The 57,145-nt window shown below is 55.9% G+C and carries 52 protein-coding genes, 4 tRNA genes and 1 pseudogene; 31 read left to right on the forward strand and 26 right to left on the reverse strand.

Annotated elements, in window-relative coordinates; genetic code table 11:
• The 5 genes and pseudogenes from HMPREF2981_RS10960 to asd all read left to right on the forward strand — a co-directional run.
• Window positions 1-280, forward strand: a pseudogene (locus HMPREF2981_RS10960) (hypothetical protein); the annotation flags it as partial.
• 282 nt (window positions 281-562) lie between these two features.
• A complete protein-coding gene (locus HMPREF2981_RS00620) occupies window positions 563-1,180 on the forward strand; it encodes a hypothetical protein (protein ID WP_004005361.1) in 618 nt (205 codons plus the stop codon).
• A gap of 171 nt (window positions 1,181-1,351) precedes the next feature.
• A complete protein-coding gene (locus HMPREF2981_RS00625) occupies window positions 1,352-2,260 on the forward strand; it encodes a thymidylate synthase (protein ID WP_004005363.1) in 909 nt (302 codons plus the stop codon).
• Between the two features lie 8 nt (window positions 2,261-2,268).
• On the forward strand, window positions 2,269-2,955 hold the full coding sequence (locus tag HMPREF2981_RS00630) for a dihydrofolate reductase (protein WP_004005364.1): 687 nt from the start codon (window positions 2,269-2,271) through the stop codon (window positions 2,953-2,955).
• A 210-nt stretch (window positions 2,956-3,165) separates the two neighbouring features.
• Window positions 3,166-4,305, forward strand: coding sequence for an aspartate-semialdehyde dehydrogenase (asd, locus tag HMPREF2981_RS00635; protein ID WP_004005365.1), 1,140 nt, complete (start codon window positions 3,166-3,168; stop codon window positions 4,303-4,305).
• Window positions 4,306-4,544: 239 nt separating this feature from the next.
• Here the strand turns inward: asd and HMPREF2981_RS00640 are convergent, their stop codons facing one another.
• Window positions 4,545-4,889 (reverse strand): PGPGW domain-containing protein, encoded by a 345-nt coding sequence (locus tag HMPREF2981_RS00640; protein WP_004005366.1) that lies wholly within the window; start codon window positions 4,887-4,889, stop codon window positions 4,545-4,547.
• A 278-nt stretch (window positions 4,890-5,167) separates the two neighbouring features.
• On the opposite strand from HMPREF2981_RS00640, the gene HMPREF2981_RS00645 reads away from it, so the two are divergent.
• The 7 genes from HMPREF2981_RS00645 (at window position 5,168) to HMPREF2981_RS00665 (ending at window position 10,376) form a co-directional block, all read left to right on the forward strand.
• A complete protein-coding gene (locus HMPREF2981_RS00645; RefSeq protein WP_004005367.1) occupies window positions 5,168-5,980 on the forward strand; it encodes a hypothetical protein in 813 nt (270 codons plus the stop codon).
• Window positions 5,981-6,050: 70 nt separating this feature from the next.
• The gene (locus HMPREF2981_RS00650) at window positions 6,051-6,284 is read left to right on the forward strand and encodes a hypothetical protein (RefSeq protein ID WP_141756649.1); all 234 of its coding nucleotides are present in this window, start codon (window positions 6,051-6,053) and stop codon (window positions 6,282-6,284) included.
• A 123-nt stretch (window positions 6,285-6,407) separates the two neighbouring features.
• Window positions 6,408-7,736, forward strand: coding sequence for an MFS transporter (locus HMPREF2981_RS00655; protein ID WP_004005371.1), 1,329 nt, complete (start codon window positions 6,408-6,410; stop codon window positions 7,734-7,736).
• A 299-nt stretch (window positions 7,737-8,035) separates the two neighbouring features.
• On the forward strand, window positions 8,036-8,185 hold the full coding sequence (locus tag HMPREF2981_RS10965) for a hypothetical protein (RefSeq protein ID WP_004005373.1): 150 nt from the start codon (window positions 8,036-8,038) through the stop codon (window positions 8,183-8,185).
• Window positions 8,152-8,874, forward strand: a complete 723-nt coding sequence (locus tag HMPREF2981_RS10970) for a hypothetical protein (protein WP_004005374.1) — start codon at window positions 8,152-8,154, stop codon at window positions 8,872-8,874. Before HMPREF2981_RS10965 ends, HMPREF2981_RS10970 begins: the two co-directional genes overlap by 34 nt.
• A gap of 3 nt (window positions 8,875-8,877) precedes the next feature.
• The gene (locus HMPREF2981_RS10975; RefSeq protein ID WP_246825181.1) at window positions 8,878-9,765 is read left to right on the forward strand and encodes a hypothetical protein; all 888 of its coding nucleotides are present in this window, start codon (window positions 8,878-8,880) and stop codon (window positions 9,763-9,765) included.
• A gap of 74 nt (window positions 9,766-9,839) precedes the next feature.
• Window positions 9,840-10,376 (forward strand): DUF1697 domain-containing protein, encoded by a 537-nt coding sequence (locus HMPREF2981_RS00665; RefSeq protein ID WP_004005380.1) that lies wholly within the window; start codon window positions 9,840-9,842, stop codon window positions 10,374-10,376.
• 114 nt (window positions 10,377-10,490) lie between these two features.
• Here HMPREF2981_RS00665 and HMPREF2981_RS00670 read toward each other — a convergent pair whose 3' ends face one another.
• The 5 genes from HMPREF2981_RS00670 to HMPREF2981_RS00690 all read right to left on the reverse strand — a co-directional run bounded on the left by HMPREF2981_RS00670 (window position 10,491) and on the right by HMPREF2981_RS00690 (window position 13,534).
• Window positions 10,491-10,910, reverse strand: coding sequence for a type II toxin-antitoxin system VapC family toxin (locus HMPREF2981_RS00670; protein ID WP_048778384.1), 420 nt, complete (start codon window positions 10,908-10,910; stop codon window positions 10,491-10,493).
• Between the two features lie 2 nt (window positions 10,911-10,912).
• Window positions 10,913-11,173, reverse strand: coding sequence for a type II toxin-antitoxin system Phd/YefM family antitoxin (locus HMPREF2981_RS00675; protein WP_048778386.1), 261 nt, complete (start codon window positions 11,171-11,173; stop codon window positions 10,913-10,915).
• Between the two features lie 196 nt (window positions 11,174-11,369).
• Window positions 11,370-12,479, reverse strand: a complete 1,110-nt coding sequence (locus tag HMPREF2981_RS00680; protein ID WP_037236769.1) for a UDP-N-acetylmuramate dehydrogenase — start codon at window positions 12,477-12,479, stop codon at window positions 11,370-11,372.
• Window positions 12,480-12,617: 138 nt separating this feature from the next.
• The gene (locus HMPREF2981_RS00685; protein ID WP_004005382.1) at window positions 12,618-13,079 is read right to left on the reverse strand and encodes a MaoC family dehydratase; all 462 of its coding nucleotides are present in this window, start codon (window positions 13,077-13,079) and stop codon (window positions 12,618-12,620) included.
• Window positions 13,079-13,534 (reverse strand): MaoC family dehydratase N-terminal domain-containing protein, encoded by a 456-nt coding sequence (locus HMPREF2981_RS00690; protein WP_037231169.1) that lies wholly within the window; start codon window positions 13,532-13,534, stop codon window positions 13,079-13,081. Before HMPREF2981_RS00690 ends, HMPREF2981_RS00685 begins: the two co-directional genes overlap by 1 nt.
• 121 nt (window positions 13,535-13,655) lie before the next feature.
• Here HMPREF2981_RS00690 and HMPREF2981_RS00695 point away from each other — a divergent pair, with 121 nt between their 5' ends.
• Both HMPREF2981_RS00695 and HMPREF2981_RS00700 read left to right on the forward strand, forming a co-directional pair.
• A complete protein-coding gene (locus tag HMPREF2981_RS00695; protein WP_004005383.1) occupies window positions 13,656-14,651 on the forward strand; it encodes an LLM class flavin-dependent oxidoreductase in 996 nt (331 codons plus the stop codon).
• A 169-nt stretch (window positions 14,652-14,820) separates the two neighbouring features.
• Window positions 14,821-15,759, forward strand: a complete 939-nt coding sequence (locus HMPREF2981_RS00700) for a cation diffusion facilitator family transporter (RefSeq protein ID WP_004005385.1) — start codon at window positions 14,821-14,823, stop codon at window positions 15,757-15,759.
• Between the two features lie 73 nt (window positions 15,760-15,832).
• Here HMPREF2981_RS00700 and HMPREF2981_RS00705 read toward each other — a convergent pair.
• From HMPREF2981_RS00705 to HMPREF2981_RS00725, 5 genes are all read right to left on the reverse strand, one after another.
• Window positions 15,833-15,904, reverse strand: a tRNA-Thr gene (locus tag HMPREF2981_RS00705).
• A 1-nt stretch (window position 15,905) separates the two neighbouring features.
• Window positions 15,906-15,979, reverse strand: a tRNA-Met gene (locus tag HMPREF2981_RS00710).
• 29 nt (window positions 15,980-16,008) lie between these two features.
• A tRNA-Thr gene (locus tag HMPREF2981_RS00715) sits at window positions 16,009-16,080 on the reverse strand.
• Between the two features lie 207 nt (window positions 16,081-16,287).
• Window positions 16,288-18,378: a DEAD/DEAH box helicase gene (locus tag HMPREF2981_RS00720; RefSeq protein WP_048753681.1), complete on the reverse strand. Its 2,091-nt coding sequence runs from the start codon at window positions 18,376-18,378 to the stop codon at window positions 16,288-16,290.
• A 465-nt stretch (window positions 18,379-18,843) separates the two neighbouring features.
• A complete protein-coding gene (locus HMPREF2981_RS00725; protein ID WP_004005387.1) occupies window positions 18,844-20,595 on the reverse strand; it encodes a DUF2079 domain-containing protein in 1,752 nt (583 codons plus the stop codon).
• Between the two features lie 219 nt (window positions 20,596-20,814).
• Between HMPREF2981_RS00725 and HMPREF2981_RS00730 the strand changes: the two genes are divergently transcribed.
• A complete protein-coding gene (locus tag HMPREF2981_RS00730) occupies window positions 20,815-21,954 on the forward strand; it encodes a DNA-3-methyladenine glycosylase family protein (protein WP_139044849.1) in 1,140 nt (379 codons plus the stop codon).
• A gap of 101 nt (window positions 21,955-22,055) precedes the next feature.
• Here the strand turns inward: HMPREF2981_RS00730 and HMPREF2981_RS00735 are convergent, their stop codons facing one another.
• From HMPREF2981_RS00735 to HMPREF2981_RS00745, 3 genes are all read right to left on the reverse strand, one after another.
• On the reverse strand, window positions 22,056-22,421 hold the full coding sequence (locus HMPREF2981_RS00735; protein ID WP_004005389.1) for a thioredoxin family protein: 366 nt from the start codon (window positions 22,419-22,421) through the stop codon (window positions 22,056-22,058).
• A 178-nt stretch (window positions 22,422-22,599) separates the two neighbouring features.
• Window positions 22,600-22,681 (reverse strand) — tRNA-Tyr (locus HMPREF2981_RS00740).
• 145 nt (window positions 22,682-22,826) lie between these two features.
• Complete coding sequence (locus tag HMPREF2981_RS00745) at window positions 22,827-23,183, reverse strand: hypothetical protein (RefSeq protein WP_004005392.1); 357 nt, start codon at window positions 23,181-23,183, stop codon at window positions 22,827-22,829.
• A gap of 149 nt (window positions 23,184-23,332) precedes the next feature.
• Here HMPREF2981_RS00745 and HMPREF2981_RS00750 point away from each other — a divergent pair, with 149 nt between their 5' ends.
• Complete coding sequence (locus HMPREF2981_RS00750) at window positions 23,333-23,824, forward strand: YajQ family cyclic di-GMP-binding protein (protein WP_004005393.1); 492 nt, start codon at window positions 23,333-23,335, stop codon at window positions 23,822-23,824.
• A 106-nt stretch (window positions 23,825-23,930) separates the two neighbouring features.
• Here the strand turns inward: HMPREF2981_RS00750 and htpX are convergent, their stop codons facing one another.
• Window positions 23,931-24,812 (reverse strand): zinc metalloprotease HtpX, encoded by an 882-nt coding sequence (gene htpX / locus HMPREF2981_RS00755; RefSeq protein WP_004005394.1) that lies wholly within the window; start codon window positions 24,810-24,812, stop codon window positions 23,931-23,933.
• 295 nt (window positions 24,813-25,107) lie between these two features.
• Here htpX and HMPREF2981_RS00760 point away from each other — a divergent pair, with 295 nt between their 5' ends.
• Both HMPREF2981_RS00760 and HMPREF2981_RS00765 read left to right on the forward strand, forming a co-directional pair.
• Complete coding sequence (locus tag HMPREF2981_RS00760; RefSeq protein ID WP_004005395.1) at window positions 25,108-25,686, forward strand: Fur family transcriptional regulator; 579 nt, start codon at window positions 25,108-25,110, stop codon at window positions 25,684-25,686.
• A 129-nt stretch (window positions 25,687-25,815) separates the two neighbouring features.
• The gene (locus HMPREF2981_RS00765) at window positions 25,816-27,306 is read left to right on the forward strand and encodes a catalase (protein ID WP_070660374.1); all 1,491 of its coding nucleotides are present in this window, start codon (window positions 25,816-25,818) and stop codon (window positions 27,304-27,306) included.
• Between the two features lie 211 nt (window positions 27,307-27,517).
• Here the strand turns inward: HMPREF2981_RS00765 and HMPREF2981_RS00770 are convergent, their stop codons facing one another.
• Window positions 27,518-28,873: an SseB family protein gene (locus tag HMPREF2981_RS00770; protein WP_048777688.1), complete on the reverse strand. Its 1,356-nt coding sequence runs from the start codon at window positions 28,871-28,873 to the stop codon at window positions 27,518-27,520.
• Between the two features lie 255 nt (window positions 28,874-29,128).
• On the opposite strand from HMPREF2981_RS00770, the gene HMPREF2981_RS00775 reads away from it, so the two are divergent.
• Entirely contained in the window at window positions 29,129-30,655 is a 1,527-nt protein-coding gene (locus HMPREF2981_RS00775; RefSeq protein ID WP_070659949.1) for a DUF6882 domain-containing protein, read from the forward strand.
• Window positions 30,656-30,900: 245 nt separating this feature from the next.
• Entirely contained in the window at window positions 30,901-32,004 is a 1,104-nt protein-coding gene (gene rarD, locus HMPREF2981_RS00780; protein ID WP_070659952.1) for an EamA family transporter RarD, read from the forward strand.
• 142 nt (window positions 32,005-32,146) lie between these two features.
• Here the strand turns inward: rarD and HMPREF2981_RS10495 are convergent, their stop codons facing one another.
• The 5 genes from HMPREF2981_RS10495 to HMPREF2981_RS00800 form a co-directional block, all read right to left on the reverse strand.
• Window positions 32,147-32,284, reverse strand: coding sequence for a methionine/alanine import family NSS transporter small subunit (locus HMPREF2981_RS10495; RefSeq protein ID WP_080513847.1), 138 nt, complete (start codon window positions 32,282-32,284; stop codon window positions 32,147-32,149).
• On the reverse strand, window positions 32,284-33,894 hold the full coding sequence (locus tag HMPREF2981_RS00785) for a sodium-dependent transporter (RefSeq protein ID WP_048754342.1): 1,611 nt from the start codon (window positions 33,892-33,894) through the stop codon (window positions 32,284-32,286). The genes HMPREF2981_RS10495 and HMPREF2981_RS00785 overlap by 1 nt, the downstream gene beginning before the upstream one ends.
• A 290-nt stretch (window positions 33,895-34,184) precedes the next feature.
• Window positions 34,185-35,495, reverse strand: a complete 1,311-nt coding sequence (locus HMPREF2981_RS00790) for a hypothetical protein (protein WP_070659955.1) — start codon at window positions 35,493-35,495, stop codon at window positions 34,185-34,187.
• A 119-nt stretch (window positions 35,496-35,614) separates the two neighbouring features.
• Window positions 35,615-36,676 carry a polyprenyl synthetase family protein gene (locus HMPREF2981_RS00795; RefSeq protein ID WP_070659958.1) on the reverse strand — a complete coding sequence of 354 codons (1,062 nt, stop codon included), beginning with the start codon at window positions 36,674-36,676 and terminating at the stop codon, window positions 35,615-35,617.
• A gap of 68 nt (window positions 36,677-36,744) precedes the next feature.
• A complete protein-coding gene (locus HMPREF2981_RS00800; RefSeq protein WP_070659960.1) occupies window positions 36,745-37,470 on the reverse strand; it encodes a demethylmenaquinone methyltransferase in 726 nt (241 codons plus the stop codon).
• A gap of 304 nt (window positions 37,471-37,774) precedes the next feature.
• On the opposite strand from HMPREF2981_RS00800, the gene HMPREF2981_RS00805 reads away from it, so the two are divergent.
• The 3 genes from HMPREF2981_RS00805 (at window position 37,775) to HMPREF2981_RS00815 (ending at window position 40,326) form a co-directional block, all read left to right on the forward strand.
• On the forward strand, window positions 37,775-38,608 hold the full coding sequence (locus HMPREF2981_RS00805; RefSeq protein WP_070660379.1) for an ABC transporter substrate-binding protein: 834 nt from the start codon (window positions 37,775-37,777) through the stop codon (window positions 38,606-38,608).
• An 83-nt stretch (window positions 38,609-38,691) separates the two neighbouring features.
• Window positions 38,692-39,495 (forward strand): amino acid ABC transporter permease, encoded by an 804-nt coding sequence (locus tag HMPREF2981_RS00810; protein WP_013397707.1) that lies wholly within the window; start codon window positions 38,692-38,694, stop codon window positions 39,493-39,495.
• A gap of 27 nt (window positions 39,496-39,522) precedes the next feature.
• Window positions 39,523-40,326, forward strand: a complete 804-nt coding sequence (locus tag HMPREF2981_RS00815) for an amino acid ABC transporter ATP-binding protein (protein ID WP_070659963.1) — start codon at window positions 39,523-39,525, stop codon at window positions 40,324-40,326.
• A gap of 214 nt (window positions 40,327-40,540) precedes the next feature.
• Here HMPREF2981_RS00815 and HMPREF2981_RS00820 read toward each other — a convergent pair whose 3' ends face one another.
• Window positions 40,541-40,918 (reverse strand): cupin domain-containing protein, encoded by a 378-nt coding sequence (locus HMPREF2981_RS00820; RefSeq protein ID WP_238382373.1) that lies wholly within the window; start codon window positions 40,916-40,918, stop codon window positions 40,541-40,543.
• Window positions 40,919-41,058: 140 nt separating this feature from the next.
• A complete protein-coding gene (locus HMPREF2981_RS10980; RefSeq protein WP_246825182.1) occupies window positions 41,059-42,549 on the reverse strand; it encodes a phosphatase PAP2 family protein in 1,491 nt (496 codons plus the stop codon).
• 141 nt (window positions 42,550-42,690) lie between these two features.
• On the opposite strand from HMPREF2981_RS10980, the gene HMPREF2981_RS00830 reads away from it, so the two are divergent.
• Both HMPREF2981_RS00830 and menD read left to right on the forward strand, forming a co-directional pair.
• A complete protein-coding gene (locus HMPREF2981_RS00830; RefSeq protein WP_070659969.1) occupies window positions 42,691-43,743 on the forward strand; it encodes an o-succinylbenzoate synthase in 1,053 nt (350 codons plus the stop codon).
• Between the two features lie 102 nt (window positions 43,744-43,845).
• Window positions 43,846-45,777 (forward strand): 2-succinyl-5-enolpyruvyl-6-hydroxy-3-cyclohexene-1-carboxylic-acid synthase, encoded by a 1,932-nt coding sequence (gene menD / locus HMPREF2981_RS00835; protein WP_210398805.1) that lies wholly within the window; start codon window positions 43,846-43,848, stop codon window positions 45,775-45,777.
• A gap of 157 nt (window positions 45,778-45,934) precedes the next feature.
• Here menD and HMPREF2981_RS00840 read toward each other — a convergent pair whose 3' ends face one another.
• Window positions 45,935-46,828: an MBL fold metallo-hydrolase gene (locus HMPREF2981_RS00840; RefSeq protein ID WP_048777668.1), complete on the reverse strand. Its 894-nt coding sequence runs from the start codon at window positions 46,826-46,828 to the stop codon at window positions 45,935-45,937.
• A 173-nt stretch (window positions 46,829-47,001) separates the two neighbouring features.
• Here HMPREF2981_RS00840 and gluQRS point away from each other — a divergent pair, with 173 nt between their 5' ends.
• Together gluQRS and putP are read left to right on the forward strand one after the other, a co-directional pair.
• On the forward strand, window positions 47,002-47,991 hold the full coding sequence (gluQRS, locus tag HMPREF2981_RS00845) for a tRNA glutamyl-Q(34) synthetase GluQRS (protein ID WP_070659972.1): 990 nt from the start codon (window positions 47,002-47,004) through the stop codon (window positions 47,989-47,991).
• Window positions 47,992-48,293: 302 nt separating this feature from the next.
• Entirely contained in the window at window positions 48,294-49,790 is a 1,497-nt protein-coding gene (gene putP, locus HMPREF2981_RS00850; RefSeq protein ID WP_070553909.1) for a sodium/proline symporter PutP, read from the forward strand.
• A 109-nt stretch (window positions 49,791-49,899) separates the two neighbouring features.
• Here the strand turns inward: putP and HMPREF2981_RS00855 are convergent, their stop codons facing one another.
• On the reverse strand, window positions 49,900-51,282 hold the full coding sequence (locus HMPREF2981_RS00855; RefSeq protein ID WP_004005412.1) for a hypothetical protein: 1,383 nt from the start codon (window positions 51,280-51,282) through the stop codon (window positions 49,900-49,902).
• A 307-nt stretch (window positions 51,283-51,589) separates the two neighbouring features.
• Here HMPREF2981_RS00855 and HMPREF2981_RS00860 point away from each other — a divergent pair, with 307 nt between their 5' ends.
• The 4 genes from HMPREF2981_RS00860 (at window position 51,590) to HMPREF2981_RS00875 (ending at window position 56,616) form a co-directional block, all read left to right on the forward strand.
• The gene (locus HMPREF2981_RS00860; RefSeq protein WP_070450967.1) at window positions 51,590-52,543 is read left to right on the forward strand and encodes a 1,4-dihydroxy-2-naphthoyl-CoA synthase; all 954 of its coding nucleotides are present in this window, start codon (window positions 51,590-51,592) and stop codon (window positions 52,541-52,543) included.
• Window positions 52,544-52,554: 11 nt separating this feature from the next.
• Window positions 52,555-54,039, forward strand: a complete 1,485-nt coding sequence (locus HMPREF2981_RS00865; RefSeq protein ID WP_083313824.1) for an AMP-binding protein — start codon at window positions 52,555-52,557, stop codon at window positions 54,037-54,039.
• A 50-nt stretch (window positions 54,040-54,089) separates the two neighbouring features.
• Window positions 54,090-55,004 carry a 1,4-dihydroxy-2-naphthoate polyprenyltransferase gene (locus HMPREF2981_RS00870; protein ID WP_070553905.1) on the forward strand — a complete coding sequence of 305 codons (915 nt, stop codon included), beginning with the start codon at window positions 54,090-54,092 and terminating at the stop codon, window positions 55,002-55,004.
• 367 nt (window positions 55,005-55,371) lie between these two features.
• Window positions 55,372-56,616 (forward strand): trypsin-like serine peptidase, encoded by a 1,245-nt coding sequence (locus HMPREF2981_RS00875; RefSeq protein WP_070659975.1) that lies wholly within the window; start codon window positions 55,372-55,374, stop codon window positions 56,614-56,616.
• A gap of 195 nt (window positions 56,617-56,811) precedes the next feature.
• On the opposite strand, the gene HMPREF2981_RS00880 is transcribed toward HMPREF2981_RS00875, so the two are convergent.
• On the reverse strand, window positions 56,812-57,099 hold the full coding sequence (locus HMPREF2981_RS00880) for a DUF4229 domain-containing protein (protein ID WP_070659978.1): 288 nt from the start codon (window positions 57,097-57,099) through the stop codon (window positions 56,812-56,814).
• Between the last annotated feature and the right edge of the window lie 46 nt (window positions 57,100-57,145).

Genomic DNA, 57,145 nt, shown 5'->3' on the forward strand with positions numbered 1-57,145 from the left:
GGGTGCTGAGAACGTGATGATTGCCGGTGAGGGTATGCGATACCCCTGGTCTGATTTCGAAGAAGAACAGCGCAGGAACTTTCCGAACGGCGCCCCGGACCCTCTCTACGATAAGACAGGTCAGCTCTTTGGTGGGGTTATTAACCATGATCCGCAGGCTACGGGTATCTATGTTGCTGATCCTCGGTATTATCCTGAGTCACCATTGTATGATCCTGCTCTTGCCTCGAAAGTGCACCTGGTGTATAGTGAATTTACTGAGCCAGACCCTTCTGTATAAGCGTTATGGGGTATATACGCGAATATAAGGATGACTTCATTGTTCCTGTTTTCACTCAGGAGAGCGGGTATTGGCACCGGGCCACGAAGAAGTTTTTTACCGACCCTGATGCTAAGCTCACTTGGTCTCAATAGGAAGGAAATATTTTCCTAGTGGTTTTCCAGATCCATTGTATGACAAGAATGGTATCTGGATAACTGACCCCAACGAGTACCCCGAGAGCACTTCCTACACCGGTGGGAACAGCTAACAACGCACTGATAGCCAAGGAGTAAACAATTTATGGGTTACTACGACGATGGGCGTGGCAATAGCTTCTTCCCCGCTATCTACATCACCGAAGACACAGTACTCAAACGCCAAACTCAAGCCCTGCGCGATCAAGGATGGGCCGTCATCGAAATCCACTGCAAAAACATACTAGCTTCCCAGGACCCGCAAGCAGGAGCCTTAGAAATCATCCGAGCCGTCAACCTCCCGCACAAACTCCCCGATGATAATTACATGACCTGGACCCAAGAAATCATCTCAGACCTCGACTGGCTCGATCTAAGCAAAGGAGTCTTCGTCATCCTCAAAGACTATGACGCTCTCTTCACCCCCTGGAGCGGTCCTGAAGAATTTGAAGCAAAATGGATGGCACGACACCTACAAACCGTAGACAGCAACTTACGGCACCGTCACACCCGGTTCGCCTACGCTGATTACGACCCACCCCACGTACTCTACGCTACAGAAGTGTCCCGCGATAAGCTCGATACAGTCCTCGATTTTTTCGAAGGACACGCCACTATCATCCCTGAGTTTGATGAGGATAACCCAGGAGCAGAATACCCACCTTTTAAAAAATATGTCGATGAGACCCGCAGGAACAGGTTATACGGTATCTCTACCTGGTAACTCGATAGCTTCGGGAAATACAAAAGCCTCAGCAAAAACAGATAGAGCTATATTTTCTGAGCGTCAAGAATCCAGTTTTACGCTTAATGTGGAAAAGCTACTCGGCTCCTTTCCCCGGTACCCGTACAATAGAATTTTGACTAAAAATCTACGCCCAGGAGTCAAGTCACCATGAGCACGCCCGCGCATCACGCCTCTGGTCAGCAGAGCATCCCAACGCCCTATGAGGATCTGCTGCGCGAAATTCTTGATGAGAACCGTGATGCTATTGCCGCCGATGCTCAGCGCAAAGACCGTACGGGCACCGGCACGTTCGGCGTGTTTGGGCGGCAGATGCGCTTCGATCTGCGTGACTCTTTCCCCCTGATTACTACCAAGCGTGTGCACTTCAAATCGGTGGCGGTCGAGCTTCTGTGGTTCCTGCGCGGCTCCTCAAACATACGTTGGCTGCAGGAACGCGGCGTGACTATATGGGATGAATGGGCTGACGAAAATGGTGACCTCGGTCCGGTCTACGGGGTGCAGTGGCGCTCCTGGCCCACCCCCGACGGCGGCACCATCGACCAGATCGCGAAAGTGATCGAATCTCTCAAAACGAACCCGTCGTCACGCCGCCACATTGTCTCGGCATGGAACCCCGCCGAGGTTGATGAGATGGCACTGCCGCCCTGCCACGCCATGTTCCAGTTTTACGTGCACGAGCGCCCTGACGGTGTGAAGGAACTGTCGTGCCAGCTGTACCAGCGCAGCGCCGACATGTTCTTGGGTGTACCCTTCAATATCGCCTCCTACGCCCTGCTGACCTACCTGATAGCCCACGAGGTCGGTATGGAACCCGGCGAGTTCATATGGACGGGCGGCGACTGTCATATCTACTCCAACCACCTGGAACAGGTGAAAAAGCAGCTCGGTTACGGCAACGACCCCGAGGGTAATCCCTATCCCCCGCGTGAGCCCTACCCGTACCCCAAACTCGTTATCAAAACGAAGAAACCATCTATTTTTGATTACGAGTATGAAGACTTTGAGCTCGTCGATTATAAGCATCATCCGGGGATTTCTGCCCCCATCGCGGTTTAGGACAATCGATGCGTGAATATGATTCCTCCTCCCCCGCACGACCGTGCCTCGGCGCTATTTGGGCGCAGACCGATGCGGGTATTATTGGGCGCGACGGCACCATGCCCTGGCGTGCCCCCGAAGACCTTGCGCATTTCAAAACCGTCACCGTGGGTAAGCCCGTCATCATGGGGCGGCGCACCTGGGAGTCTTTTCCACCGCGTTTTCGACCGCTGCCTGAGCGCACCAATATCGTCATCAGCCGCAGTATTACGGGCGATTCAGCCGAACCTCTTAAACGCGATGGCGCGTTTTGGGTTCCGTCGCTGGATGCGGCTCTCACCCTCGCGGGCGACATGCCTTTAACGCCCAACGCTACCCGGCACCCGGATTCACCACATCAGCGAGTTACTGCCTGGATCATTGGCGGCGGCTCCGTCTATGCGGAGGCGCTTTCCCGCGATGATTTACCTTCCTTTGGTCGCGTCGAGATTATCGAACGCACCTTCTTCTATTGTCAGGAAGGTAACGAAATTACGGGCGATACCTACGCCCCCGAACTTGCGGTAGAAGGATTTGTGGCTGCGGACGAACCAGCGCGATGGCGCATCCTGGGTGAAAGTGCCTGGGAAAAAAGCGAGCGCGGCTACCTGCTGGATGCTTCGGGCGGGAAAAATCCCATGTACTACTCATTTCAAACCCTAGCCCGCCTCTGATGTATCTGGCGCGGAAATTCCGTACAACAACGTTCGCCTGTGCGAACGGCAAAGTGTAGTCCCGTTTGTCTGAGGTACATTCGTTCACCTCGCAACGTCTTACGCCAGAGCTCATCACGCCTATCTCGCTTCACCTGGTCTTTCCCATACTGACTAGGGGTTATGACGCTGTTCCACGCGATATGTGGTACACGGGGTAGACTAGAAATTATGAATTTTAATCCCGGTGACTCAGTAGGTTTTGTAGGTTGGCGCGGCATGGTTGGTTCTGTGCTGATGAAGCGCATGCTTGAAGAGAACGATTTCAACGATATTTCTCCCGTTTTCTTCACAACCTCCAATGTGGGCGGTGAAGCCCCCACCTTCGACGGCACGCTTGAACCTTCTACACTGAAGGATGCGTACGATCTGAATGAGCTTCGCCAGCATAAGATTATTGTGACCGCACAGGGCGGTGACTACACGAAAGAGGTTCACCCGAAGCTGCGCGAGTCCGGCTGGGAAGGCCTGTGGATTGATGCCGCTTCTGCCCTGCGCATGAACGATGATGCCATTATCGTGCTCGACCCTATTAACCGTGATGTGATTGACCGCGGGCTCGAATCCGGTGTGAAAGATTTTATCGGCGGCAACTGCACCGTCTCATGCCTGCTCATGGGGCTGGGTGGCCTCTTCAAACAGGGTCTGGTGGAATGGACCACCTCGATGACCTATCAGGCGGCTTCAGGGGGCGGCGCCCGTCATATGCGCGAGGTTCTGGGGCAGTTCCGCGACCTCGGCAATGAGGTGTCTGCCGAGCTTAACGATCCGGCAGCGGCGATCCTGGAGATCGACCGTAAGGTGCTCGCTAAGCAGCGTTCGGGTGAGCTTGATACCGCGCAGTTCGGGGTTCCGCTTTCCGGTTCGCTAATCCCGTGGATTGACTCTGACCTGGGCAATGGGCAGTCCCGCGAGGAATGGAAGTCTGATGCCGAGACCAACAAAATTTTGGGTCTTGAGGGCGGTAACCGTGTGATTATGGACGGTTTGTGTGTGCGTATCGCGGCCATGCGTTCGCATTCTCAGGCACTCACCATGAAGCTGACCGAAGACCTGCCGGTTGCCGAGATTGAGCGCATTATCGCTGAAGATAACCAGTGGGCCCAGGTGGTGCCGAATACTAAGGATGCCACGATGGAGGGGCTAACTCCGGTCGCCGCTTCCGGCTCACTGGATATTCCGGTGGGGCGCATCCGCAAGTTGGCGATGGGTCCGCAGTACATTAGTGCTTTCACGGTGGGCGACCAGCTGCTGTGGGGTGCCGCTGAGCCGGTGCGCCGCATGCTCAAGATCGCGGTCGGAAAGCTCTAAAGTAGTCTTCTCAAAGTACTCGTGGGCGCGGTGTCGTAAGAACGGTTCTGCGCCCACGTATGTTGAGCCTAGCCCACAAGCTTTGAACGATATGCGTGGGAATGAGCAAAACGTTACCTGTACCCGTTTTGGTGAATAGGGTTTCTGGTTGCCCCGAACCTAGCGGATAAGCCTGTGCCCCGCATCCTGATTGAGGATGCGGGGGCACAGGTTCAAAGTAGACAGGTACGTCTTTCAGGCTATACTTTACGCGCAGCCTTCTGGGCTTTTCGTTTTTCACGCCAGGCTACGTAGCGTTGCCAGAGTGAAATCACTAGCTTTTTGAGTCGCTGATTCAGACGATGCGCCCATGCGAACTCGGTTCCCCAGATTCCCAAACCGATAAAGATAAACAGCCAGCCGGGGCCAGGTGTGACAAGCATAATCAGACCGGCAATGAAACAGAAGCCGCCTACGGCAATCACAAGAGGCTTGTAGAGATGTTTCAGCACCGGGTGAGCGTGCATCCGAGCTTTCTTTTTCTCTAGCCACAGGTGAAACTTGCTGGTTTCACTCTCTGTAACTTCATCCTCTAAGGTTTTCACACATCACCTCTTCTCAGGGCGGCTCTCACCTGTGCGTACACGATACATCAACAGCCTAGCACCCGCGCCTGGGAACTCCCTGATAACCTAACATCGTAAAAAATATCTTTTATGACACCCTCACTATCGCGGCGCCAAAAGATTATAGTATTGTTATCACAACACCTTAATAGCGGACAAGGTTTATAAATATTTGATAACAATATGGCAATGTCTTCTATTTTTAGACCTTTTACCTCATATTAAGGAAATGCACCTCTACACACGCAGAGAGAATCATGGAAAAAATTTCCTATACAACAGAATTTACACTCTGGCCGGTTCCCCATGCCCGACCCCTGGTTGATGGAAAGCCAGAGTCGGGTGCGCATCCAGCAGAATATTTGCATCCCGGCAAACTGCATCTTGAAACGAGCGATGATAATTACGTTGATTTATACATCGTTCCTCCCCTTTTTAAACCCGGATATCCCCCGGGATACCAGTTTTATGCCGATCTTATTTTTAGCAATATTTATATTGCACAAGATTTACAGTTTTATTATCGAGCATTTCATGATGAATTACAGTTTGCGGTATCCTCTGATACTATTTGGCAAAATCGCGACCATCAATATGCTGTAGCAATTGTTGACAAAGATTTGAACCTAAGCTGGACTCTGCGCGATTCCGACCCCTTGCGCATGGAATTTATCGAAACCGTTATCAACACCATTCACGCAAGCATGTTCAAGATGCCCCCCATTCTTGCCGAGGGCGAGTATATGGAGTTTATGAATGAGAGGAATATTCTGGACTCCGCTCACCTATGCTGCGGCGATCGTGTTCTTCGCGCGATTGATGTTAAGGCACACACGAATGACCCCGTGCGAGTTCTCACGGAAACCGATTACAGCGCTGTTATACGCGGTACCGTCTATCCCAGTGCCCGGCTCATCTGGAGCGTCCCTCTAGAAGATGCACGTTACTGGCACAACGCCTACAACGTTTTGACTGTTGATCCGGTCATTGGCGCCAAGATCCCCGCCGATGTGCGCGCCATCTTAGAGCATCTGCCCGCCGCGCCCGCCTATACACAGGGACACTCGTAGGTTACTGCGGGTCTTACCCCGCATATCCAATCGGTATTAGATACGTGATGGCCTGCCCGTGGGCCATGAGGTGCTGGCACACTGTCAGGTTTCGCAGGATGCGGTACCGCATCCTGCCTCCACCCGAGATGCCGATAATACACCCCGGGCTCCTCTGCTAGCGTGGGATATTGTCGATACAAATCACGACCGCATGGCGTATATTCGTGCTGTTTTCGAGCGTATCGCCAGGTTCTCGCGGCTAGACAGTGCTGTGCTGCCTGCGGGCGAACACTATATTTCCCGGGACTCTCAGAGGGTTTAAGACTTTATATGACATGTTTAGGTCATTATTACCTTATGTTGATGTAAACTATAGACACGGGAACAAAATTCCCCTTTAGGTACCTAACCCTCGTAACTACCTCCGCATTATCTTAGGCTCCTCATGGCAAAGACCTCTCTGACAGCACGATTAGAAACTCTCCCCTTTACTAAGAAACACACCAAGCTCTTGGGCGTCACCGGTATCGGCTGGGCGCTCGACGCCATGGATGTTGGGCTGATCTCCTTCATCATGGCGGCACTGACCAAACAGTGGGCGCTCTCCCCCACCGAAACAAGCTGGTTAGGCTCCATCGGATTTTTGGGTATGGCTCTCGGTGCCACCGTCGGCGGGCTTCTCGCCGACCGTTTTGGGCGACGCTACGTTTTCGCCGCAACTCTGCTCATCTACGGTTTGGCGACGGGCGCATCCGCACTCGCCGGTTCACTAGCCGTTTTGATGGTTTTCCGGTTTATCGTGGGACTGGGGCTCGGGGCTGAGCTGCCGGTCGCATCCACGCTGATGTCGGAGTTCTCGCCGCGGGCTATTCGCGGTCGCGTGGTCGTTATTTTAGAAGCGTTTTGGGCGCTCGGATGGGTTCTTGCAGCTCTTATCGGCACCTTTATCGTGCCAAACCCAAACGGCTGGCGATGGGCGCTTGCCATTGGCGTGATCCCAGCACTGTATTCGCTGATTATTCGCTGGGGAACACCCGAATCTGTGCGCTTCTTAGAGTCGAAAGGGCGCACTGACGAGGCAGAACGGGTGGTTGCCGAATTTGAGAGCTCCGCTGCCCTCAGCACACGAACTCACGCAGATGAAACCGCCAGCGACAATGCGCCTGAGACTCCTGCCAGCAATGCCCAGGAGGCAACCTCCATCTGGTCGGCTCCGCTGCGTAAACGCACGCTGGCGCTGTGTACCGTGTGGTTCTGTATCAACCTCTCGTATTACGGGGCGTTCATTTGGATACCCTCGCTGCTGAGCGCACAGGGGTTCAGCTTGGTGAAGTCCTTCGCATTCACCCTGATTATGACCCTGGCGCAGCTGCCCGGATATGCAGTGGCCGCCTACCTGATTGAGAGGTGGGGACGCCGCGCCACCCTCGCCGTATTTTTAGCAGGCTCGGCGGGCGCGGCGGTATGCTACGGCCTCTCGCATTCGGATTTCTACATTATCCTCAGTGGGTGCTTCCTCTCGTTCTTCAACCTGGGCGCATGGGGCGCGCTCTACGCCATTAGCCCGGAAGTATTCCCCACCCGGCTGCGCGGCACCGGCACCGGCACGGCGGCCGGACTGGGGCGCATCGCCTCGATTCTGGCACCGCTTATCGTTCCACCGCTCATCTCTTTCGGCGGCACCGGAGTACTGTTCGCTGTTTTCGCGGCGGCGTTCCTTCTTGCGGCAATAACAACCTTCGCGCTGCCCGAAAAGCGCGGGAAATCGCTCTAACGGCTAAAACCTCCAACGCAGGAATGATATGAAACATAGTGTGCCGAGAAGGTGGGAATCTCTCACCTTCTCGGCTTTTATCGGTCGGTCAGGTTCTCGTGAAGTCGCAGAAGACAAAGGGCGTGTAATCCGTGGCATGCCGCAGGCACACACTATGAGGTGCTGGCGTATTTCCGGGTGCCGGTACGTTATGATGACTAAACATCGCGTGTTGCCGCCTCATGATGGTGTACAGGGTGGGGCTCAGTGCGTATCAGATGAGATAAAACGGTCCAGACATCAACCTCAAGGAGCGCGGCATGGCAGACACACCCGCAGTCACCTATATTCCCTGGCCCATAGCCCACACGCCTGCCCCGCTTGAAAACGGCCAGCCGGTCGCAGGAGGCACCCGGCAGAATATCTGGGGCCCGGTGTGCTGCACTATATCGGTTCGGAATTTCACCTGATGGCGGAGCTGAACCCCCAACCTTTCGACCCCGAAAATTCACGGCGCTTTCGGGGCGATCTGGTGCATCGGGACACGTATTTCTCAGGCAATATCACGTTCAGTTTCGAAGCTGATGAGGATTATCTTTACTTTACGGCACACGTTTTTCTGACCTGGCAAGAGCCCTCTGACCGCACGTACGCGCGCGCCCGGGTGGATCGTAATTTCGCTTTTCACTGGGAACAGCACGATGACGATCCGCAGCGCTCGGTCTATATTGAAGCGGTCTTCATGGCACTGTACCGCAGCCTCAGCGTTGAGCATACGGCGCTTGAGGACGGTGAGTTCCTAGACCTGAACGAAGACAAGCGTTACTATTCATACCATATGCGCCAGGGTGACGATATTATTCGGCTGGCGTACGTTACCGACTACAGTTCTCGAACATACCTTGACGTGACGACCGACTACCGGGCAACGGTTTTGAGCTACTGCCACCCTCCGGCGCAGCTGGCGTGGAGCGTTCCGACCGAGGATGCACGCTACACTCTCGAACACACCGACCCTCTCATCTATCCCCCAGAGACCGGGGAAAATATTCCCGAATATGTGCGCCGTGTACTCCCCCACCTGCCGACGGCACCCTATCAGCGAGAGGCCCGCACCTATGTTCCCGCCTCAGGCTATAAGGCAACCTTTACGCCTTGACCTATGACAGTTCAGCAGGGTGGGGATATTCGTGACGCCCAGTATCCGTGGCAGCGGCTTGTGTCCGGGGAATTCCTGATTGAGAGTCGGCAGAACACCCCTTTCAGCATGTACCTGGACGCATGCGAGCCCGATTGGGATTCAATGAAGGGCGACCGCCAAGTCTACGCCGAGCTCATGCCTATCTCGGGGATTATGCCTAACTTGAATCATGCGCGGCCCTGGTTTGGCGTAGATTTTACGCTCGTCATGCGCCGTTGGAATAACCGTTTGGTGTTTGTGGCGGAGCATCTGACCCCGTGGCGTGCCACCGACTGGGAGACCTGCGCCATCGCGATCCTGGATGCTGAAGGGAGCCTGGCCTGGGAGCTTCGCGATGAGGTTGCTGGGCGCGGCGCCTATATCGAGGCACTGGTGGGGCATATTGTGGATTCTCTGGGAACCGAGCCGCCCGTACTCGCCCCGGGCGAAGGAAAGGTTCTCTACGATGATTACGGTCAGGTTTCGTCGGTACACGTCAATACGGGTGAAGCCATGCTGCGGGCGCTCATCACGCATATCTGGTACGGGGTAAACCCGACAACCGGTCAGCGGGCACCGTACCTGTATGAGGCGCGGGTCAAAGATCAGTTTGATGAGGATTCCAGGGGCGGGTTCAGCACGATCGCGTGGAGCTCACCCGAGAAATTCTACTACTGGAGCTGGGATCGGGTGCCCGGGTTCGTGCCTGCGGTAACCGACCCCGAGATTCTGCGCCGCGACGAGGTGGATCTGCTGATTCCGCATCTTCCGGTTGCCCCCGGTGTACCCCCACAGGAGAATGAAGACGATGTAGCGGTGCCGTGGTTTTACGAGGCTTCAGGTGCTGTTTCTGACAATCCTGAGCCGTAAATGCGGGCAGCAAAGTCTGCGCCGAGAACTCGACCCAGATTTTTACCATTCATCGTTAGAAAGGGTTTAAGCCCATGCAGTACATTCTTTTGCTCAGGAGCGTGAACCTGGGGAAGCTGCGCAAGGTGTCGATGCCCGAGCTGAAAAAGCGGCTGGCTGCGCTGGGGTACGAGAACGTCACAAGCTATATCAACTCAGGAAACCTGCTGTTTGTGAGTTCGCGGGATAAAACCACCGTGGCACAGGAGATTACCGAGCTGCTGGCGGAGCATTACGATTTTGAGATTCCTTTCTCGCTTCTCACCGCTGACGAATACCGTGAGGATGCGCACAACCTGCCCGAGTGGTGGAACGAGGACATGCCGCGCCTGGACGCCATGTTTTTCACCATTGATGCTGATCGCGATGCGCTCGCCGCTGAGCTCGAAACGCTGGATGTTCCCGACGAAGTGCTTCACATAGGAACCTGCGCCGTCTACTTCGGTAACTACAGCACGCCCGATTATAAGAAAGCGCAGTACGGCAAGTTTATGTCGAAGAAAGCCTTCGCGAACCAGCTGACCCTGCGCAACGCCAAAACCTGCAACAAGATTCTAGACCTGCTGGATTAACGCCATCCCCGCTAAACCGCGGGCAGATAGGATTTTGACGAGCAGATAACAATCCGCTATCTGCTCGTCAAAATCATATCTGCTCGCGAATATAAATAAATACACTGCCAGTAACTATTCTTGGAATGGATTCAGCAGTCTCACGCCTGTGCGGGCAAAATCATCAGTATTACGCGTGACCAACACCAGATTATGTTGAATAGCAGAGGCAGCAACCCACGCATCGTTTTCGGGAGCGTGGTCAGGGATATGAAGTTTAGCGCAAATTCGTGCTGTATTTTCATCCACAACGAAAGTGCGCTCCGCAAAAGTAGGCTTTACTACATGCTCAAACCACTGACGCAGAACCTCGCCCTGTTGCGGGTCTTTACGTTCTTTCGCAAAAATGCCTCGTTCTACTTCCATCAGCACCACAGCATTGACATACAGTAAATGCTCAGGTGTGTCAGCGAGCCAATCGATCACACTCTGATTAGCCTTACCCGTTCTTATCTTCCGGGTTTCACTGAGGATATTCGTATCAAGCAAATACACGGCTAATCCTCAAAATCTACGGGACGACGCTGAGCACGGCTGCGCGGCTGTAGTTCTAATTCAATATCGGCGGCGTCGAGTGGCATCAAAGCGTCCAAACCACTCCGAACGGATTTAGACTGCAAAGTCTTCTCATACTCGGTATAGGTCATGAGCACGTATGCAGGTTCACCCCGATTGGTAATAATGACAGGGTCAGACTGTGCAGCCTTTTGGGCTTGACTGACGTGTTGATTGAATTCTCGACTGGTCATCACGGTCATAACAGCAACTCCTTATGTAGTGATATATCTACAAAGCATAGGCTAAGCCTTTGAGAATGGCAAGAAAACTTCTGAACTTACAGACCCAACAAACCGCGAGCAGATAGTATTTTGACGAGCAGATAACAATCCGCTATCTGCTCGTCAAAATCCTATCTGCTCGCGGAATTCGCAGGGAATAAGAGGCTGAAGAGTCCTAAATTTTTCCGTTCACCACAACCGGCTCGGGCACCAGCTCAACCCCGAATTTCTCGGCAACACCGGCACGCACGGCGCGGGCAATCGCGAAAATATCCTCAGCGGTGGCGTCCCCACGGTTCGTAATCGCCAGCGTGTGCTTGGTCGAGAGCGAGGCACGCCCGCCCGCGATCTCGCGCGCATCGCCTTCGAGCCCGAAGCCTTTCTCGAACCCGGCGTGCTGAATCAGCCAGGCGGCGGAGAGCTTCACATGCTCCTCGCTCTCCTGCTGCTCGGTTCCGAACACTCCGGTGCGCGTCACTACCGGGAAACGCGGCGCATCCTCAGGCAAAGAATCAAGCACAGACACCGGTACAATCGGGTTTGTGAAGAACGAGCCGGTCGAGAAGGTATCGCGGTCTAAGGCATCCAGCACCATCCCCTTAGAGGCACGCAGCGCCAGCACCTTATCCCGCACCAGTGCGGATTCGGCGCGCTCCCCCACCTGCACGCCCAGGCTCTTCGCCAGCTCGCCGTATTTAATGGGTGAAGACAGGCTGCCGAGCGTGAACTGGAAATCCACGGTCAGCACCACATAGCGCGGCGAGCCGTTCACCATGTTTTGCTTCAGAATTGAATCGCGGTAGCCGAAACGCAGATCGGCGTTCGCAAAAGTCTTGAACTTTCCCGTCTCGCGGTCCCAGGTGCGCACGGACGCAATGAACTCGCTAACCTCCACCCCGTAGGCGCCCACATTCTGCACGGGGGTTGCGCCCACGGTCCCGGGAATACCCGACAGTGCCGCCGGGCCGGACCATTCTTTTTCAATACTCAGCTGCACGAAATCATCCCACACGGTACCCGCCTGCACGCGCACATTCGCGCCACCGCACGCAGGAATGGGCAGCTCCTCAACCCCGGTGGATGCAATATGCACAACGGTACCGTCAAACCCGGCATCAGAAACCAGCAGGTTTGAGCCGCCACCCACGATCAGCACGGGTTCGTTGGCAGCATCGGCGGAGGAAACTGCCTCGACAATCTCGGCTTCAGTCGTGGCGCGGATGTATGTGCGGGCAGGGCCGCCAACTTGGGCGGTGGTGATCTCACTCAGCAGCTTTTCAGTCATGTCTTTAAGAATACCGGTCTGTCACGTTTTATTCCGTTAGGGTCAGCTAAACCTTATGACAGGCCCGCCCCGTAGTCGGAGCGGGCCTGCCATAACTCAACACACAATCACATAGAGTATCGACCACGAACGCACGGGCTAGGCAAATTTCACTACGGCCTGAGTCTTCATCAGAACCTTCTGCTGCCTGCCTTCACCGTCGTCAGCGGTAACGGTAAGGTCGATGCGAGCCGTGCGCGCATCCTCATCCACGGCGCCTACCTTGCCGGTGATCGTCAGCGTATTCGTGGGGGTGTCCGGGTTGTCGCCGCCGGGCGCATCCGGCACCGGTACAGGTTTGGTGAAGCGAGTCTGGTAGTCCACGATTGCACCCGGATCGCCCGCCCAATCGCTCACCAGCTGCACGGCGGTGCCCATCGTGAGCATACCGTGCGCGATCACGCCGGAAAGCCCCACGGACTGGGCAAAACGCTCGTTCCAATGAATCGGGTTGAAGTCACCGGATGCGCCCGCATACCGCACCAGCGATGCACGCGAAATCTCGACGGTTCGGGAACCGACCTCTTGCCCTTTTTCGAGTTCTGCAAAGTTTACGGACATTATTCGCCCTCCTCGTCGGCGCGTACCAGCAGGGATGAGATACAGGTGGTGACGGGTTTGCCGTCAGCATCGGTAATTTCCTCGCGGGTGGTGAGCATGGCGCCCGCGCCCATCACACGCACGGAATCCACATGAACTTCGGTGCGCAATTCGTCCCCCGCCACGATGGGACGGTGATGCGTAAAGCGCTGATCGGCGTGCACCACACGAGAGAAATCAATGCCCGCAGATTTATCGCCGATCAGAGCGGCATCGGCTGCTTGGGACAGGATGATAGCGAAGGTGGGCGGGGCGATCAGGTCTGCGTAGCCTGCGGCGCGTGCCGCCTCAACGTCATGATGCAGAGGGTTTTCGGCGTGTACGGCGCGGGCAAATTCCCGGATCTTCTCGCGGCCAACGGCGTAGGTGCCCTCGGCGGGGTACACGCGGCCCACAATGTCAGGGTTAATACTCATACCCACCAGTCTATCGGGTTGGTACCGTAGCTGCCGCCGCTTACCGCGAACATGAAGGTATCCATGAGCATAGGGAGCGTAGCCTAAAAGGGTACTTTTTCTCGTTCTGAAAGGAGCCATCATGTCTATCACGTTCTCGGTTCTTGATCTTATGCCCACGCGCCCCGATGGTTCTCACGCGCAAACCATGCGCAAGACGGTTCAGGCGGTGCAGGCGGCTGAGCGTTTTGGGTTCAACCGTTTCTGGGTTGCCGAGCATCATAACGCGGGTTCGCTGCTGTCGTCGGCAACGGTCGTGGTGATGGCAGAGCTCGCCGCCGCAACCGAGCGCATCCGGGTGGGTTCGGGCGGCATTATGCTCCCTAACCACGCCCCCTATGTAGTGGCAGAACAGTTTGGTACCTTAGAGGCGTTCCATCCCGGGCGCATCGATCTGGGTTTGGGTCGTGCACCCGGCACCGACCCTATGACCGCGCAGGCGCTTCGTCGCGATAATTCTGCAGCTATGAATTTCCCCGCCGAGGTAGAAGAGATTCAGCGGTATCTGGGTGAGCCCTCCCCCATGCGCCGCGTGCACGCTATCCCCGGGCAAGGGTCCAATGTGCCGCTCTATATTCTGGGGTCATCAACTTTCGGGGCTTCTTTGGCGGCTAAGCTGGGTCTGCCGTTCTCGTTTGCTTCACACTTCGCCCCGGCTGCCCTGCAGGATGCGCTCAATGTCTACCGCAATAACTTCACCCCGTCTCAAACCCTGGATAAACCCTACGTTATTGTGGGCGCAGGGTCGCTGGTTGCCGAAACGGATGAGCAGGCGCAGCATCTTTTCACGACTGCGCAACAGCACGCCCTAGGGATTATTCGCGGGCGTCCGCAGTTTTCTCCGCCAGTCGACGATATGGAAAAGCTGTGGAGTCCTGCCGAGAAACGGCATATCTCCTCAATGCTTCAGGAGGCGGTGGTCGGTTCCCCGCAAACGGTTCAGAGCAAGCTCGAAGATTTGGTTGCCCGCACCGGTGCAGACGAAGTGATTATCACGAGCACGCCGTGGGAGTTTGAAGACCGCATTCGAAGCTACGAATTGCTTTCGGAGCTGCCGATTTTCCAGAAAACCAATTAGACTAACGAGGATTTATCTCACCTCTTCTGAGCGATTTACCACATACTTCTGGCATGTCTTGGCATAAGGTTTATGAGGCTTTACCCTAGATATATAAAATAACTTTTATATATTATTGGTAAGCCCCTTCCCCACACCAAGACATGCCAGAACAACAAAAGGTACGCTCATGAGCTCGGAAGACCAGTATTCTTCTGCCCGCACCCGTTCCCAGAACCCAGACCTGCGTCCGCGAATTGCACTCGCCTTTGGGCTTGCTGCAGCGATTGTCGTAATCCAGTTCGTCGGATCTCTTATGACGGGCAGTCTCGCCCTTCTTACCGATACGGCGCACGCGCTCACCGATGCCTCCGGACTGCTAGTCGCTTTGATAGCGGCGACTCTCGCGCTGAAGCCCGCAACGGCACAACGAACCTGGGGATTCCGACGCATCGAAGTTCTTGCAGCACTCGCCCAAGCCACCTTACTGATGGCGGTCGGTCTTTATGCGGCCTTTGAAGGGATTCATCGTCTCTTCGAGCCTCCAGAGGTACCGGCTTCCGAACTTTTGCTCTTCGGCGTCATTGGTTTGGCGGCAAATATTGCCGGAATCATGGTGCTTTCTGGGCGCCGTGATGCGAACTTTAATATGCGCGCTGCGTTCCTTGAAGTCCTCAACGATGCACTTGGTTCCGTGGGCGTCATCGTCTCTTCACTCGTTATAGTCTTCACCGGCTTCATGCAGGCCGATGCCATTGCGGGCTTATTCATTGCGGCGCTAATTGTTCCTCGCGCGGCAAAGCTCATGCGTGAGACCACCGGTGTACTGATGGAGTTCTCTCCCCAAGGGCTGGATCTTGAAGAAGTGCGTCGCCATATATTGACCGTGCCGGGTGTACATGAGGTTCACGATATACATGCCTCAACCATAGCAACGGGTCTGCCCGTACTGACCGCTCATATCGTTATCGCCGATAAATGCTTCACGAATGGTGAGGCCCTGGAAATCTTGCGGCAAGCCCGAACCTGCGTATCCGAGCATTTCGAGGTATCTATTAGCCACTCGACCTTCCAGCTTGAGAATGCGCTTTTCGGGCAGACAGAACCCGAAGAGACCCAACACCCTTAGATACGTGTGACCCATTTAGCCACCCGAAAGGCACAAACAAAAAAGCCTGCCTCATACGAGACAGGCTTAGCTGAGCCCCGACCGGGAATCGATCCCGGGACCTCCATCTTACCAAGATGGCGCTCTACCACTGAGCTATCGGGGCGTAGCGGTGGACGGGCTCGATCCGTCGACCTCACGATTATGAGTCGTGCGCTCTAACCAGCTGAGCTACACCGCCAGAACATCAACCTTGCAGGCCAATGCGAGAGCCCCGACCGGGAATCGATCCCGGGACCTCCATCTTACCAAGATGGCGCTCTACCACTGAGCTATCGGGGCAACAGATAAAAGTTTACAGTATCCTAAACCACCCGCGCAAATAAGGGTTAGGTGTTCTGTGACACTTTGTTTTAGCCCTAAAAATAGGCGTTTTTACACCGTTTATTCGCGGATGCGCCCACCGGTTTTTCCGTCCACAATACCGGCGGGCGCATCCCGCTTTTATGAAATAACGAAACGCCTTATTTTACGGCTAACTTTCACAGACTAGTAGCGTTTACCGTGTGACTTTCCGCGGCGATCATCCCGACCACCACGGTGATCATCGCGACGGGACCGGAACCCGCCATCGCGGCGATCGTTGCGGCGGAAACTGCGGCCACCGCCTCCCTGAGGCCCCCGATCCTTACGGATGTTGATGAACTCACCGGCAATCTTGGTATCACGCAGACGATCGAAGAAACCCTTGGGCAGGTCTTCGGGAAGACCCACGATCGTGAAGTGCTGGCGAATATCGATCGAGCCGATCTGTGAGCCCTTAATACCGCCCTCGTTTGCAAGCGCGCCCACAATGGCAGAGGCTTTAACCCGAGAGGCGCGGCCCACGTTGAGTTTGTAGTTCACCATGCCTTCGTCGCTGTGGTTTCGCCCCTTCTTGGGCCCGCGTTTGCCGCGGTCCTTGGTGTCGTCGGCGAAAGCGCGGGATTTACGGGCAATATCGTCGTTTTCATCGAGGAAGAAGGCGCGACCTTGCTGTGCAATGACGGCGAGCGCGGCGGCAATGTCTTCTGCCGTGGTGTCGTGCTCGTTTTCATAGTCTTCGATGATCTTGCGGAAGAAGTTTAGGTCTTCCGTTTCGATCGTTTCGGTGATCTGCTCGGCGAAGCGCTGTTTACGGCTGCTGTTCACGTCTTGCGCGGTGGGCATATGCATTGGCTCAACCTTTTGACGGGTTGCCTTTTCGATCTGCCGCAGCATGTATTTTTCGCGCGGAGTTACGAAGAGTATCGCTTCGCCGTCGCGTCCGGCTCGACCGGTACGCCCGATGCGGTGCACATAGGATTCGGTGTCGTGCGGAATATCGTAGTTCACCACGAGGGAGATGCGTTCAACATCCAGTCCGCGGGCGGCTACGTCGGTTGCTACGAGAATGTCGATGCGTCCGTCGCGCAGCGCATCCACGGTGCGTTCGCGCAGCTGTTGGGGAATGTCGCCGTTAATAGCTGCCGCTTGGAAACCGCGTGCTTTGAGTTTATCGGCTACTTCTTCGGTTTCTTTTTTGGTGCGCACGAAGACGATAATGCCGTCGTAGTTTTCGACTTCGAGCACGCGGGTCATGGCGTCAAGTTTGTGGGAGTGCATGACCTGCATGTAGCGCTGGCGGATGTTCGCCCCGGTGGTGGTCTTGGTTTTGACGCGCACCTCGGTGGGGTCGTTGAGGTATTGCTGAGCGATTTTGCGGATCGAGTTGGGCATGGTGGCTGAGAAGAGTGCCACCTGTTTGGCGTCCGGGGTACCTTCGAGAATGGTTTCTACGTCTTCAGCGAAGCCCATGCGCAGCATTTCGTCGGCCTCATCGAGTACCAGGTACTGCAGGTTTGAGAGGTCGAGCGAGCCCTTTTCGAGGTGGTCGATCACGCGCCCGGGGGTACCGACGACTACCTGTGCACCGCGGCGCAGTCCGGCAAGCTGGGGTCCGTAGGGTGATCCGCCATAGATGGGAAGCACGGTGAAGTCTTCCATATGGGTTGCGTAGGAGGAGAAGGCCTCGGCAACCTGCAGGGCGAGCTCACGGGTGGGGGCAAGTACAAGCACCTGGGTGTCTCGGGAAACGCCGTTGATATCGGCAAGTTCTGCCATGCGGGAGAGCGCGGGCAGCGCGAAGGCTGCGGTTTTGCCGGTACCGGTCTGCGCCAGACCCACCACATCGTTGCCGTCGAGCAGCGGCGGGATGGTCTGTTCCTGGATGGGGGAAGGTTTCTCGTAGCCGACTTCTTCGAGTGCAGAGAGCACTCGGGGGTCTAGCCCCAGGTCGGTGAATCGGGTGCCTTCTTCTTCGTGGCTTTCGTGAGTATTGTCTTCAGTATTCTTCTTAGTGGCCGCGTTGTCTTCTCTAGGCTCTGCTGTCATGCTTTCTGCAGCGTCTGCTTTTTCGTTCGCGGGTTTTTCACCGGTTTCTAGGGAAGATTCTTCAACGGTTTTTTCTACAGATAAGGTCTCTTCGGTATTGCCGAGCGTAGCGCCTTGTTCGGTGTTCTCGGCAGGAATATTTTCAGTCACTTTTTCCTCATTTTGCTGGGGTGTTCGGGCGCACGCTTTTCGGCGCCGTTCGGATTCCCCTACACATTCCAGCCACATTCTGCGCGCCTTATTATCAGGCGGGCGAGCAAGACAACGCAACCCGGGCATCCGGTAAGGCGGAGGCACTCAGGGATAGGATTTCTCTACGCTGGGGGTTGGTCTTGAATTTCTCGGTGACACGCAAGTCTCGGCACATCTGGAATGAGGTGCGATGTGTATTGACGCCACGAGGCGGCATAGCATACTGAGTTCGGTGATTTTGAGTTCGGCGCCAAGAATGAGGTTAGTAACCGATTCGACCGGTTGGGGGCGCACAAGACCTGTATCGGGGGTACCCGTCTTTATAAGTGTACCCTACTTTGGTGCGGCAACGCGCCGGATGCGCGCAAACCCCGGTTTTTCGCCGCGGGTTCTAAGCAAAATAGCCCCTTCAGGTCATGGAAACATGGATGTGCAAGGCTATTTCCCCATACTACTGCGCGCTTGCGGAATGCAGCGCGCAGGGCGGTGGGATGGGTACGCCTAAGATATTTTACGCACGACCTCAAGGGAACCGTAAGTACCCACCTGCGCATAGGGGTGCCCATAACGGTCAGCAGCATACTGTGCGGTGTTTTGCGGCGGGTTACCTCCCCACGCTGAGCCGCGCTTATCGATCACCACGTAGTCGGGCGCCGGTTCTCCCGCATGCCCAATCCAGTAGACAGTTCGCCCCGGAATAAGTTGGGTGAGGGTCGAGAGGTCTGCCGCAACGCTTACATCCTGCGGTACCGCCTCAACAGCCTGCATACGGCTCGTTTCGGAGGCCGTCAGCCGGTTGCTGGTGAACGAAGACTTGGTCAAATCGGCAAGCGGCTGGTCGGACGTGGGTGTAACGGTCGGAATAATCGAGACCAGCAGCGCAACCGCCGGGAAGAACCAGAGCGGAACACGGCGGACGGACTGGCGCAGATTCTCGACCCATCCGATGGGTTGATCCCCGGTTTCTGCCGGTTCATCCTCTGATTCTTCGTCTTCCGCAAGCGGCTTCGGATGCGCCAGCACCTTCCCGTACCGCAAGTTGAGGATAACCTCTAGAAGAGCGAGGAAAGCCACGGGCATCAGCACGAGCGAGTAGTGCCAGGTGCTCAGCCAGTACGCCTCCGTATTTGAGAGCAGACGCCACAGAAGCGTGGGCAGAATGACGATAGCGAACGGGCTCGCAACCCAGATGATCGCGCCGCAGAAAAGCAGCAGCAGAATCGTCCAGACCTTCTGGTCATAGTTAAAGATGGTGATCGCAGAACCGAGCGGATCGGCGAAAGCGCCGTATACATCAACCTTATCGCCGTAATCGAACTGCCCGTTGGCGTTAAAGAGCGGAAGAATAAGCGCAACCGCGGCATAAGACCAGAAGAGGCCCCAGAGTATCAGCATGGTTGATTCAGCGGCACCCCGCGTCTTAACCCAGGAATTAAAGGTGTTGCGGATGCGCTCACCCCGCGGCAGCGGTTTATCCTCAGGATTCTGGGGGAAGAGCTCGTCGAGCCCTTTGCGTATCCACCCAGTGCGGACGAATGCGACAATACCGATCATCGCGGCAGTAACGCCCATATCTTCTTTGACGAAGGCAAGCGGGGCAGCCCACAGACAAGCACGAATAATATAGCGGGAGCGTTCATCAGCATTGATGCGACCGGCAAGCACCAGATTACCCAGCGCCCCACACAAGAACGGCAGAGCGAACGCAACCTCATGGAACTGCGCAGCCACCGCCTGCTGCACCCCGTAGCTGAGGGCGAAGGCAGCACCCAGAAGAACACCCACAAAAGTTCCTGCGGGTTCGGGTTTGGCGCTTGAGAGGGCACATGCCCGCTGTGTAAACCGCACCATCATATAGACGCTGGCGGCAATCATAAAATTCTGGACCACTAGAAGCGTCAGCGGCGAGGGGAAAACCGCATACACAGGCCCTAAAAGCACCAGAATAGGATGAAAATGATCGCCCCACAGATTAAAATCGGTCCCCTTAATCTGCACAATTGGCATGTCGAAATGCGAATATGCCTGCGCCATCTGCGTGAAAATCGCAAGATCCCATGAAGGGGTAATCCAGTGCTTAAGCTGCTGAACGGAGTAATAGCAATAGAGGGCAAAAACCGCTAGGGCGAGCATAATCGCCACCAGTACTCTGCCCGCGGTCACCGAACGATGTGCCCCGGTATGTTGTGATGCAGAAGTTTTCGCCGATTTCTCGGTAGGTTCCGAGTCGGGTGCACTCACCTCAGCCGCCATGCGTTTTCCTCGTGTTTGTTGTGTTTGGTGCCCGGTGGCAAGCACACACGTTCTTAAGTCACGCTACGTCGCCGGTGCGCCCGCTCACCTGTGAAATATATAGTTACTACTCAGGGTATCCTATTATTAAACGTTATCCCGAGATCTGCGCTTTTTTTACGCAGTTAACTCAAGATATATCTCACGCGCATATTTTCTACCCTACCCGCTAAGGATGCTGTGCCCACCGAATCCGTGCCTGATGCCGCATACCGCATCGAGCTTTCCCGCTTACCGATGCGCACCTCGGCGCTGACGGCGCGCATCACGGTAGGGATACAGGCGCTTATTTACCCGCACGTTCCGGTGCATGTAGGGCAGACACTCGGTCGTTTGCAGCGCGGCTCGACCGATCCGACTTTTCACCGTCTGCGTGCCCCGCGTTCTGAGCGCTCACACGCGGCAGACGATACTCTGTGGATCGGGGCGCGCACGCCGTCCCTGCAGCTGCCCGCGACCCTGCACTTTACCCGTCGTTTCGAGGGCGCAACCTCTGCGCTGAATGCTCCGGTTCAGGTTTGCCTATGGGCGGAGTCCTCCCCCGCTATACCCGACGATGCATTCCCCACCGAACAGGTCTACAGCGAGCTTGAAGACTTTGCCTCCCTTATGCCCGCGTGGCTGGGCCTGCACGATCCCCGAGAAGAGTTTGCGAAGCTCCCCGCTTTTGAGCATCTGCCACTGAAAATTCGGCGTGCTTATCGCGAGAATCCGGGGCTGCGGCTGAGCGCATCCGGGCAGCTCACCCGGCATATGTTAGCGGCGATCGTAGAACAGCGGGTGACCCAACCGGAGGCTTTTGACGCACTGCGCTGGATTATCATGCGATACGGCGAGTCCGCACCCTTCAGCGGCAATTCGGCACAGCCTCCTCATCTGCGGGTGTACCCTACCGCTCAGGTCCTAGGCACAATTCCCTCGTGGGATTGGCATCGTGCGCGGGTAGATTCCGCCCGATACAGCGCGGTTTACCATTTTGCCCAACGTGCCGATGCGCTCGAACGCCTTAGCGCAACCGGACGTATCGCGCACCTTGCGGCGGCTCTCGACGATATTCCGGGGGTTGGCCCCTGGTCGGTGGCGGAAGCTCTTCAAGGTTTCTGTGGGCATCCGGACGCTGTCAGCGTGGGCGACTACCACTTAGCGCATACAGTGGGGTTTGCTTTTACGGGAGAACGCACCGACGATGCCGGAATGCTTCGCCTGCTTGCCCCTTACGCCGGTCACCGGCAGCGGGTTGTGCGCCTTATTCAGGAGGCGGGCATTCGCAAACCCAGGTATGGTGCGCGTATCAGTATTCCGGATTACCGGGATTTTTAATATGCGTGTGGAGCCGGTACCGTAAAAAGTACCGACTCCACACGCATAAACCACCCTTCACCGGGCGGGTTTATCACCTAACTATCTCTATGATGAAATGGCTAGTTCTGCTCTGCAGTTGCCATTTCTTCACGAACCTTATCCATATCGAGTTCGCGGATCGAAGTAATCACCTGCTCAAACTGGGACTCATTGAGCGCACCGGGCTGGGAGAAGACGAGAATACCGCCGCGGAAACCCATAATGGTGGGAATGGAGGTAATGCCTGCGGCCTGTGCCAGCTGACTCTGATCCTCGGTATCCACCTTGCCGAAGACGATATCGCTGTACTTCTCGGAGGCTGCCTCGTAGACGGGAGCGAACTGCTTGCAGGGACCGCACCAGTCTGCCCAGAAATCGAGGAATACGATATCGTTACCCTCGACAGTCGAGGTAAGGTTCTGCTGGGTGATTTCAATAGTAGCCATGGAGATAACGCTACACCCTGCACGTACATTGCGCTAATTTTTCACTCACAGACTAATAAATAGTTTAAAGCGCGTCATAAACCCTATTTTTTTGCCGTGAGCGGGCATTTTTGTCGGGTGTGCGAGGGTGCCAGATGCAAAGAACCCGGCTACCGAAGTAACCGGGTTCTTTTTAGGGTGGCAGATGAGGGATTCGAACCCCCGTAGGCTGTGCCAGCTGATTTACAGTCAGCCCCCTTTGGCCGCTCGGGTAATCTGCCGAACTAGCTAGGCTAGAAGTTCGCTCAAGCGAACAGAGACTACTGTACAGGTTTTTAATGAACTTGTGAAGCCAGAGCCTAGCTTTGTGACGAATACAACTTTTTGGGCTGTTTTTCGTTTTCGGAGGCTGTTTTTCAGGCGAGTTTACAGGTCGCCGTCCTGCTCCATCAGAAGCGTAATTTCCAAATGCTCAAGATAGCGTAGCGCCTGTTCAACTGTGCACATCTCGCTTCGAATCTCACGAGCAAGATCGCGCCGCACTCCCTCGAAGCGGGCAACGAGTTTGGGATCTGTCAGCGTTGAGCCGATTCCCTCGAAGGCAGGAGGCTCAACAACATCCGAAGAATCTTCGCTCTGAACCGCATCCACTCGCTCTGCCTCGGGGATGTTCTCAGGTTCAGAACCAATCGAACTGTAGAGGTCAAGGAACAGCAGGGTTTCAGCATCGCGAGCTTCTTCGCGATTCACGCTGCCGGTCGTTGACGAGTATTGTGTAGCCATGTTTCCATTCTGGATGTTCAAGGTTAACAACAGCTGAGAAATGCATCAATGAACCTGAAAATTATCTGTGAGCGCAACAGAAAACAGGTATTCTATGAGGGACAGATACCGTCGTATTCCGCACAAACACAACGAAAGGACATAGTTTTATGGCAAGCGAATCTTCTTTCGATATTGTCTCAAAAGTTGATAAACAAGAGGTCGCCAACGCCCTGCACCAGGCACAAAAAGAGGTTTCGCAGCGTTACGATTTCCGCGGTGTCGATGCTGAGATCGACTTCTCAGGCGAGAAGATTCTCATTAAGGCAAACGCCCAAGAACGAGCTCTCGCGGTGCTCGACGTTTTCCAATCAAAGCTCGTCAAGCGCGGTATTTCGCTAAAGTCCCTGGACGCAGGCGACCCCTACGCTTCGGGTAAAGAGACCCGCATCGAATGCTCCATCAAGGAAGGTATCGCACAGGATCAGGCTAAGAAGATTTCCAAGCTGATCCGCGATGAAGGACCTAAGGGTGTGAAGGCTACGATTCAGGGCGATGAGCTACGTGTGTCCTCAAAGTCTCGTGATGATCTGCAGAGCGTGATTTCACTGCTTAAAGGTGCAGATCTTGACGTTGATCTGCAGTTCGTGAATTATCGCTAGATACCTCTGCTGTGCACGTAGCATCAGTGCACCATTAAGGCGGGGTGGTTACCAGTTCTGGTAACCACCCCGCCTTTCGCCTATAAGACAAACACGTACGCAGGTTTTATAGCTGACCGTTATCGCGCGCCATCTGCTGCAGGCGGGCGATGCGTTTATCCATCGGTGGGTGAGTAGACATGAGGTTCTTCAGGCCACCGAAGGGGTTCGCAATCATAGAGGCCGAAGTATTCACAACCTGCTGATTCTTGGGATCCATTGGGTAGAGCGAGACACCCTTCTCCAACTTATTCAGGGCGGAGGCAAGTGCAATCGGATCGCCCGTGAGCTTTGCACCGTCTTCATCGGCATCGTATTCGCGGGTACGGCTGATAGCCATCTGAATAACCGCCGTAGCAATGGGAGCCAGAAGCGACATCAGGATTATACTCAAGAAGTTTCCGCCGCCGCGCTCACGGTTCCCGCCCATCATGGAGCCAAAGCCAACAATCTGCGCCGCCGCCGTAATCAGGGTTGCGATACCGGCTGCCACCGAGCTTGTAAGAATATCGCGGTTGTAGACGTGCATGAGCTCGTGCCCTAGCACACCGCGCATTTCGCGTTCGTCAAGAAGCTGCAAGATACCCTCGGTACAGCAGACGGCGGCATTGCGCGGGTTGCGCCCGGTCGCGAAGGCGTTTGGAGTCTGGGTGGGTGCCACATATAGGCGCGGCATAGGCTGACCGGCGCGCGAGGAAAGTTCCTCGACGATGTCATACAGAACCGGAACCTCCTCGCGGGTAACGGCATAGGCGTTCATGGAACGCAGCGCGAGTTTATCGGAGTTCCAGTATGAATATGCAACGGTACCCAAGCTCACAAGGGCGAAACCCCAGATAAAAATTGAGCTGCGGAAGTATGTTGAAAGGCCGCCGCCGATAAGCATCAGCAGACCGACCATGCCGCCCAGCAGAAGGGCGGTCTTAAGCCCGTTATAGTGTTTGTGCATTGCGTGTACCTTTAGAAATCGTGTTGCCGTGAACGTATTAGATTACAGCATACGGGATATATATATGAGGCAGACATCCAGATTCGCCACCAGCGTGTATTTCGTATTCTCGCATCCACAGGTTCCTCGAATGCGAGCAAGGTCACATGAAGTCTCGAAGTGTTCTGTTATCCCCCAGAAATTCGCAGTTTTAGCGACATAGTGTCATGGTGAAAGTACCCCGAACACGACTCTTATTATGAATTTATCGTAATTGTAATTGTGAAAAAGTCAGATTAACGGTAGAGTATTGTTCATGACCGAACCCCTAGATACGAACGCACACCCGGAACCCGAGCACCCTCTTCACGGATGCTCCCACACCGGCGTGCTACCGTTGGCAGCAGAATCCGCGACCGAACTTCTCACGGAATCTTGGTCGCAAAACTTGCGCGCTAAGGGGCGCAGGGTCACGAAACAGCGGCTTGCTGTTCTACGTGCGGTTCAGGCTCATCCCCATGCCAATGCCGAGGAAATAGTTACCGCTGTGCGGCAAGAGATTCCTACCATTACCGTGCAGTCGGTGTATGTGATCCTCACGGATCTGACGAATATCGACATGCTGCGTAAGTTTGAGCCGCCGGGAACCCCAGGGCTCTATGAGACTCGCACGGGCGATAACCATCACCACGCATTCTGCATTCGCTGCGGAAAAGTTCAGGATGTAGACTGCGCTATCGGCTCAGCGCCCTGCCTAACTCCCAGCGACTTCCACGGCATGGCGATTATCAGCGCAGATGTACTGTATCGAGGCGTCTGCGCAGACTGTCAAACTGAGGCAGAAGCAGAACTGGCGAAGAGCCAGGTGCAAGCCGCAGCGAGCGTTCAGCACTAACGAACCACATTCCCACACCTTACTCCGGGCGTGAAACAGCGCCTTGGTGTTCGTTAGCTGCACCCTAAAACAGGAAGAATGCTCGTCGAAAACCACATAGCATCAACAAAAACACAGGGAGAAGCAAATATGTATCAGACCCCGCAGAACCCCATTCATCCCGGTTCTTACACCACCACGAGCACTGGCACGCCGGTAGCTTCAGATGATCATTCGCTCACCGTGGGCGCCGATGGTCCCATCGTTCTGCACGATGCTTACGCTGTTGAAAAGCTCGCTCAGTTCAACCGTGAGCGTGTGCCCGAGCGTGTGGTGCACGCAAAGGGAACCGGTGCATACGGCTACTTTGAAACCACCGAAGACATTTCGCAGTACACCCGTGCGGCGCTCTTTCAGCCGGGCGTTAAAACCGAGCTGCTGATTCGTTTCTCAACCGTGGCGGGCGAATCCGGCTCCCCCGATACTTGGCGTGACCCCCGCGGTTTCGCGGTAAAATTTTACACCACCGAAGGCAACTACGACTTGGTAGGTAATAACACTCCTATCTTCTTCATTCGCGATGCCATCAAGTTCCCCGACTTCATCCACTCTCAGAAGCGTATGCCCGGTTCGGGTCTACGCGATAACGATATGCAGTGGGATTTCTGGAGTCTCAATCCGGCATCGGCGCACCAGGTAACCTGGCTGATGGGCGACCGCGGTTTGCCCCGAACCCTGCGCCATATGGATGGCTTCGGCTCGCACACCTACCAGTGGATTAACGCCGAAGGCGAGCGCTTCTGGGTTAAATACCACTTCAAGACCGAGCAGGGCAACGAGTTCTTCACCCAGGCTCAGGCCGATGAAATGGCGGGCAAGGATGCTGACTTCCACCGCCGCGACCTGCGCGAGGCTATCGAGCGTGGCGACTACCCCGCCTGGACGCTCTACGTGCAGATTATGCCCTACGAGGACGCGAAGACCTACCGTATTAACCCCTTCGATCTGACGAAGATTTGGCCGCACTCAGATTACCCGCTGATCAAGGTGGGCCGCATGGTGCTGGATCGCAACCCTCAGAACTTCTTCGCCGAGATCGAGCAGGCTGCCTTCTCCCCCTCGAACTTTGTACCCGGTATCGCGGCTTCGCCCGATAAGATGCTGCTCGGTCGTATCTTCTCCTACCCGGATGCGCATCGCTACCGCATCGGCACCAACTTCGCACAGCTGCCGGTGAACGCACCCCACGCGGCGCCGGTGAACAACTATTCGCATGACGGTTCGATGCGTTATAACTTCAACGACCCGTCCGTTCCCACTTATGCACCGAATAGTTTGGGAGGCCCGCATGCGGATGCGGCACGCGCTGGCGAAGGAAGCTGGGAGTCTGACGGCGAGTTGGTACGCGCCGCCTACACTCTGCGCCCGGATGACGATGATTTCTCACAGGCACGCACCCTCTACGAAGTAACCATGAACGACGAAGAACGCGAACGCCTGATCAGCAACATCTCCGGTCACGTAGGCGCTGTTCGTTCCGACGAGATTCGTGAACGCGCGTTCCAATACTGGGACAACGTTCACCCTGAGCTCGGTTCTCGCGTCCGCGAGGCCGTGGCAGCCGCCGCATCTGGTTCATAAGATACGGCAGCGTCTGTTCCCCTGTAGATTCGAGAACATGACGCACGGCTGCAGCATGGGGCCGGTGACTTTCAGTGAGGTGGAGTCACCGGCCCCATATTTTAAACCCGTTTGCAGGATTACAACCCTCTCCAAACACAAAATCACCCGGAAGAGATAACACCGTATGGGTGTTTCTTCCGGGCGATTTTAGCGTGACAGATTTTATGAACTATGCGGGTGCACTAGCACCAGCGGGAGAAGCGCCGAAGACCGCTTCCTGTTCACGCACAATATCGAGGAGCTCGCGGATCTGCTTGATGTCGAGCACAGCGCTAGGGTTGAAGTAGTTGATCTGAATACCCGGGGCGTTGAGCTGTTCCGCGAGGGTCAGCACCTCAATCGCGTGTGCTACGCGCACCTCAATTGCAGGATCAATAGCGGCAACTTCAATCGGCGAGGTGAACGCCAACATGTTCGTGGGGTTGCCTTCATCATCGGGGACGAATGCGGGGCCCTGTACCTTACTCTTGGGGTCGATGGCCACCACCAGAATAGAGTTTGGTGCCACCAACGAACCGAGAAGCTGCTGCATATTGTCGTTGATAAGAGCCATTTTCGCGCCGTCGTTGCGGGGCGAGTTCACAACCCATTGCACCTGGGCGCGCTCAATATAGCATTCGTGGTTGGAACCCGGATCTATCGCAATCAGATCAAGGTCGGGGTTGCTCAAGAAATCCATGAAAATCTTGACGGCGGGTTCGCGCAGAATCAGCTCGTCATCGTCGGAGTTTTCACGCATGTAGCTCTTCGAAACATACTCTGCCGACGAGAATACGCATAGCGCCTGCATCCCGTTTTCAAGGCGAATAACCTGGTAGCGCAGCTGCGATTCGGGACCAATATCAAGGTGCCCTGCGGGAACAATAGTTGAGCCGGAAGCATCCACGAGCAAATCGCCGCCGAGCATGGTGCGCACTACGTTAATGAGGGTTCGTTCTTTGACGTCCTTCTTGAAAGCTTCGAGTGCAGCGGCGAGGTAGGGATTGGGAACCTCGTAATCGGTTTCTTTATGCAAGCCCGAAACATCACGAGCTCGACCGTGCATACGTTCGGTTGCCCAAGCGGGAATACGCTCGGAATCGCGCGGGAACATGTGCAGATGCTCGCGCACATCCGAAGCACTCAGGGTTCCTTCAGTACCCCAGTTCTCCGGTTCTTCGTCGCGGTTATAAGATGCCCCCACACTGAACTTCGGTTCGGGCCAGTTATTGGCCGCCACCACCACAGATGCGGTAAACCAGGTGCCGCGGTTGCCGTCGTAGGCGGCGCGCTGGAGCTTGCGAAGATCGGGCAGTACGGGCGAATCTTCCTTGAGGGGGCCCACTGAACCGATGTACTCTTCGCCGTCACGGAATTCACGCACGCGAATATAGACCTGCCCGGCGAGGGGTTTTACGTCGAGGATCATCTCGCTCCACCCGGGCTCAGCCTTGACGACATCAAGAAGCCAGCTACCGATACGGTTGAGCGCATCCTGGGTGCGGGCGGCTCTACTCGTCGGTTCAGAACGTCGGGTATCCGTCATGGTTTTCCATTCCTTTATCGTCAGCTTGCATCTTAGGTCCCGGCGGGAAGCTACCCGCTACTCTATTGATTTTAGCGAAGCATCCGCCGTCACGCCGATTTATAACGTCATGATAGGTTTAGGGAACACACTTTTGCGTGTGTGTTCTAGCATCGGTTACCAAGTTGTCTCTTGTTCAAATTTTTTCTCCATCCGACCCACAAAATTGGTGCAGTTTGTGGGTACTCACACCAAAAAGGTTGTTACCCTTAACCTATGACGAATTCTTTGCAGGATCTTATTGACGCATCAATCTTTATCTCGACCGAATACCAGGCGCGGTTGGCTGAACTCATTGGGTCTGCTGACTACGACGTAAACTTCGCCGAACAGTCCCTCACGTTCAAGGCCGCCGACCCGGTGTCTTTTCAACCCTACCTGCTCGGTACCGAATCTGAAAACCGTGGAACCTGGATTTGGTCGTGGCAGCAATTGGGATATTTTCCAAATGCGGTAGTCTCAGCGGCGCTGCAGGCGCGAGATGCCGGTGAACGCGACTCAGTTCTGGAGCTAAGTACCGACGAAATTCCGCTCTCAGAGGGATTGGCGCGTCGCCTGACTTTGGCAACGAAAACGGTGACCGGTTTGTACGCCCACTATCCCCTGCCTTCGGGGTCTGTGCGGGCATGGAGCCTGATCGACAGCCCCGAACTGACCCTGGATGCGCCCACGTACAAAGGTGTAGGGCGCGTGATTGCGAAGGCTCTGCAAAGCGAGGATATTCACGATCATCCACTCGCCGTTAATTCTTATGCGCGTCAGCGCGGGTTCCATACCGCTTGGGATACCGAGGCCACCGTGGTACTCACCATGACCGACGGCGCCCTGCGGCTATGGTTCGATGAGGGGCGCATCAGCGGTATCGAGCGCGCGAAGCCCGAGGTTACCGCCCAAGAACTTGCGCAGCTTGCCGCAGAGGCTGAGCAGTACCGTGCGGAATTGGCGGCTGAACGCACCGAAGTTGAGCAGGCTGCCGCTGCCGAGGCTGCAGAGCAGGTGTCCCTGCGCGAACAGCAGTCGGCAGAGCGTGCGGCGGCACGTGCCGAAGCCGAGCAGGCACCCGCCGTTCAGGAACCCGAGGAAGCCCAGACGCCTAAGGACGCACAGGCAGCAAAGAGCGCCCCCGCACAGGAAAATGCACAGCAGGAAGAAGCAGCACCGGCTCAACCTCAGGCTCCCGCGGCGGCCGCAAAGCGCACTGTACCCGCTGGCGCATCGCAGAAACCGGTGGCGGGTGTACGCACGACCGAGAACCTCTACCCGGATACCGAGGCCCCTTTCGATCAGGATCCGCGCGAGGATTCCGAGCACGGTCGCGTAACGGTCAATACCCTCCCAGGCGATGTTGTTCCGAACGCTGGCGCTGCCGCAGCACAGACCGGCACATCTGCGGGTCAGGCTAAGGCGGCGAAGCCCGGTGCCTCCGATGCCTCGAAGTCCCGCACATCGATCACCCCGCGCACAGCTGGCAAACCCGGCGCAAGCGCAGGTCAGGGACAGGAAGCACCTCAGCCCGGCGCACAGAAGCCCGCAGCGGCAGGTGCCCAGCAGCAGCCGCAGCAGGCACCCAAACCTGCCGCTTCAGGTACCGGCGCATCCGCACCGCAGACCGAGAACACCCCGGCAACTGCAATTCCGGTGATCAAGCCCGCCGAACAGAATGCCGATCAGCACGAGGAGCAGGAGCAGACTCAGGAAACCGGCAAGAAGAAGGGCTTCTTCTCGCGGTTCTTCGGTCTGTAGACAACGCTGTATCAGCAGGTGTACAGGGTCTTTACCCCGTACCTGCGGCATATTATCCTGACCTAGGAATTTCATCATTCCGGTGGGGCGCAATGCTGTATTATGTTGCGCCCCATCGGCGTTTAATAGGCGACTCGCCTCCGCCAGTCGGCGCCTCACACTCGTGCAAGAGTGCGGTGAAGAGTAGAGTTGTTAGAAGTTCACATCTCATCTTTCGTTCACAGGTAGGGAGGATCCCTCACACTATGGCGCAGAATGCTCACAGCGCTACAGCACCCGCATCAGGCACGGCGGCACACGCTGCACAGACCCGCAATGGTTTTATCTGCCTTTTTACCACCTACGCGATCTGGGGTATGCTGCCGCTGTATTTCTATCTCATGGCGTCTTCGTCTGCGCTGGAGATTGTGCTCTCGCGTGTGATTTTTTCACTGGTATTCTGCGCGGTTCTGCTCCCTATTTTCCGGTTGACCAAGCCGTTTAACCAGGCGGTGCGTACTCCGCGCACTATGGGTATTTTGACGGTCGCGTCTTTGCTGATTGGCGCGAACTGGATGATCTATGTGTATTCCACCACGCACGGGCATACGATCGACATGTCGCTGGGGTATTTTATTAACCCGCTGGTCTCCGTGGTGTTGGGGGTCGTGTTCCTGCACGAGCGGCTGCGAAAAGTTCAGTGGATCGCTATTGGGATTTCGACCGTGGCGGTGCTGATTATGAGCGTGGTGTACGGACAGATTCCGTGGCTGGGCTTAGGTGTTGCCTTCACCTTTGGAACGTATGGGCTGCTCAAGGCGCGGGTGGGGTCAAGTGTGCATCCGGTGGTGTCGCTATCGCTTGAGACTTTTATTTTGCTTCCGGTGGCGCTCGTGGTGCTGTGGTGGATGAATACGCAGGGACAGCTCACGTTGTTTTCGCAAGGCCCCGGGCATTTCTGGCTGCTTGCTTCCACCGGCATTGTCACGGTGACTCCGCTGGTTCTTTTCTCGGCGGCGGCGCGGGCTCTGCCTCTGTCGGTGATCGGCATGGTGCAGTATATGGGCCCGACCATTCAGTTCTTCCTGGCGCTCTTCGTGCTGCACGATAGGATTACCCCGGATAAGTGGATTGGCTTATCTCTGATTTGGGTGGCTATCGTGATTTTCACGGTGGATGCGGTGTGCGCCTCACGCACTTCGCGCCCGTCGAAGCTCACGGCGGTCGAGACCGGCATGATCCCTATTGTGCAGATTTCTCAGTCCTCTGAGGGCGGCGAAGGCCGGGAGCAGAACTATCTTCTGGATGCGGTGCAGCTCTCGCCCGAAGACACCGAGGATTCCGAGGCGAGCGCCCGCGACAAATCCTGAGTCCTTGCCGTATATGCATAAAAGTGTTGGCACGAGAACCGACAGAGTTCCCATGCCAACACTTTTTATTCGCGCCGAGTGCGCAATTATTCTATGTTTCTACGTACCGGGCACAGTCCGCAGACCTGCCCACGTGACGGTATTATTCGGTGGCTGCCTGCTCGACAGCATCATCCTCAGGTTCTTCGGGGTGCCTGCTCAGGTTTACGAGGGCAAACACCAGGCCGCCCCAGATAATGAGGATTGCCACGATCATCATAGCGATAGCTGCACCGCTCATTATGCCTCCTCACCCTGTGCTTTTGCGTGTGCTTTCAGCGCGGCATCGTCCACATGCGTGTGGGCGAGTTTACCGCCGATAACGGGCGGTGCCGGAGGTTCCTCAGCAGCACGTGACTTATGCGACCACGGCAGGAATGAAATCACGATGGAGCCAACGATCAGGAGTACGACCATGCCCCAGCCGAAGATACCAAGCAAATCTGCAGGGTACCCTCCATGGGGTTCGGCAATTGTCTTCACGAGCGTGGAGATCAGGCTGTACCCCAGGATCAGCGGGGTAACGCCCGCCAAGAGAATCATCCAGATCCAACCCACTTTGAAGGAGGAAACAGAGTTTAGGTGCTCCCGCAGGGTCGGCAGAGCCCGCACGCCATAGGTGATCACGACAATAGAGGTGAGGCCAGCGGCAAGAATGCCAAAGTTATTCACGAAGGTATCGAGTATATCCAGCATGTACAGGCCGGATGCGGTGGGCATCAGCAGTGTCGAGATAATCGCCAACGGGATAATCACGATCATAGTCGAGGTCAGGCGTGAGGTGCCTGCTTTATCCTGTACACCGGCGATAATGACCTCAAGAATTGAGATGAGCGAGGTGAACCCTGCGAAGAGGAGTGAACCGAAGAACAGGAACCCGATGAGCGCTCCCGCCGGTGCCTGCGAAATAATGGTGGGAAAGGCAATGAAAGCCAAACCTATTCCTTCTTCGACAACTTTATCCACGGCGATGCCCTGTGCCTGCGCCATGAAGCCCAGCGCCGCGAACACGCCGATACCCGCCAGCAGCTCAAATCCGGAGTTGGCGAAGCCCACGACGGCACCCGAGCCGGTCAGGTCGGTCTTGGGCTTCAGGTAGGATGCGTAAGTCACCATAATGCCAAAGCCAATGGAGAGCGAGAAGAAGATCTGTCCGTAGGCGGCGACCCACACCTCGCCATTGGTTAGCGCACCCCAGTTGGGAGTGAACAGGGTGTTCAGGCCGTTCATTGCGCCGGGCAGGGTGAGCGAGTACGCGACCAGACCCACGAACATAAAGATCAGCAGGGGCATAAACACCACATTGGCGGCACCCACGCCTTTTTGTACGCCCAGCGCCATGATGACGATCAGGGAAATCCACACCAGCACGAGCGGAATGAGAATGCCGGGGTTAAAGTCGAAGGAAAGTTGTGGATCCCCCACTTTCAGGAAGTCCTTCATGAAGAAAGTTTTCGCGTCGTTGCCCCATTCCTGGTTGAATGAGAAAATCATGTACCGCACTGCCCAGGCGATAACTGCGGCATAGTAGATGGCGATAACCGCGCTAATGCCCATATGCCACCAACCGATGAACTCGGTTTTGCGGTTGAGGCGGCGGAATGCCAATGGGGACGATGCGCGCCCGCGGTGGCCAATCGCGTAGTCGAAGAAGAGGAAGGTGAGGCCTGCGGTCAGCAACGCCACGATGTACGGGATCATGAAGGCGCCGCCACCGTTCTTGTAAGCAACAGCGGGGAAACGCCAAATATTTCCCAGACCAACAGCTGAGCCGATGGCGGCAAAAAGGAAGACCCTGCGGCTGGAGAAGCCTTCACGCTTCGCCGGGGTCTTGGCGGGTTTTGTACCCATGATAGTGGTTACCTCGGTCTAGATGTTCATGTATGCACGTCACGCGACGATGCGCCTTTAAGGGTAGACGGAGCATGTCGTCGTGAACGGAGGCGCGCTAGGGTTTGGGCGCGACTCTCCGGGTGCTCTGTGCTCTCAATGATGTGTGGGCACAGACGTTCTTTAGGTTTACCTGATGTAGGCTATTTGGTCAATGATAGCCCATCATGTGGGATTCTGTGGGATTTATGAGGGGAATGTAACAGATAAACACAAGCATTCTTAAACTAACGCTTCTCGATCTTCAGCCCTCACGGCATCTCATGCCGAGCAGCAGGTGCATCCTGGAAGAGGCCAGATTTATCGGTACTTTTATGGGTCTCTGCTTTTGAGCCCCTCAAGATTCCCACCAAAATTACCGTGAATCCGCACAGCGGAGCAGCCCCGAGGGCGAGCTCGGTACGGCTCACCACATCCAGCGGCATGTGCAGCAGGAGCAAGGCCAACGTAGCCGCACAAACCCAACCGCTCACATATAAACGGTGCATATTCAAGGCAATAGCCAGATTTCCGGCGAGCACAAGCAAGGCGATAATCGCGGATTCAAGGGTCAAAATAGCAAGCATCATTCCGGGTGCAAGACCGGCATATTTAGAGTAGAAAATGTCAAAGAGAAAAGGCCCGATAAGATAGGCAAGCAGTGCACCGAAACCGCCGATTCCCAGGACCCACAGACACGGGCGTGCTAAAGCGCGCAGTGGGTGATCTTGGTGCTTTAAGAAAGCCGATATGGCGACCCCTTGAAAGGCCTGAAGCGGCATCATAATCGGCGAACGTGTAACCCCAATAGCAGCGACCAAGGCATTGAACTGTGCGCTTTGATCCTGCGTTGTGAACTGTAAGAAAAAGGGAAACGCCGTCATAAGAATCGATGCACCGGCGGACGAAAGCATGAGCATCACAATATTTCGTGTGTACCGCCGCGAACTAACATCAATGCTCGCGTTCCAGACGCGCCGCCCGGTACGTGAAAATACGACGCACGGAACCCAGATCAGCGAGGCGACGACAACGGCGGTCTCAAATCCGAGCAGGTGCCACGACAACACTACCGCCGCCAGTGTTGCCGCCAAACGTATCAGTGCCTCACCGCTGCCTAAAACGGCGTAAAAATACCAGGAATCCCGCCCTGCGGATGCGCCGCTAACAGCAGCGTAGACGGCGTACATTACGACGCCAAACGCTATCAGTACAACACTCATCTGCGGGTAGGTGGGGAAAGCGGAGGACCACAGTGGTGAGGTCATGACGACGATCGCGGCAATACTCAGTCCTAACAGGGCTGCCACGGCGGAATATGAAAGTCTATTGGGGTGTGTTCGTGATTCCGGATTCTGCAGAAGGGACGCCCCGACTGCCCGCGTTGTCTCCTGCTGAATAGCGCCGGTTATACCGTAAATTCCGAACACGAGGGGCCAGAATGCTGACTGAAACTGCCTAAACTCACTGTGCGATAAAAAGTACGCAGCAATAACCGATATAGCAAACGTTGCAGCAGCCGCTATAACCGAGCTGAAGAATATTGCGGCAGATTGATATGCGGTAACGGTTTTGTGGGCCATAGTTTCCCTTAAAGAACTCTATCGAGTTCAGCTCCACCTGGGCGTTCTTCACACACTACGCTGCATCGATATACACATTCTCGTGAAGAAGTCTTCCTGAAGCAACCGTATCACGCGGTTTAGCCCTCGCGATGCACCACGGCATGCGCGAAGGATTCCAGTGCCGCCTTCGCGGTAGAATCCGGCAGCGGTGCAATGGCTGCAATCGCGCGATCCGCCCAGTCATAGGCTATCTGCCACGCTTCCTGCATGACCGGATGCGCGGCGAGCGCGGATACGGCAGCGGCAAGCGCCTCGTCAGAGCTCAGGTCTGCCTCAATGAGCGTTCGAACCTGACGGGCTGATTCTTCTCCAGCCTCTGCGGCACGGTTGAGCAGAATGGTCGGCAGGGTTGGCACGCCCTCACGCAGATCGGTGCCCTGGGTTTTCCCGGAGGATGCACCATCGCTGACAATATCGATCACGTCATCGGCGAGCTGGAATGCTACGCCCACGAGTTCGCCGTAGGTGGCGAGCATCTGAATAACCTCTTCGGAGGCGCCCGCCAAGAGTGAGCCGTACTCTCCCGCCGCCGCGATCAGCGAGCCGGTTTTCCCTTCGATCACGGAGATATAGTGGTCGAGAATATCCTGGTTTTCGCGTACACCGGTTGTTTCGTAGAGCTGCCCCAGCACCAGGCGTTCGAAGGTTTGCGCCTGAATTTTCATGGGTCGCGTACCCAGATCGGAGACCAGCAGCGAGGCACGCGAGAAAATGAGGTCACCCGTCAGGATGGCGACGGAATTTCCCCAAATGGTCTGGGCGGTATCGACGCCGCGGCGTTTGGGCGCATCGTCCATCACATCGTCGTGGTAGAGGGTCGCCAGATGGGTGAGCTCAACGACCACCGCAGCCTCAATCACGTCGTCGTTAATCTGTCCGTCCACGGCGGCGGCGAGCAGAGTCAGGAGGGGGCGCACGCGCTTTCCACCGGCGAGCAGTAAGTGTCGGGCGGCAACATCGGCGAGCTTATCGGTGTAGCTGATAGCCTCGGCAAGCCGCTCTTCAATCCGCGCCAGTGAGGTAAGAATCTGGGGGCCAAGCTGCGGGTCGGACGCAATGAGCTCAAACCCGGCGGGCAGGTTGAAATCGAGTCCTGCCATCAAATCGGTGGCTGCAATGGATTGCTCTGAGGTGCTCACGATGCCTTCTTCGGTGTGTTGGTGCGTAGCTGTATGCTGTGTGTTGCTCAATGATGATGTGCTGAGTGTTAGTTTTGGGGTTTGAAGCCACGGTGAATGGCAACAATTCCGCCGCTGAGATTACGATATTTGACGTCCTGCCAGCCCGCCTGTGCGAACGTGTGGGCAAGGGTTCTCTGATCCGGCCAATCGATAATCGACTCCGCCAAATATACATAGGATTCCGGGTTTGAGGAGATCGCGCGCGCTACGGGCGGTATCGCCTTCATAATGTATTCCTTATATACCTTACCGAAAGGGGCGAAGGTTGGGGTTGAGAATTCCAGCACCACGATGCGCCCGCCGGGCTTAGTAACCCGGTACAGTTCGCTCAGCGCACGGGGGTAATCTGCAACGTTACGCAAACCGTAGGACATAGTGACGGCATCGAAGCTGTCGTCCTCGAAGGGAAGGTCGGTAACATCCGCCCGCACGAAGGTCATATCGGGGCGGCGTTTGCGTCCGACCTCCAGCATCCCTTCGGAAAGGTCCGCGGCGATAACATCAATCCCGGCGTCGGCGAAAGGCTCAGATGAGGTTCCGGTACCGGCGGCAACGTCGAGGACTTTCTGCCCGGGATGCGCATCCACAGCGGCGACGGTCTGCTTGCGCCAGTAGATGTGCCGTCCCAGCGACAAGATGCCGTTCATCAAGTCGTAGCGCTTCGCGACGGTGTCAAACATGGCGGCGATATCGCCGGTCTTCTTGTCAAGGGTTGCGCGGGTACCCTGAACATTTTTCTCTACGTTGCTCACGCCTTCAATTGTGGCATGTTCTACCGCCCGTGGGGTAGTTGAGCACCTCCTGATACGTCATCTGAGGTGGCGAACACTTTAACTCACGAAAATATGCACTCTTGTGCCCGGTGTTGCGCACGTGCAGCACGTTTCTCCCGCCGTCCGCTGCGGCGCGGCAGCATTCCTGGTTTTATGCATACTATGCATACATAATTCGTCATTTCCTCAGAAAAATAGTGAATATTTATAGGCATACTTGCATTCTTTATCGTGCAGGTGCACAATGGAAAACATCAAAATTTTCTACACAACGGAGCACACCATGTCGATTTTCACCGCAAAACCCAACCTCAAAAAGTCCCTCGCACTCCTCGCGCTCGCACCCCTCGTCCTCACCGGATGCGTCTCAACCGCATCCGACGGCGAGAACGGAGAGGTAAACCTTATCAACAACGGAGTCCTCACCGTCTGCACCAACACCCCCTACATGCCCTTCGAATACGAAGAAAACGGAAAAATCGTAGGTATCGATGCAGATATCGCAAACGCTATCGCCAAAGACTTGGGTGCAGAAGCACAGCTCACCTCCATCAGCTTTGAAGGCCTCGATTCGGGCACCGGGCTCACCAGCGGACAATGCGATATTGCGCTCGCGGGTATCAGCGTGACCGACGAGCGGAAATCCAAGATGGAATTCACCGATGTCTACTTCGAAGACAACCAAGCGATTCTGGTTCCTAAAAACTCTAAGATCTCCTCCGTCGAAGATCTTAAGAACGCCAAAGTCGGCGCTCAGCAGGCAACCAGCGGCGAATCCTATGCCAAAGAAAAAGGCGCGGATGTTGTGCAGTACGAGGACAACGAACTCATGTTCTCGGCATTGAAGACCGGTCAGGTGCAGGCCGTCTCGGCAAATCTCTCGGTTATTTCTGAGGCGCTAACCAAAGACCCTGACTCTTTCAAGATCGCCTATCAGACCTCGGAAAACGCCGACCAGATTGCCGGTGCGGTAGCCCCCGAAAAGAAAGCCCTGCTGGATAAAGCAAATAAGACAATTCAGCAGCTCAAGTCCAGCGGCGAACTCGATAAGATCAAGGAAAAGTGGACCAAGGCTAAGTCTTCGTCCTCATCCGCATCTTCATCCAGCGCAAACTAACCGCGATTAGCGCGGTGCGCGTTCGCTAACGTGCTCCGCGCATCCTGAATATCACGATCAACACAGACTACGTTAGTGTAACGATGGCACAGAATAAACTATCTCCCCGCAAAAAACAGGCGATGTTCCGGTACTCCCAGTATGCTCTGCTGGCGGTTATCGCGGTTCTTATTATTGCCCTTGCCGACTGGAAAACGCTTTCCAGCCAGGTTTTCAACCTTGAGGTTGCGCAAAAGCAGTTCCCGAACGTTATTACGGTAGCGCTCAAGAATACCCTGATCTACACGGCCCTGGGTTTCGCCGTAGGTCTAAGCCTTGGTCTTATCCTGGCACTCATGCGTATCTCATCGATCGCACCCTATCGGTGGTTGGCGACAATCTATGTCGAAATTTTCCGCGGCATTCCGGCGCTCTTGGTGTTCTTTGCCTTCGGTTACGGCATTCCCCTCGCCTTCAAAATCCGGTTTGTCGATAACCTCATTCCGGTAACACTCTCCCTCGGGCTGGTGTCCTCTGCCTATATCAGCGAGGTGCTGCGTGCCGGCCTGCAGGCGGTTCCGAAGGGTCAGTATGAGGCGGCGCGGTCGCTGGGCATGTCGCACACCCGGGCGATGCTCTCGGTAATTATTCCGCAGGCATTCCGCATTGTGCTCCCCCCGCTGACTAACGAAGTTATTCTGCTGACCAAGGATTCCTCGCTCGTGTACCTGCTGGGTGTACAAATCGCGCAGTACGAGCTGGCGAAATTCGGGCGTGAAGGTATTACCGCATCCGGCGCAGGGCTCACTCCCCTGGTGGTTGCTGGCCTGTGCTACCTGATTATTACTGTGCCGCTGGGGCAGCTATCCGCATATTTTGAGAAGCGCACGGGCGCATCACGCAAGTAACCACGACAAAGACTTTGGGAGATTGTCATGACTGACACAGTAACATCAGCGGCATCGGTGAGCATCACGGGGCTACACAAGTCTTATGGCAAAAACGAGGTGCTGCGCGGTATTGATATTCAGGTTGAACCGGGCGAGGTCGTCTGCCTGATCGGCCCTTCGGGGTCGGGTAAATCAACGCTTCTGCGATGCGTAAACCTGCTCGAAGAGCCCAATGCGGGAACCATTACCGTGGGCGGTGTCGAGGTAACCGACCCGGACGCCGATATTAACGCCTTGCGCACCCGCATGGGCATGGTGTTTCAGCAGTTCAACCTGTTCGGACATCTGAGCGTGCTTGATAACTGCACGATTGCCCAGATCAAGGTCTTAGGGCGCGATCGTGCAACGGCAGAAAAGATTGCCCGCGAACAGCTGGCGAAAGTGGGGCTGGCAGATAAGGAAAATGCCTATCCGAGCAAGCTTTCGGGCGGTCAGCAGCAGCGTGTGGCGATCGCTAGGGCGCTGTCGATGAATCCCGAACTCATGCTCTTCGACGAGCCGACAAGCGCGCTCGACCCCGAGATGGTGGGCGATGTTCTTACGATTATGCGTGATCTCGCGGACGAAGGTATGACGATGATCGTGGTGACTCACGAGATGAGCTTCGCCCGCGATGTCGCCGATAAGGTCGTCTTCATGGCGGATGGCGTGGTCGTCGAAGAGGGACCCGCCGAGCGGGTGATCGGCAGCCCACAACATGAACGTACCAAGACATTCTTAGCGCGTGTGCTTGATCCCACCCACGTGGATGAAACCCCCGCAGATCAGGGTGCGGCAGCAAACGCCTAGTCCGTTTGCCCTGTTTCAGACCAGCCCCGCAGATACGTTTTCCTCCAAGTGCTCCGTGAGGAAGGTATCTGCGGGGTTTTTACCGTTTCACAGAAAACCTGCTCATAACAGCTTTGCCTGTTGGGGAGAATATACGACAATGTCCCGTATCCGTCGCTGGATACGGGACATTACCGTGCTTAAAGGGATTTATTTATTTCTAAGGCGTTGTGCCCTAGACCTGTTCAACCTCAATAGTGATATTAGGCTCCGGATGTGATTCTCCGGTCAGCATAATGACCATCAAGGTCGAGTCTTCGAGTGCCGTGACCGAGTGCAACAGCTTTGCCGTGGTGTGGATGATTTTACCGGGTTCCAGAATAATACTCTGCCCCTTGGCGCTGTAATCAACCTTGCCTTTAAGCACCTGCACAATCACCGGATGTACACTGTGGTGTTCGTGCCAAGATTGACCGCCTGCCAGCTCCATCAGGGTGATGCTGCCACCATCGGCATCAAGAAGTTTCTTTGCCTGCGGCTTAGTCTCAAAGGGGGTAAGAACTTCGGTGAGCTGTGGGAAAACAATCACACGCCCTTCGTGAGTACCCGCCATGAGTTCTAACCTTTCGCTGATGATGGTTGTTCTTTTAGGATACGCGCATCCTAAAATTTGCATGAACTATGCTAAATTCTATGCCCGTATTACGAGGGTAGGCAAACAGTGACATATATATTTCATAACGTGATACGGCCCTAGTATTCCCACACGCGCGTATAGGGAGAAGATACCTGGTTACGCGGGCGCAGAAGCCGCACCAGTATCGCCGTGGTGCCCGTGCTGACCGCCAGAATCATGCAGGTTGAGGCAACGAACACTCCCCCGGGCATGGTGGAAAACATGGTGACCGCATACATCGCAACCGCGCAGAATGAGAGAAACAGGCTTGCAATCGTCAGCAGCGGCACCGCAATGGCTCCCACCACACGAGGGGTCGGTGCGTTAAATTCTGCACGGCGCAGGTACCGAAGAACGCCCAAACCGAGAACGGTCCAGAGAGCAACTACCAAAATCGCGCTAATAACATCCGCTGGGCGGTGCCAGCCGTTAATAATGGTGGATGCGCCCGTAGCGCAGGTCGCCATCGCCGCCAAGACCGCAATCGTGGGTCGAAGCGCGCGAGGCGCTGCGATAAACAGAGCGGCACCCGCAGAAGCGGCGAATGCCGTGTGCCCGCTCGGCGCGGAGTTCAAGAGGGCTTCCTGAATACCGAAATTAGGCTTGGTAATCACATAATTCTTGAGGACGTGGACGCTCAAACACGCGCCCGTGCCCGCAAGAATACCCACGATAGCGGGCAGGATGCGGTGCTTCCAGATCAGCCCAATAATAATGCCGATCACCGCGATTACGCCGGTAATTGTCGGCAGGTTATCGAGAGCCGCCAGGGTGGGACGCTGGTACTCCGCGAACTGGCTGGCATATTCGGTAAACGCATTTTCGTCGAGCTGCTGCCCGGTACGGCTGTAGATGAAGAACTGGAACGTGGCGTAGAGCAGGGCACCGAACAGCACCATGACACCCAAATGCTGCGCCACAACCTTGGTACTTGGCGGATCATTAGGAATGGGCGCTTCTGCGGGAACACCTGCTCCGGGGGCCGCAGGGTTCGGACGAGCGCCGTATCCGGCATAGTTCGCGGCTCCCATCGTCTGGTTAGCGGCGTGCGGATGAGCGGCGGCACTGTACTGCGTGCCCTGGGGCGCAGTCTGCACACCGGGAGCACCCGTTGGCATGGCGACCGTGGCAGGGTAATCAGCCGAAGGGGTTATATCCGGCTGCACACGGGTTTGCGGCTGGGCGGCACGCGTGTGCTGAACGTAGTGAGCACGCGGATCCTGCGATGCGCTGATGGCTTCGGTTGGAGAATCGTCAAGAGCGTCGAGGGCTACCGTGTCAGAGCTTTCATGGGGCTTAGGCGCCTCGTGCGGGTTCGGGATGGCGCGGGTTGCGTCCGTGTCTGGTGAGGAAGATGGCAGATCCTGAAGGTTCAGAAATTCGGTCGCATCATCATCGGTTTCATAGGAGGATTGGATGCTCGATAACGGAACCGTCGCATCGGCATCGGCACTGTCGTTATCGGCTAGAGTCTGAGGGGATAGAATACGCGTAGCATCGTCCGTGTCATTCGAGGTACTGGTATGGCGAGGAACATGACCACGCGATGTGTGAGGACCCTGTGACATACTTTTTCCCTCCAAAATGTCTGTGATGCAGTGTCTGTAAACACGACATAGAAAACACTATCTCAGGTTAAGCTATGAAAAATACGTGTTTTCTAAATTCCAAGCTGGGAGTTTACCGAGAATACCTTAAGGAGAAACGCCATGTCATCCGTGCCGCCGCTAGGATACGGGTTCATCACTGAGGGCTTAGCTTTGCCGCCGTTAGAGCAGGTTTTACGCGCCGTTCGAGTGGTTGATATTCCCATGCGGGTTACCTTCCGCTCAGTCAATCGGCGCCAGAGTGCGCTGATACAGGGTCCCGCCGGATGGGGCGAGTTCGCGCCGTTTTTAGAGTATGACGATCATGAGGCGGCGGCATGGTTAGCCTGTGCGTTAGAGTCCGCCTGGCTGGGGGCGCCGCCCGTTCGACGAACCACTATTCCGGTGAACGCGACCCTTCCCGCGGTGAGCGCCGAGCGGGTTCCCGAAGTGCTGAACAACTATCGTGGAACCATCCACGAGCTTAAAATCAAGGTTGCTGAAAAGGGGCAGACTCTCGACGATGATATTGCCCGCGTTGCGGCGGCGCGGCGTGCCCTCCCGAACGCGCGGTTAAAGGTGGACGCTAATGCGGGGTGGAGCGTCCCCGATGCTCTCGAAGCCCTTGCGGCGCTGAACGAGCACGATCTGCTTTATGCCGAGCAGCCCGTCGCCACGGTTGAGGAGCTTGCGCAGGTGCGTGCCCTGGTGCGCGAGCACGGCCTTTCGATGCTCATCGCCGCCGACGAATCCGTGCGTAAGGCTAGTGACCCTCTCAAGGTGGCGCAGGCGCACGCCGCCGATGTGCTTATCGTCAAGGCGGCGCCTTTAGGCGGGGCTCGGCGCGCACTAAAGATCGTTGAACAGGCGAGTTTACCCGCGGTGGTGTCTTCGGCGCTGGAATCTTCCGTAGGTATCGCAACCGGTGTGTCTCTGGCGGCGGCTCTGCCGAATCTTCCCTATGCGTGCGGGCTGAGTACGGTCTCACTGATGAGCGCCGATGTGACCGAAAATTCGCTGCTTGCTCGCGATGGCGAGCTCCAGATGCGGCAGGTTGCACCTATGGAGTCGGCGCTGAGGCGCGTTGAAGCAGAGAGCGAAGTGTGGGATGCCTGGGTGGAGCGCATCCGACGGTGCTACCTGGTGCTTCGGGAAGCCTTGCACACGAGTCTTTAGCCAGGTATGTTCTGAACGCTCTGGTCAGTGTTCTGGGGGCTAACTGCCCGTTTAGGGGCCCCATATTCTTCACACGCCCAAACACCGGTCTAGAATAGACGGGTGACTGAAAACCCCGACCGTGCCGACACCGTTCAAACTCCCCCCGCTCCAGACTCCATGCTCTCCGCCGTCGCCGTGCTCGATTCCCTGATTCGCGCGGGCATGCGGCATGTGGTGGTTTCCCCAGGTTCTCGAAGCGCTCCCCTGGCGTATGCGGTTGCGGCGGCCGAAGAGGCAGGTGCGTTGATTGCCCACGTGCGCGTTGATGAGCGCGTGGCAGCGTTTACGGCGCTGGGTATCGCAAAAGCTTCGCGGCTGCCCGTGGGGTTAGTGTGTACCTCGGGAACGGCGCTGGGTGAGTATTTGCCCGCCGTGATGGAGGCTTACCATGCCGGGGTTCCACTGGCGATCCTGAGCGCGGACCGTCCCGTAAGGCTGCGTGGAACCGGTGCTAATCAGACGACGGTTCAAACCGATTTTTTCTCTCCCTTTGTGCGTGCAAGTGCTGATTTGACCTCGTACCCCGAGCATAATCCTGGGCAGCAGACTGCCGATTTTATGGCATGTTTAGCGGCGCTGACCGGCAGCGATGCGCAAGATTGGTCGCGCACAAGCGATAAGCCCGTGGGGCCGGCGCATATTAACGTGTGTTTCGACGCCCCGCTCACACCTTCGGCTCGGACAGCCGAGATTCTTCCCACCTGGGCCGCATCGCTTGCCGAGCATATTGCCCCGGGGGCCGCATCGTACCCCGTTGAGCTTGAGCCTGCACGGCTGAGCCCTGTTGAGAAGTTTTGGCTGATGCAGCATGAACAGGCGGCTCAGGCCTCGCCACTTAAACCCGAAGGCGCACCAGACTGCCCGAAAACGGTGGTGATCGCGGGAGACGGTGCCGAGCTGTTCGCTGCCGAGTTTGCCCGCGCGTTGAATCTGCCGCTGCTGGCAGAGCCTTCTTCGCAGGCGCGGCACGGCGCTACCTCGATTCCCCAGTACACGACGGTGCTCGGGGAACATGCGGCTTCCGAGCTGGGGCAGAGCATCGAGCGAACTATTTTATGCGGGCATCCTACGCTTTCGCGCGCTATTTCTGCGCTTTTAGCGCGTACCGATGTGCAGCATGCCTACTATGCGCCTCGGCGCGCCAGCTGGTACGAACCCGGCACCCGCGCCGTTCGCGAGATTGATTCGCCCTCCGAACTTGAAGCCTTTGCGCTTATAGGATCGGGCATGCGAGCCGATGATACCTGGCTTGATGCTTGGGTCACTGCCGGTCGGCGGGCTCAAGAGGCATCGCTCACGTTGATCGAAGCCTATCGTTGTGCCGAGTCTGAAACAGTGCAGCCGCAGGCCTCTGCTCCATCCGAAGAATGTCACCAAGACGGTGCACATACTTCTCAGCCTGCTAGAATTCCCGCTCAGACGCTTGCACTCCAAACCTGGAATACATGCGCACAGCAGCGCCGTACCCTTGTCGTCGGCTCGTCGAGTATTGTGCGCGATCTAGATATTATCGCCCCCGCTCTTGGTGCCGATGCGCCCGCACGGGTTCTCGCAAACCGCGGGCTTTCCGGCATTGACGGGCTTATCGCAACGGCTGTCGGTGTTTCTTTAGCGGGCTACTACCCCACCGGCAACGCACGCACGGCTGTCGATGCTTCCACCCATGTGGCGGGCGCGCCGATTCCGGTTACCCTCATATGCGGCGATTTGACCTTTCAATACGATATTTCTGCACTGAACCTGCCCATGACGGAGCTTCTGCCCGATCTTGACGTCGTCGTCTATGACGACGCCGGAGGCGGCATTTTCACCGCGCTGGAACACGGCGCTCTCGCCCAGAATCCACAATTTGCCCGCGCCGTCGAGAGGTTCTTTACGGTTCAGGCGGCACCGAATACGGATTTGGAACGCATGGCGGCAGGCTTCGGTGAGGAGTCAGGTATTCGGGTGCGCATTCACCGCCCGAACGATATTTTCGATACCCAGGCTTAGGTTGCGCCTTACCCCTTCTAAGGTTCGCAGAGTAAAACCTCTGCACAGGGACGCACCACAGCCTCAAAATGGTACGTACTCTATGCGGAGGTTTTCAGAAATTCTTATTAATATGACGATATATGTCATACCCGACTGTCATATGTCTGTGCTTATGCTAGTGCAGGATGCCAATCGTGATAGGACCGGTGTATCCGGTGGTTTCAGAGCTGTCGGTAGGCACCTCGGTACCATCAAGCTGCGCCATACGATCTAGCAAGAACCGGGTAGGTCCGGGTGCATATGGCAGGTGATACATGGCGGCGGTGGTACTCGCATCATTCGGGTCAATAGTCGAATGGCGAATAGCATAAATAGCCTTCTTCATGGTCTCCTGAGAGCGCTCCACAAAATCACGCTCTACGGGGTCGCCGCAGCCGGGCACATATACGCGGTAACGATCAAGCTCAAGAAGCGCGCCCAGGGTCTCTACCCAACGATCGGGGAAAGAATCTTCAAAGGATGGGTCGGTCCCCTGCTCCAGCAGACCACCCGTAAAGAGCACATCGTCGATACCCACCAAGATATCGCCCTCGGTATGTCCCGGACCCAAGTAGATGAGGGTTGCCGAGCGCTCCCCCAGATCAACCGGGGTAAAGGTAATGCCTTCCCCGCTTTGGGCAACCAGATGATTAGGCACCACGATATCGGTTGCCGCTCCCTGGTGGTGTGCCATCTCAGGTTCTAGGGTCTCCACGTACAGACGCTGCCTATCTCCGTATTTCTTGATAGCGCGCGCCGCCCGCGGGTGCGACCAAAACTCTTCGGTGCCCATAGCCGCAAAAACGTCGTTTCCGAAGTAACGCTCGGGGTGTGCATGCGTATTGACGACAACAAGAGGCATACGGGTAATACGACGAACCTCATCATAAATTTCGGTTGCCTGTCGAGGTCCTGCACCGGTATCGATCACGAGTGCTTTCTCAAGACCGAGAATGAGTCCGGTATTTAGACAGTAGTTATCGGTTGCAATACGATAAACACCGTCCGCTAGTTCAATCGTGGTTGCCATACTTCTAACGGTACTCGACTTTACCGTCAGATACGGAATATTTTTATAAAGGTTTGATAACACACTTGCGAACGTCTATCACGAAGTTCCCCGTGAGATTGTTATTATTTTGTTATTTTTTGTCGAATCCTATGGCGTGAGACACTTTTAGAGGTGCCGCTAGGATTAAAACCATGAGCTTACACAGCAGCACCGCCCAGGATTCTTTCACAATACACGCTCCTTCTTCACCAGGCGCGGGCAGGTACGCACCATCCCCCTCTGGAGACCTGCATCTGGGCAATCTGCGCACCGCAATTCTCGCATGGCTTCTCGCACGACAAGAGGGACTGCGCTTTGTGATGCGCATCGAAGACCTCGATCGTGTGCGCCCCGGTGCCGCCGAACAGCAGCTCGCCGACTTAAAATCTTTGGGGCTCGATTGGGATGCAACGCCTGGCGAAGACCCACAGCGCCACGACCATGTTTTACGCCAGAGCACACGACTTGCCGCCTACGATGCCGCCGTGCAGAAACTCCAGGATGCGGGGCTGCTCTACGAATGCTATTGCACGCGCCGCGAGATTTTGGAGGCAACCTCAGCACCGCACGGCATCCCCGGCTCCTATCCGGGGACATGTCGCAATCTGAGTGATACCGAGCGTAAATCTCGCCGTGAGATACGCCCTCCCGCCCTGCGTTTGCGCGCCGAAATCAGCGAATTTACGGTACAGGATATGTTTGCCGGTGAGTACACGGGTGCCGTCGATGACGTGGTGGTTCGCCGCAACGACGGCACCTACGCTTACAACCTAGCTGTCGTGGTCGATGACCATTATCAAGGTGTAACCCAGGTGGTGCGCGGAGACGATTTATTATCTTCCGCTCCACGCCAGGCATACTTGGCAGCACTCCTAGGGTATGAACCGCCCCACTATGCCCACGTCCCCTTAGCCCTCAACACGGAAGGTAAGCGTCTAGCGAAACGCGACGGCGCGGTAACGCTGAGGCAGCTTCGGAATGCAGGATTTGCAGAGTCCGATATTTTGGAGTGGATTCGCACCTCCATTCCCATTCCTGATGCCCCACAGTTCCCGAAGTCGGCGCAGGACTTTCTGGGATACTTCGATCCTAAAGCCATGAGTCCCAAGCCATGGATAATTACAAATCCTTTAGATTTATAAGAAGCAAAAGCATCACCACACTCTACCCGTTCACGTTGTGGTCGAAGCAACCTCAAGAGCCGCGAATTTTCGGGGTCGTTTCACCAAAATTTACCCACATAAAACCACGCTTTACCACGGCATACCTCATATTATATGAATATATATTCAGTAATATGTAAACACGCTGAATGCATTACGAGTTGGTAAATCCACTCCAAGGGGTTAGACTGTATCCCAAGCCACTCATAAAGTCATAGAGTTGCGCATAATTACACAGATATTTACGTGACGAAATCCCAACCGCTAGATAGGAATGAGAGATGACCGACGGTACGTTCCAAGTCATCGCACTGGCGATTTACTTTATCGCCATGATTGTGATTGGTCTGTGGGCAAACAGTAAAAACAACGACCTTGACGACTATGTGCTTGGAGGACGACAGCTCTCCCCCACCGTCGCGGCTCTCTCGGCAGGCGCCGCAGATATGTCCGGCTGGCTCCTGATGGGTCTGCCCGGCGCTGTCTATTTAGCAGGTCTTTCCAAATCATGGATTGCTATCGGTCTGACAATCGGAGCATGGGTCAACTGGAAATATATTGCGCCCCGTCTGCGCAGCTACACCGAAGTCGCTGGCGATGCCGTTACCGTCCCCGTGTTCCTCAGCAACCGACTGCACGATAAATACAATATTCTGCGTATTTTTGCAGGCATTATTATCCTCGTCTTCTTCACCTTCTACGTTTCCTCCGGCATGGTTGCTGGCGGTAAATTCTTCGAGTCCTCCTTCCATCAGGACTACCTCACCGGTATGCTTCTCGTCGCCGGTATCACCATGTTCTACACCTTCTTCGGCGGCTTTATGGGTGCCTCCTACACCGATATGGTGCAAGGTCTTCTGATGCTCGCCGCGTTGATTGCTGTGCCGATCGTGGCTATTACCAATATGGGCGGACTCGACCACGTCACGGATGCTGTCGCCAACGTTCGACCCGACGCCCTGGGACTTTTCGCGGGAACTACGTTCATCGGCATCGCATCGGCACTCGCCTGGGGCCTGGGATACTTCGGTCAGCCGCATATTATCGTGCGTTTCATGGCACTGCGCACCCCCAAGGATGCAAAAGCCGGGCGTCGCATCGGCATGAGCTGGATGCTCCTGACCGTGGTAGGCTCCATCAGCACGGCATTCGTGGGCGTAGCCTACTTTGCAACCCACCCCGAAGTTTCTCTCACCGATAAGGAAAGTGCGGAGACAGTCTTCCTGGATCTCGCGCAGATTCTCTTCCACCCCTTTATCGCCGGTATGATCCTGGCTGCCGTACTCGCAGCTATTATGTCTACGCTATCCTCGCAGCTGGTGGTCTGCTCCTCGGCTCTCGTGGAAGATCTTTACGGTGTCTTTGTGAAGAAGAAGCTCAGCTCAAACCAGTCACTCTGGCTTGGACGTGCGGGCGTAGCGATTGTGGCGGTCATCGCGACTCTCATGGCGCTCGATAAGAACAACTCGATTCTCTCGCTCGTGGAGTTCGCATGGGCAGGCTTTGGTTCGGCCTTCGGCCCAATCGTGATCCTCTCACTGTACTGGCGCAAGCTCACCCTACCGGGCGCGGTCTCGGGCATGGTCGTGGGTGCTGTCGTCACCTTCTTCTGGCGCCAGATCTTCAACCTCACCGAAACGATCGATGTTTACGAGATGATCCCCGGGTTCTTCCTAGCCTTCCTGGTGACCGTCGTGGTCTCTCTGGCTACCTACCAGAAGAACGAGGAAATTGAGCAAGAGTTCGATAAGGCCGCAGAGCTCGCCAAGGCTGGCTAAGGTCTGAACTTCTGCTCACAGATTTGCCCCGATCCGCGCATTACGGATCGGGGCAAATTTTTAATATTTTCAGCTCTAACCTCTGTCTAGGGACTAGTTCACGCGGCTTTTAGAGCGTGCCCGCCATCAGTTCCTGGCACCATTTCTGGATCGGATGGCTCGCCTCCAGCAAGGCTCTACGCAGGATACGGTACGTTTTCGCATCCGTAGCGTCATCAACGTTGAAGAGTTCTTGCTCAATCTCGTAGCGCGGCTCTCGCAGCTGGTCGAGATGCTGCAATTCGTCCAGCGTCAGCACGCGCACCACCCCATAGTTGTACCCCGTGTGCTCGTTATTCTCGGGAACATACACGCTCCGGGCGAAAGAGGGGCTGTCCTCCTCAAAAATCGTGTTCTGAAAGTTCGTGGTGTCGAGATATGCCGAATCCTCAAGATTGACAGGGCCAGCAAAATGCGAATCGGAGAAATCGACGGAATCGTTATAGATAGAATCCCCGAACGTGGCCTCCTGCAAATAGGTCGAATGCCAGAACCATGCCCGACCGTAATAGACGCTCTTGCTCAGGTTCGCACGCCCGCCGTAGGTGCACCGGTCAAGATCGGCGAAGGTCGCGTAGGTGCTCAAGAATAGGTCTGCTCCGCGCCTGTAATCGCAGTTCCCCAGGCTTGCGTGGCCCACGTAGGTGCAGCAGGCAAGATCGGCGTGCCCCTCATAAATACTGTCGTTCAGGGCAGCCTCGCCCCAGTAGACGTTGTAGCTCAGGCTGGCGTTGGCACGGTACACGGACTCGCTGAAATCGACGTTCCCGCGGTAGTTGCAGAAGCTCGCGTTAACCCCTCCGTTGTAAGTCGAAGCGCTGAAATCGGCCTCTGTGTAATAGGCGGAATTGCTGCAATCTAAATACCAGGTGTAGGTGGAACCCGAAAAATCGGCCTCCGCATAGTAGGTGCACCCACGCAGGTTCAGACGTCCTTCCCATTGCGAGCGCCCAAAGCTGACCGGATAGAAGAACACGCTGCCCGAAAAGTCGAAGGAGAGGCGGCTCCACGGTCCCGGTCCCTCATAGCGGGTCATAACCCGCAGGTGAATGGTATCGAGAACGGTTTGGCGGAACCGCGCCTCAGCACGAAGTTCGGCTTGTTCGGCGCGGAATCGTGCTTTTTTCTGGGAGTCCCAGCGTTTCTTTGGTTCTCGGTTCAGCCGCATGTAGTCTTTATGCCTGGAGGCGGGCAGGAATGGGGCATAGATGCACGCGCAAAATGTATCGATAATAACCTGTGCCTCGGCAAGGCGCTGTTCTTCGGGGGTGCGCTCATCCGCAAGCCACTCGTCGGCAAGACGCACCAAAGCGTTAAACCCTCCCACGCGCGTGGCAAATCCGCTCTCCCCTAAAAGCGCGGTCGCCGCCGCATACCGTTCATGCCGCATTGCATGAAGGTGGATGAGGGAATCATCGGGTGTTGCAGAAGTTCGCGACGTGTACTCTGACATATTCTTCTGTCCTTGGTGGCTGGGCGGGCATAAATAGGCTCTTCCAGCATCTTATAGCAGGAGTGGATGCGCAAGGAATATGAACGTGACATGTTTCGTCGTGTTTGCCACGATATCGGGTAAACACACGACAAAACCCTTGAATATGGTGCCCAGGCCTGCAATATTTCTTCAAGGAATCAACGGGTTTTATCGGAAAAGTATGTGTACACTTTACATCTGCTTCGCGGCTTATCGCTCAAGGGTAACGGAAGTATCCTCTTGGGTCCGGAGCATGGGCAGGTTCATACTGCGTAAAATAGGGGGCATGACTGTTACGTTCCCTCCCCAGGTTTCCGATATTTTCAACCCGCAGCACTGGCGCATCGTTGAAGGGTTTGAGGATTTTACCGATATCACCTACCACCGCCAGGTGCAGCGCGATGAGACGGGTGAAATCCTGCGCGACTTGCCGACCGTGCGCATTGCTTTTAACCGACCCGAGGTGCGTAACGCCTTTCGCCCGCATACTGTGGATGAACTCTACCGGGCGCTCGATCATGCCCGCATGACCTCTGATGTAGGCACTGTGCTTCTGACCGGGAACGGCCCCTCCCCCAAAGATGGCGGGTGGGCGTTCTGCTCGGGCGGCGACCAGCGCATCCGCGGGCGCGACGGCTACCACTACGCCAGCGGCGACACCGCCGAATCTATTGACCCTGCACGTGCCGGGCGGCTGCATATTCTGGAGGTGCAGCGCCTGATTCGTACCATGCCCAAGGTCGTGATCGCTCTGGTCTCCGGGTGGGCTGCGGGCGGCGGGCATTCCCTGCACGTGGTCGCGGACTTGACCATAGCCTCCGAAGAATACGGCAAGTTCAAGCAGACCGATGCGACTGTTGGCTCTTTCGACGCAGGCTACGGTTCGGCACTTTTGGCGCGGCAGGTTGGGCAGAAATTTGCGCGCGAAATCTTCTTCCTCGCCAAAGAGTACGATGCACAGCGCATGTATGAGATGGGTGCCGTTAACGATGTGGTACCCCACGCAGAACTGGAAAATAAGGGTCTGGAATATGCGGCTCATATTGCCCGGCAGTCTCCGCAGGCTATCCGTATGCTCAAGTACGCTTTCAACCTGCCCGATGACGGTATGCTCGGGCAGCAGGTTTTCGCAGGCGAAGCAACCCGCATGGCGTATATGACCGACGAGGCTGTGGAGGGACGCGATGCGTTCCTGCAAAAGCGTGACCCCGACTGGTCGAACTATCCCTACTACTTCTAGGGTTTCACACGTTGCAGAATAACCGTTCTGTTGTGCCGGAAGACCCCTACGATCCCCGTAAGTCCCGGGTGGATAGCGGCGAAGCAGGCGCCACGATAGGCACATTCCTCGGTTCACTCACGCCGCTTCCTGCCCCACACGAGGATGCGCTGCATCCGCGCGCGGTCATCCTCAGCGCCGATGAGCCCGCCGATCCGCAGGAGATTCTACGTGCCTTCGAGCGCTCTCTTACCGGGGACTTGCCGAACAGAGCTCACGATAGTCAAGACCCGCGCGGGCAAACAGAAGACCCGGAGTCTATTGCGCTCGTGGTGGGCACCTCCGGGTCTACAGGTGCACCCAAACAGACGGCGTTAAGCGTGCAGGCGCTGCGGGCATCCGCACGGGCGACCGAGAGGTTTTTTGCGGACTACCCTTCGGTCGGTTCGGCGAAGCAGCGGCGGGCAGTTTCTGAGGCTCCTGCGCAATGGCTTCTCGCCCTGCCCGCTCACTATGTGGCGGGGGCTCAGGTTCTCGCCCGGTCGGTGCTCGCCGGAACGACGCCGGTAGTTGCCGCATCGGTTACCGACGGGGTTAGTTTTACACCCGAGGTCTTTCTGAACGCCGCCGAGCGGCTCAGCTGCGCCCGCCGGTTCGTCTCTCTTGTGCCCACGCAGGTGCACAAGCTCCTAGAAGCCGCCGAAGCCAGCCCCACACTGGGGTCAGAGATTTACGATGCGCTTGGTCAGTTCACCGGCATCCTGCTTGGCGGTGCCCCGGCGAGCGCATCCCTGTTGGCGGCAGCACGAGAGCTCGGGTTGAACGTGGTCACCACCTATGGCAGCGCAGAAACCGCCGGTGGGTGCGTGTATTCGGGGGTAGCGCTGCCCGGGGTGCGGCTGCGTGTGGTTCCCGAGGACGCGGGTTTAGCAGACAGCCCGGTTGTGGCCGGGGCGGAAGCTGCCGGGCGTATCTGGCTCGGTGGTGAGCATCTTGCCAGTGGGTACTTGGGCGATAGCGCGCGCACCGCATCCCATTTCTTCGTTGATGCCGACGGGTGCCGGTGGTACCGCACCGACGATTACGGTTCGCTCACATCCTCTGCCCCGAATGCGCCAGAGGACGAGGGGGCCCCGATGCTGAACATTGTGGGACGCTCCGATGATGTGATTATCACCGGAGGGGTCAAAGTTTCCGCTCGGGCAGTTGCCGCCGTTCTTGAAAGCCATCCGGCGGTGCGTGAGGCTGTGGTCATGGGCATTCCCGATGCGCGCTGGGGCTCGGCGGTGGCTGCCGCGATCACCCTGCGGGGCGCATCCGGGGCGCAGAGTGCCTCCGATGCTCCCCGGGCTACATGCGATATGCTGCGTGAGTTCTGCACCGACAAGCTAGGTGCGGCGGGTGCCCCCAAATTCCTGAGTATATTCGCCGATTTTCCGACCGCGAGCACGGGCAAACCCGACCGGCGGGCTATATACAGTATGCTGTACAGAGAATACACAAATACGAGGGGCTAAAGACCCCGCCGAGAATCAGTTCTCGCACGCTCGCTACCGGAGGGATCACCGTGGCAACACCCGCAGAGTGGATTGAAGGCGCACGCCTGCGCACCTTACCGCTTGCCCTCGCCCCTATCATCGCCGGATCAGCCGCAGCGTACGAGATTGATGCGTTCAAGCCCTGGTATGCGTTTTTAGCGTTTTTGGTGGCGTTCTTTCTACAGGTCGGGGTGAATTACGCAAACGATTATTCCGACGGTATCAAAGGCACCGATGAGGGCAGGGTTGGTCCGATGCGCCTTGTCGGTTCCGGCGCGGCAAGCGCGAAATCTGTCAAATACGCCGCGTTTTTGTGCTTTGCTCTAGCCATGTGTTCCGGTTTGATTCTGGTGGCGTTGGCAAACCAGTGGTGGTTCTTGGCGATTGGCGCCTCCGCGGTCTTCGCCGCTTGGGGGTATACCGGCGGTAAACGCCCTTACGGTTACATGGGTTTGGGCGATATTTTCGTGTTTGTCTACTTCGGACTGGTCGCCACCTTAGGTACCCTCTACACGCAGTCTCATGAGCTGACGGTGACCGGGTGGGTGTCTGCGATAGCTATCGGACTCATATCCTGCGCCCTGCTCATGGCAAATAACGTGCGCGATATTCCGACCGACCGTGAATCCGGTAAGCTTACGCTAGCGGTGCGGCTTGGGGATTGGCGAGCGCGCATCGCCTATTGTGCTGAAATGCTGATAGCACTTCTCATAGGTGCTTTTGTGGTTCCGCATAATCCCTGGTTTTTGGTAACTTTTATTCTTCTGGGACCAACCGTTCATTCTTGCGTAACGGTTTTGTTTAAACAGGGACCGGCGCTTATACCCGTACTCAAACAAGCAGGAATTGTGGCACTAATCTATAGTATTTTAGTTGCTATTTCAGTATGGCTACATGGATTAAATCTATTGAGTAATACCGTTGAGGTTTTCACAGGGTATTAAGAATATGCACCACTTTGCCGAAAACGCCCTGAACTCTGTTTTTACCGCGTATTCTCGCCATCCTACCAGCATCTCCCCCCCCCATACCAAAAAGGCTCTTTATGTGAATAAAGCAAGTTCCCTAAAACTTTATTCACATAAAGATTCTTTTTATACCCACAGGGAATGTGGGATACTGCGGAAGGATCTCACATGTTCCCACATTGTGAGTTTTTCATGACATAATTCATCTCTTTTTTGCATGTCATATTGACATTTGAAAAAATCTTTATTTACATTAATAGTAATTTCAAGTGTTGACATATCATTCACTCAATTACATAGCGACTCTTGAATCACCACTCTACCCACCTGAAAGGACACTTTCGTGCGCCATTCACTTCAGGGTGCCGTGCAGCGTGCACCCTTTTTTCTTGCAGCATCTTTGCTTGTATCGACAAGTTTTATCCCCGCGAATGCGGTCTCTACCCCTAACGACTCCGCATCGTACACCCACACCGTCTCTGAGAGAAGCGACGATTCCGCTTCCGCAGTAGCACCTCTCAGCGACGACGTTCTTAACGCCGATCCCCAGGCATCGGTTGTGGCAGGTCAGGAAGGCGAGAACCCGGGGGCTATTCCCGAGGGAGACCCGCGAGTCATTACCTATTGGACGACCGAGCGTATGGAAAACGCTATTCCTGCAGATAACGTAGAGGATCCCCAGCAGGAGATCAACAATGCCGTCTCTCAGATGGAGACTGAAGAGCAGAATCCCGAGATCGTTTCTCAGGAGGAAACCAACGAGTCCGGTGAGGAATACACCCCGCAGACTCTCACTCAGGAAGCTGACGAGCCTGAAACCACCGCTGAGTCTGTAGACCCCGTTCTGCCCGAACAGAAGAACGCACGCAATGGTGTGCAGCTTCAGGGTGCATCCAAGGTAACGAACTTCTCGCACACCAACGGCAAGATTTTCTACACCGATGCCAGTGACGGTAAAAACTATGTATGCTCCGGTGCGGCAATCAACACTCCCACCAAGCGTACCGTGGTAACCGCCGGTCACTGCGTGCACGGTGGCAAGAATAAGACCTGGCACCGCAACATCGTGTTCGTTCCCGGCTACAACCGGGGCGTGCGCCCGCACGGCACCTTCAGCGCGCAGTACCTGCGTGTTGCCAACGACTGGGTTCAGTACGGTCAGCCCACGGGCGGTACTGGCGACAGCTACAAGCACGACGTTGCTTTCATCAAGACCAACACCAACGAGAAGGGTCAGCTCCTCGTGAATATGGTAGGTGGGCACGGTTTGAACGTGGATCGCAGCCCCATCTTCGAGAGCACCGTCTTCGCATACCCCGGCAACAAAGAGTCCGGTAGGGTTATGCACGCCTGCTGGGGCAACACCCACACGATCCGCATTACTCCCTACTACTTCCCCACTCTTTCGGGATGCGAGTTCGCGGGCGGATCCTCAGGTGGCCCGTGGCTTGCCGACTACAATAATGCGACCGGCCTGGGCAAAGTCCAGAGCGTAACTTCGTTCGCAACTAATAACAATACGTCCGTCTCGGGTGCGATCTTCGACCGCCCCGTCTGGGACATCTATCAGAAGGCAGCTAAAGACTAAGAGCTGCCGCGAAAAGGTAGTTTTTGGCCGAGCAGGTGGGAAAATACTACCTGCTCGGATCGAAAACGACCTGCTCGCCACCTGATACACATAAGATGCGGCATCTCGTGCCCTTGCCACCGCCGGGTGGATTTGGGGCTGGGTTGCCGCATCTTTGTTGTATGGAGGCAGATTTAGCGCTGATGGGAGAATATCTTAGAAGTCTTCGCCCGAAACATTCTTATGCTCATCGACGAGCTGATCTTCGAGCGTGCGGTTCTCTGCTTCATCTTTGTTTTTAATGGTGGGGGCGCGTTTGAAAATTTTACGCATATCCGCGCTGGCGGCGGCGTGAAGTTTGGGGAAGAAAATATACGCCAAGGCGAAAGCGCATAGAATAGCGGCGGGACCAGCAATAAAAATACCCGCATCTATCAGCATAAAAAGGTAAAAGAGTACTACGACGAGGCCGAGCCGCAGCAGTGTGTACTTGAACAAGTTCATAACATCCAGTGTATCGGGGTTGCGATAAGCCCCCAAGCAAACGAGA

It is taken from the genome of Rothia sp. HMSC069C01 (genome assembly GCF_001814655.1).
In the GTDB taxonomy this organism is placed as follows: domain Bacteria; phylum Actinomycetota; class Actinomycetes; order Actinomycetales; family Micrococcaceae; genus Rothia; species Rothia dentocariosa.

Coding starts and splice junctions, on each gene's coding strand:
- HMPREF2981_RS00695 (WP_004005383.1), top strand. CDS start 13,656: ATGTCTATCACGTTCTCGGTTCTTGATCTTATGCCCACGCGCCCCGAT.
- HMPREF2981_RS00840 (WP_048777668.1), bottom strand. CDS start 46,828: ATGGCAACCACGATTGAACTAGCGGACGGTGTTTATCGTATTGCAACC.
- HMPREF2981_RS00765 (WP_070660374.1), top strand. CDS start 25,816: ATGTATCAGACCCCGCAGAACCCCATTCATCCCGGTTCTTACACCACC.
- HMPREF2981_RS00770 (WP_048777688.1), bottom strand. CDS start 28,873: ATGACGGATACCCGACGTTCTGAACCGACGAGTAGAGCCGCCCGCACC.
- HMPREF2981_RS00725 (WP_004005387.1), bottom strand. CDS start 20,595: ATGGCGGCTGAGGTGAGTGCACCCGACTCGGAACCTACCGAGAAATCG.
- HMPREF2981_RS00790 (WP_070659955.1), bottom strand. CDS start 35,495: ATGGCCCACAAAACCGTTACCGCATATCAATCTGCCGCAATATTCTTC.
- HMPREF2981_RS00785 (WP_048754342.1), bottom strand. CDS start 33,894: ATGGGTACAAAACCCGCCAAGACCCCGGCGAAGCGTGAAGGCTTCTCC.
- HMPREF2981_RS00750 (WP_004005393.1), top strand. CDS start 23,333: ATGGCAAGCGAATCTTCTTTCGATATTGTCTCAAAAGTTGATAAACAA.
- HMPREF2981_RS00775 (WP_070659949.1), top strand. CDS start 29,129: ATGACGAATTCTTTGCAGGATCTTATTGACGCATCAATCTTTATCTCG.
- HMPREF2981_RS00860 (WP_070450967.1), top strand. CDS start 51,590: ATGACTGTTACGTTCCCTCCCCAGGTTTCCGATATTTTCAACCCGCAG.
- putP (WP_070553909.1), top strand. CDS start 48,294: ATGACCGACGGTACGTTCCAAGTCATCGCACTGGCGATTTACTTTATC.
- HMPREF2981_RS00820 (WP_238382373.1), bottom strand. CDS start 40,918: ATGGCGGGTACTCACGAAGGGCGTGTGATTGTTTTCCCACAGCTCACC.
- HMPREF2981_RS00720 (WP_048753681.1), bottom strand. CDS start 18,378: ATGTGGCTGGAATGTGTAGGGGAATCCGAACGGCGCCGAAAAGCGTGC.
- asd (WP_004005365.1), top strand. CDS start 3,166: ATGAATTTTAATCCCGGTGACTCAGTAGGTTTTGTAGGTTGGCGCGGC.
- HMPREF2981_RS00625 (WP_004005363.1), top strand. CDS start 1,352: ATGAGCACGCCCGCGCATCACGCCTCTGGTCAGCAGAGCATCCCAACG.
- HMPREF2981_RS00655 (WP_004005371.1), top strand. CDS start 6,408: ATGGCAAAGACCTCTCTGACAGCACGATTAGAAACTCTCCCCTTTACT.
- HMPREF2981_RS10980 (WP_246825182.1), bottom strand. CDS start 42,549: ATGTCACAGGGTCCTCACACATCGCGTGGTCATGTTCCTCGCCATACC.
- HMPREF2981_RS00855 (WP_004005412.1), bottom strand. CDS start 51,282: ATGTCAGAGTACACGTCGCGAACTTCTGCAACACCCGATGATTCCCTC.
- HMPREF2981_RS00815 (WP_070659963.1), top strand. CDS start 39,523: ATGACTGACACAGTAACATCAGCGGCATCGGTGAGCATCACGGGGCTA.
- HMPREF2981_RS00675 (WP_048778386.1), bottom strand. CDS start 11,173: ATGACCGTGATGACCAGTCGAGAATTCAATCAACACGTCAGTCAAGCC.
- HMPREF2981_RS00700 (WP_004005385.1), top strand. CDS start 14,821: ATGAGCTCGGAAGACCAGTATTCTTCTGCCCGCACCCGTTCCCAGAAC.
- HMPREF2981_RS00680 (WP_037236769.1), bottom strand. CDS start 12,479: ATGACTGAAAAGCTGCTGAGTGAGATCACCACCGCCCAAGTTGGCGGC.
- HMPREF2981_RS00810 (WP_013397707.1), top strand. CDS start 38,692: ATGGCACAGAATAAACTATCTCCCCGCAAAAAACAGGCGATGTTCCGG.
- HMPREF2981_RS10495 (WP_080513847.1), bottom strand. CDS start 32,284: ATGAGCGGTGCAGCTATCGCTATGATGATCGTGGCAATCCTCATTATC.
- gluQRS (WP_070659972.1), top strand. CDS start 47,002: ATGAGCTTACACAGCAGCACCGCCCAGGATTCTTTCACAATACACGCT.
- HMPREF2981_RS00685 (WP_004005382.1), bottom strand. CDS start 13,079: ATGTCCGTAAACTTTGCAGAACTCGAAAAAGGGCAAGAGGTCGGTTCC.
- HMPREF2981_RS00665 (WP_004005380.1), top strand. CDS start 9,840: ATGCAGTACATTCTTTTGCTCAGGAGCGTGAACCTGGGGAAGCTGCGC.
- HMPREF2981_RS00745 (WP_004005392.1), bottom strand. CDS start 23,183: ATGGCTACACAATACTCGTCAACGACCGGCAGCGTGAATCGCGAAGAA.
- rarD (WP_070659952.1), top strand. CDS start 30,901: ATGGCGCAGAATGCTCACAGCGCTACAGCACCCGCATCAGGCACGGCG.
- HMPREF2981_RS00880 (WP_070659978.1), bottom strand. CDS start 57,099: ATGAACTTGTTCAAGTACACACTGCTGCGGCTCGGCCTCGTCGTAGTA.
- HMPREF2981_RS10965 (WP_004005373.1), top strand. CDS start 8,036: ATGGCAGACACACCCGCAGTCACCTATATTCCCTGGCCCATAGCCCAC.
- HMPREF2981_RS00645 (WP_004005367.1), top strand. CDS start 5,168: ATGGAAAAAATTTCCTATACAACAGAATTTACACTCTGGCCGGTTCCC.
- HMPREF2981_RS00830 (WP_070659969.1), top strand. CDS start 42,691: ATGTCATCCGTGCCGCCGCTAGGATACGGGTTCATCACTGAGGGCTTA.
- HMPREF2981_RS00620 (WP_004005361.1), top strand. CDS start 563: ATGGGTTACTACGACGATGGGCGTGGCAATAGCTTCTTCCCCGCTATC.
- HMPREF2981_RS00760 (WP_004005395.1), top strand. CDS start 25,108: ATGACCGAACCCCTAGATACGAACGCACACCCGGAACCCGAGCACCCT.
- HMPREF2981_RS00735 (WP_004005389.1), bottom strand. CDS start 22,421: ATGGCTACTATTGAAATCACCCAGCAGAACCTTACCTCGACTGTCGAG.
- HMPREF2981_RS00630 (WP_004005364.1), top strand. CDS start 2,269: ATGCGTGAATATGATTCCTCCTCCCCCGCACGACCGTGCCTCGGCGCT.
- htpX (WP_004005394.1), bottom strand. CDS start 24,812: ATGCACAAACACTATAACGGGCTTAAGACCGCCCTTCTGCTGGGCGGC.
- HMPREF2981_RS00690 (WP_037231169.1), bottom strand. CDS start 13,534: ATGAGTATTAACCCTGACATTGTGGGCCGCGTGTACCCCGCCGAGGGC.
- HMPREF2981_RS10975 (WP_246825181.1), top strand. CDS start 8,878: ATGACAGTTCAGCAGGGTGGGGATATTCGTGACGCCCAGTATCCGTGG.
- HMPREF2981_RS00805 (WP_070660379.1), top strand. CDS start 37,775: ATGTCGATTTTCACCGCAAAACCCAACCTCAAAAAGTCCCTCGCACTC.